Annotated in this window: 57 protein-coding genes, 1 pseudogene and 1 riboswitch (2 of these 59 running past the window's edge); of the genes and pseudogenes, 26 read left to right on the forward strand and 32 right to left on the reverse strand. The window is 72.8% G+C overall.

The window, feature by feature from the left end:
• Positions 1-724: the 5' portion of a precorrin-6y C5,15-methyltransferase (decarboxylating) subunit CbiE gene (cbiE, locus tag ACWCV3_RS18890; RefSeq protein WP_451225046.1), read on the reverse strand. It extends 512 nt beyond the left edge of the window; only the first 724 of its 1,236 coding nucleotides appear in the window; its start codon is at positions 722-724; the stop codon falls past the left edge of the window.
• Positions 721-1,539 carry a precorrin-4 C(11)-methyltransferase gene (gene cobM / locus ACWCV3_RS18895; RefSeq protein ID WP_451225049.1) on the reverse strand — a complete coding sequence of 273 codons (819 nt, stop codon included), beginning with the start codon at positions 1,537-1,539 and terminating at the stop codon, positions 721-723. The genes cbiE and cobM overlap by 4 nt, the downstream gene beginning before the upstream one ends.
• 142 nt (positions 1,540-1,681) lie before the next feature.
• Between cobM and ACWCV3_RS18900 the strand changes: the two genes are divergently transcribed.
• Positions 1,682-2,413: a ZIP family metal transporter gene (locus ACWCV3_RS18900; protein WP_451225052.1), complete on the forward strand. Its 732-nt coding sequence runs from the start codon at positions 1,682-1,684 to the stop codon at positions 2,411-2,413.
• Between the two features lie 5 nt (positions 2,414-2,418).
• Here ACWCV3_RS18900 and cobI read toward each other — a convergent pair whose 3' ends face one another.
• The 10 genes from cobI to ACWCV3_RS18950 form a co-directional block, all read right to left on the reverse strand.
• Complete coding sequence (gene cobI / locus ACWCV3_RS18905) at positions 2,419-3,150, reverse strand: precorrin-2 C(20)-methyltransferase (protein ID WP_451225055.1); 732 nt, start codon at positions 3,148-3,150, stop codon at positions 2,419-2,421.
• Positions 3,147-4,553, reverse strand: coding sequence for a cobyrinate a,c-diamide synthase (locus ACWCV3_RS18910; RefSeq protein ID WP_451225058.1), 1,407 nt, complete (start codon positions 4,551-4,553; stop codon positions 3,147-3,149). Before ACWCV3_RS18910 ends, cobI begins: the two co-directional genes overlap by 4 nt.
• On the reverse strand, positions 4,553-5,152 hold the full coding sequence (gene cobO, locus ACWCV3_RS18915; protein WP_451225061.1) for a cob(I)yrinic acid a,c-diamide adenosyltransferase: 600 nt from the start codon (positions 5,150-5,152) through the stop codon (positions 4,553-4,555). Before cobO ends, ACWCV3_RS18910 begins: the two co-directional genes overlap by 1 nt.
• Positions 5,152-7,146: a putative cobaltochelatase gene (locus ACWCV3_RS18920; RefSeq protein ID WP_451225064.1), complete on the reverse strand. Its 1,995-nt coding sequence runs from the start codon at positions 7,144-7,146 to the stop codon at positions 5,152-5,154. Before ACWCV3_RS18920 ends, cobO begins: the two co-directional genes overlap by 1 nt.
• A gap of 169 nt (positions 7,147-7,315) precedes the next feature.
• Positions 7,316-10,966, reverse strand: coding sequence for a cobaltochelatase subunit CobN (gene cobN, locus ACWCV3_RS18925; protein ID WP_451225067.1), 3,651 nt, complete (start codon positions 10,964-10,966; stop codon positions 7,316-7,318).
• Positions 10,963-12,471 (reverse strand): cobyric acid synthase, encoded by a 1,509-nt coding sequence (locus tag ACWCV3_RS18930; protein WP_451225070.1) that lies wholly within the window; start codon positions 12,469-12,471, stop codon positions 10,963-10,965. The genes cobN and ACWCV3_RS18930 overlap by 4 nt, the downstream gene beginning before the upstream one ends.
• A complete protein-coding gene (locus ACWCV3_RS18935; RefSeq protein WP_451225073.1) occupies positions 12,468-13,409 on the reverse strand; it encodes a cobalamin biosynthesis protein in 942 nt (313 codons plus the stop codon). The genes ACWCV3_RS18930 and ACWCV3_RS18935 overlap by 4 nt, the downstream gene beginning before the upstream one ends.
• 99 nt (positions 13,410-13,508) lie before the next feature.
• Positions 13,509-13,647, reverse strand: a riboswitch (cobalamin riboswitch).
• Between the two features lie 199 nt (positions 13,648-13,846).
• Positions 13,847-14,068, reverse strand: coding sequence for a hypothetical protein (locus ACWCV3_RS18940; protein ID WP_451225076.1), 222 nt, complete (start codon positions 14,066-14,068; stop codon positions 13,847-13,849).
• A 27-nt stretch (positions 14,069-14,095) separates the two neighbouring features.
• Positions 14,096-15,352, reverse strand: a complete 1,257-nt coding sequence (locus ACWCV3_RS18945; protein WP_451225079.1) for an anion permease — start codon at positions 15,350-15,352, stop codon at positions 14,096-14,098.
• Positions 15,353-15,493: 141 nt separating this feature from the next.
• Positions 15,494-16,261 (reverse strand): GH25 family lysozyme, encoded by a 768-nt coding sequence (locus tag ACWCV3_RS18950; protein ID WP_451225082.1) that lies wholly within the window; start codon positions 16,259-16,261, stop codon positions 15,494-15,496.
• 169 nt (positions 16,262-16,430) lie between these two features.
• Between ACWCV3_RS18950 and ACWCV3_RS18955 the strand changes: the two genes are divergently transcribed.
• From ACWCV3_RS18955 to ACWCV3_RS18965, 3 genes are all read left to right on the forward strand, one after another.
• Entirely contained in the window at positions 16,431-17,096 is a 666-nt protein-coding gene (locus tag ACWCV3_RS18955) for a class II aldolase/adducin family protein (RefSeq protein WP_451225085.1), read from the forward strand.
• Positions 17,097-17,146: 50 nt separating this feature from the next.
• Entirely contained in the window at positions 17,147-18,268 is a 1,122-nt protein-coding gene (locus ACWCV3_RS18960; protein WP_451225088.1) for an alpha/beta hydrolase, read from the forward strand.
• 170 nt (positions 18,269-18,438) lie between these two features.
• Complete coding sequence (locus tag ACWCV3_RS18965; protein WP_451225091.1) at positions 18,439-19,839, forward strand: hypothetical protein; 1,401 nt, start codon at positions 18,439-18,441, stop codon at positions 19,837-19,839.
• Positions 19,840-19,865: 26 nt separating this feature from the next.
• On the opposite strand, the gene ACWCV3_RS18970 is transcribed toward ACWCV3_RS18965, so the two are convergent.
• Entirely contained in the window at positions 19,866-20,276 is a 411-nt protein-coding gene (locus ACWCV3_RS18970; protein WP_451225093.1) for a VOC family protein, read from the reverse strand.
• A gap of 87 nt (positions 20,277-20,363) precedes the next feature.
• On the reverse strand, positions 20,364-21,254 hold the full coding sequence (gene ypfJ / locus ACWCV3_RS18975) for a KPN_02809 family neutral zinc metallopeptidase (protein WP_451225095.1): 891 nt from the start codon (positions 21,252-21,254) through the stop codon (positions 20,364-20,366).
• 246 nt (positions 21,255-21,500) lie between these two features.
• On the opposite strand from ypfJ, the gene abc-f reads away from it, so the two are divergent.
• From abc-f to ACWCV3_RS18990, 3 genes are all read left to right on the forward strand, one after another.
• Positions 21,501-23,099: a ribosomal protection-like ABC-F family protein gene (abc-f, locus tag ACWCV3_RS18980; protein WP_451225097.1), complete on the forward strand. Its 1,599-nt coding sequence runs from the start codon at positions 21,501-21,503 to the stop codon at positions 23,097-23,099.
• A 342-nt stretch (positions 23,100-23,441) separates the two neighbouring features.
• Entirely contained in the window at positions 23,442-23,663 is a 222-nt protein-coding gene (locus ACWCV3_RS18985; protein WP_004002281.1) for a helix-turn-helix domain-containing protein, read from the forward strand.
• A gap of 129 nt (positions 23,664-23,792) precedes the next feature.
• Positions 23,793-24,596, forward strand: coding sequence for an enoyl-CoA hydratase/isomerase family protein (locus ACWCV3_RS18990; protein ID WP_451225100.1), 804 nt, complete (start codon positions 23,793-23,795; stop codon positions 24,594-24,596).
• A gap of 26 nt (positions 24,597-24,622) precedes the next feature.
• On the opposite strand, the gene ACWCV3_RS18995 is transcribed toward ACWCV3_RS18990, so the two are convergent.
• Positions 24,623-25,339, reverse strand: a complete 717-nt coding sequence (locus tag ACWCV3_RS18995) for a nucleopolyhedrovirus P10 family protein (protein ID WP_451225103.1) — start codon at positions 25,337-25,339, stop codon at positions 24,623-24,625.
• Between the two features lie 89 nt (positions 25,340-25,428).
• Here ACWCV3_RS18995 and ACWCV3_RS19000 point away from each other — a divergent pair, with 89 nt between their 5' ends.
• From ACWCV3_RS19000 to amaP, 5 genes are all read left to right on the forward strand, one after another.
• Complete coding sequence (locus ACWCV3_RS19000) at positions 25,429-25,902, forward strand: Asp23/Gls24 family envelope stress response protein (protein WP_451225106.1); 474 nt, start codon at positions 25,429-25,431, stop codon at positions 25,900-25,902.
• 85 nt (positions 25,903-25,987) lie between these two features.
• Positions 25,988-26,218 (forward strand): hypothetical protein, encoded by a 231-nt coding sequence (locus ACWCV3_RS19005; protein WP_451225108.1) that lies wholly within the window; start codon positions 25,988-25,990, stop codon positions 26,216-26,218.
• A 5-nt stretch (positions 26,219-26,223) separates the two neighbouring features.
• Entirely contained in the window at positions 26,224-26,631 is a 408-nt protein-coding gene (locus tag ACWCV3_RS19010) for a hypothetical protein (RefSeq protein ID WP_451225110.1), read from the forward strand.
• A complete protein-coding gene (locus ACWCV3_RS19015; protein ID WP_451225113.1) occupies positions 26,628-27,293 on the forward strand; it encodes a DUF6286 domain-containing protein in 666 nt (221 codons plus the stop codon). Before ACWCV3_RS19010 ends, ACWCV3_RS19015 begins: the two co-directional genes overlap by 4 nt.
• Complete coding sequence (gene amaP / locus ACWCV3_RS19020) at positions 27,290-27,880, forward strand: alkaline shock response membrane anchor protein AmaP (protein ID WP_451225115.1); 591 nt, start codon at positions 27,290-27,292, stop codon at positions 27,878-27,880. The genes ACWCV3_RS19015 and amaP overlap by 4 nt, the downstream gene beginning before the upstream one ends.
• Before the next feature lie 26 nt (positions 27,881-27,906).
• Here amaP and ACWCV3_RS19025 read toward each other — a convergent pair whose 3' ends face one another.
• The 5 genes from ACWCV3_RS19025 to ACWCV3_RS19045 all read right to left on the reverse strand — a co-directional run bounded on the left by ACWCV3_RS19025 (position 27,907) and on the right by ACWCV3_RS19045 (position 32,673).
• Positions 27,907-28,662, reverse strand: coding sequence for an SDR family oxidoreductase (locus ACWCV3_RS19025; RefSeq protein WP_451225118.1), 756 nt, complete (start codon positions 28,660-28,662; stop codon positions 27,907-27,909).
• 4 nt (positions 28,663-28,666) lie between these two features.
• Positions 28,667-30,460 (reverse strand): glycoside hydrolase family 15 protein, encoded by a 1,794-nt coding sequence (locus ACWCV3_RS19030; RefSeq protein WP_451225120.1) that lies wholly within the window; start codon positions 30,458-30,460, stop codon positions 28,667-28,669.
• Positions 30,461-30,526: 66 nt separating this feature from the next.
• Positions 30,527-31,324: an SURF1 family cytochrome oxidase biogenesis protein gene (locus ACWCV3_RS19035; protein ID WP_451225123.1), complete on the reverse strand. Its 798-nt coding sequence runs from the start codon at positions 31,322-31,324 to the stop codon at positions 30,527-30,529.
• A 49-nt stretch (positions 31,325-31,373) separates the two neighbouring features.
• Positions 31,374-31,607 carry a hypothetical protein gene (locus tag ACWCV3_RS19040; RefSeq protein WP_451225126.1) on the reverse strand — a complete coding sequence of 78 codons (234 nt, stop codon included), beginning with the start codon at positions 31,605-31,607 and terminating at the stop codon, positions 31,374-31,376.
• An 82-nt stretch (positions 31,608-31,689) separates the two neighbouring features.
• Positions 31,690-32,673 (reverse strand): DEDDh family exonuclease, encoded by a 984-nt coding sequence (locus ACWCV3_RS19045; protein WP_451225128.1) that lies wholly within the window; start codon positions 32,671-32,673, stop codon positions 31,690-31,692.
• Positions 32,674-32,915: 242 nt separating this feature from the next.
• Here ACWCV3_RS19045 and ACWCV3_RS19050 point away from each other — a divergent pair, with 242 nt between their 5' ends.
• Entirely contained in the window at positions 32,916-33,962 is a 1,047-nt protein-coding gene (locus ACWCV3_RS19050; protein ID WP_451225131.1) for a zinc-dependent alcohol dehydrogenase family protein, read from the forward strand.
• A 4-nt stretch (positions 33,963-33,966) separates the two neighbouring features.
• Here the strand turns inward: ACWCV3_RS19050 and ACWCV3_RS19055 are convergent, their stop codons facing one another.
• Positions 33,967-35,352 (reverse strand): CoA transferase, encoded by a 1,386-nt coding sequence (locus tag ACWCV3_RS19055; protein ID WP_451225134.1) that lies wholly within the window; start codon positions 35,350-35,352, stop codon positions 33,967-33,969.
• A gap of 274 nt (positions 35,353-35,626) precedes the next feature.
• Positions 35,627-37,168, reverse strand: a complete 1,542-nt coding sequence (locus ACWCV3_RS19060; protein WP_451225137.1) for a S8 family peptidase — start codon at positions 37,166-37,168, stop codon at positions 35,627-35,629.
• Between the two features lie 289 nt (positions 37,169-37,457).
• Here ACWCV3_RS19060 and ACWCV3_RS19065 point away from each other — a divergent pair, with 289 nt between their 5' ends.
• From ACWCV3_RS19065 to moaA, 3 genes are all read left to right on the forward strand, one after another.
• Positions 37,458-37,808, forward strand: coding sequence for a DUF485 domain-containing protein (locus ACWCV3_RS19065; protein ID WP_451225139.1), 351 nt, complete (start codon positions 37,458-37,460; stop codon positions 37,806-37,808).
• Positions 37,805-39,448, forward strand: coding sequence for a solute symporter family protein (locus tag ACWCV3_RS19070; protein ID WP_451225142.1), 1,644 nt, complete (start codon positions 37,805-37,807; stop codon positions 39,446-39,448). The genes ACWCV3_RS19065 and ACWCV3_RS19070 overlap by 4 nt, the downstream gene beginning before the upstream one ends.
• A gap of 167 nt (positions 39,449-39,615) precedes the next feature.
• Complete coding sequence (gene moaA / locus ACWCV3_RS19075; protein ID WP_451225144.1) at positions 39,616-40,605, forward strand: GTP 3',8-cyclase MoaA; 990 nt, start codon at positions 39,616-39,618, stop codon at positions 40,603-40,605.
• Here moaA and ACWCV3_RS19080 read toward each other — a convergent pair.
• Positions 40,588-40,806 (reverse strand): hypothetical protein, encoded by a 219-nt coding sequence (locus ACWCV3_RS19080; protein ID WP_130340146.1) that lies wholly within the window; start codon positions 40,804-40,806, stop codon positions 40,588-40,590. The two genes, moaA and ACWCV3_RS19080, sit on opposite strands and share 18 nt — an antisense overlap.
• 256 nt (positions 40,807-41,062) lie before the next feature.
• Complete coding sequence (locus ACWCV3_RS19085) at positions 41,063-41,455, reverse strand: DUF3099 domain-containing protein (protein WP_451225147.1); 393 nt, start codon at positions 41,453-41,455, stop codon at positions 41,063-41,065.
• Positions 41,456-41,693: 238 nt separating this feature from the next.
• On the opposite strand from ACWCV3_RS19085, the gene ACWCV3_RS19090 reads away from it, so the two are divergent.
• A complete protein-coding gene (locus tag ACWCV3_RS19090) occupies positions 41,694-41,987 on the forward strand; it encodes a GlsB/YeaQ/YmgE family stress response membrane protein (protein ID WP_451225150.1) in 294 nt (97 codons plus the stop codon).
• 67 nt (positions 41,988-42,054) lie between these two features.
• Here ACWCV3_RS19090 and tyrS read toward each other — a convergent pair whose 3' ends face one another.
• The 6 genes and pseudogenes from tyrS to ACWCV3_RS19120 all read right to left on the reverse strand — a co-directional run bounded on the left by tyrS (position 42,055) and on the right by ACWCV3_RS19120 (position 47,623).
• Entirely contained in the window at positions 42,055-43,323 is a 1,269-nt protein-coding gene (tyrS, locus tag ACWCV3_RS19095) for a tyrosine--tRNA ligase (RefSeq protein WP_451225153.1), read from the reverse strand.
• 56 nt (positions 43,324-43,379) lie between these two features.
• Positions 43,380-44,774: a metallopeptidase TldD-related protein gene (locus tag ACWCV3_RS19100; protein WP_451225156.1), complete on the reverse strand. Its 1,395-nt coding sequence runs from the start codon at positions 44,772-44,774 to the stop codon at positions 43,380-43,382.
• The gene (locus ACWCV3_RS19105) at positions 44,771-46,294 is read right to left on the reverse strand and encodes a TldD/PmbA family protein (RefSeq protein WP_451225159.1); all 1,524 of its coding nucleotides are present in this window, start codon (positions 46,292-46,294) and stop codon (positions 44,771-44,773) included. The genes ACWCV3_RS19100 and ACWCV3_RS19105 overlap by 4 nt, the downstream gene beginning before the upstream one ends.
• 74 nt (positions 46,295-46,368) lie before the next feature.
• Positions 46,369-46,569, reverse strand: a pseudogene (locus ACWCV3_RS19110) (hydroxymethylbilane synthase); the annotation flags it as partial.
• A gap of 17 nt (positions 46,570-46,586) precedes the next feature.
• Positions 46,587-46,781 carry a DUF397 domain-containing protein gene (locus ACWCV3_RS19115; protein WP_451225162.1) on the reverse strand — a complete coding sequence of 65 codons (195 nt, stop codon included), beginning with the start codon at positions 46,779-46,781 and terminating at the stop codon, positions 46,587-46,589.
• Complete coding sequence (locus tag ACWCV3_RS19120; protein WP_451225165.1) at positions 46,778-47,623, reverse strand: helix-turn-helix domain-containing protein; 846 nt, start codon at positions 47,621-47,623, stop codon at positions 46,778-46,780. Before ACWCV3_RS19120 ends, ACWCV3_RS19115 begins: the two co-directional genes overlap by 4 nt.
• Before the next feature lie 154 nt (positions 47,624-47,777).
• On the opposite strand from ACWCV3_RS19120, the gene ACWCV3_RS19125 reads away from it, so the two are divergent.
• The 4 genes from ACWCV3_RS19125 to ACWCV3_RS19140 all read left to right on the forward strand — a co-directional run bounded on the left by ACWCV3_RS19125 (position 47,778) and on the right by ACWCV3_RS19140 (position 50,340).
• Positions 47,778-48,209 carry an ATP-binding protein gene (locus ACWCV3_RS19125; RefSeq protein WP_451225167.1) on the forward strand — a complete coding sequence of 144 codons (432 nt, stop codon included), beginning with the start codon at positions 47,778-47,780 and terminating at the stop codon, positions 48,207-48,209.
• A gap of 166 nt (positions 48,210-48,375) precedes the next feature.
• Complete coding sequence (gene fabG / locus ACWCV3_RS19130) at positions 48,376-49,080, forward strand: 3-oxoacyl-[acyl-carrier-protein] reductase (RefSeq protein ID WP_451225170.1); 705 nt, start codon at positions 48,376-48,378, stop codon at positions 49,078-49,080.
• Between the two features lie 5 nt (positions 49,081-49,085).
• The gene (fabI, locus tag ACWCV3_RS19135) at positions 49,086-49,853 is read left to right on the forward strand and encodes an enoyl-ACP reductase FabI (RefSeq protein ID WP_451225173.1); all 768 of its coding nucleotides are present in this window, start codon (positions 49,086-49,088) and stop codon (positions 49,851-49,853) included.
• A gap of 145 nt (positions 49,854-49,998) precedes the next feature.
• Positions 49,999-50,340: a hypothetical protein gene (locus ACWCV3_RS19140; protein WP_451225175.1), complete on the forward strand. Its 342-nt coding sequence runs from the start codon at positions 49,999-50,001 to the stop codon at positions 50,338-50,340.
• Here the strand turns inward: ACWCV3_RS19140 and ACWCV3_RS19145 are convergent.
• On the reverse strand, positions 50,318-51,010 hold the full coding sequence (locus ACWCV3_RS19145; protein WP_451225178.1) for a FadR/GntR family transcriptional regulator: 693 nt from the start codon (positions 51,008-51,010) through the stop codon (positions 50,318-50,320). The two genes, ACWCV3_RS19140 and ACWCV3_RS19145, sit on opposite strands and share 23 nt — an antisense overlap.
• Before the next feature lie 115 nt (positions 51,011-51,125).
• On the opposite strand from ACWCV3_RS19145, the gene ACWCV3_RS19150 reads away from it, so the two are divergent.
• The 4 genes from ACWCV3_RS19150 (at position 51,126) to ACWCV3_RS19165 (ending at position 53,512) form a co-directional block, all read left to right on the forward strand.
• The gene (locus ACWCV3_RS19150) at positions 51,126-52,391 is read left to right on the forward strand and encodes a CynX/NimT family MFS transporter (protein ID WP_451225181.1); all 1,266 of its coding nucleotides are present in this window, start codon (positions 51,126-51,128) and stop codon (positions 52,389-52,391) included.
• 45 nt (positions 52,392-52,436) lie between these two features.
• Positions 52,437-52,559: an SGM_5486 family transporter-associated protein gene (locus tag ACWCV3_RS19155; protein ID WP_267881280.1), complete on the forward strand. Its 123-nt coding sequence runs from the start codon at positions 52,437-52,439 to the stop codon at positions 52,557-52,559.
• 164 nt (positions 52,560-52,723) lie between these two features.
• A complete protein-coding gene (locus ACWCV3_RS19160) occupies positions 52,724-52,915 on the forward strand; it encodes a hypothetical protein (protein WP_451225184.1) in 192 nt (63 codons plus the stop codon).
• 78 nt (positions 52,916-52,993) lie between these two features.
• Positions 52,994-53,512 carry a SixA phosphatase family protein gene (locus ACWCV3_RS19165; RefSeq protein WP_451225186.1) on the forward strand — a complete coding sequence of 173 codons (519 nt, stop codon included), beginning with the start codon at positions 52,994-52,996 and terminating at the stop codon, positions 53,510-53,512.
• Positions 53,513-53,573: 61 nt separating this feature from the next.
• Here the strand turns inward: ACWCV3_RS19165 and serB are convergent, their stop codons facing one another.
• Entirely contained in the window at positions 53,574-54,797 is a 1,224-nt protein-coding gene (serB, locus tag ACWCV3_RS19170) for a phosphoserine phosphatase SerB (RefSeq protein ID WP_451225189.1), read from the reverse strand.
• 249 nt (positions 54,798-55,046) lie between these two features.
• On the opposite strand from serB, the gene ACWCV3_RS19175 reads away from it, so the two are divergent.
• Positions 55,047-55,139, forward strand: partial view of an FHA domain-containing protein gene (locus tag ACWCV3_RS19175; protein WP_451225192.1) — the beginning only. It continues 2,403 nt past the right edge of the window; 93 of the gene's 2,496 nt are visible here — the first part of the coding sequence; its start codon is at positions 55,047-55,049; its stop codon lies beyond the right edge, outside the window.

The raw sequence follows: 55,139 nt of genomic DNA on the forward strand, positions 1-55,139 counted from the left end.
GCGCCCGCACCTCGAACTTGGTGATCATCGAGTCCCGGTGCGCGAACTCGCTCTCCGCGAGCGCCCATCGCGCGGGCCCGGCACCCGGACCGGCGACCGTGCGCGGGCCGTCCGCCGTGCGGGCCTCGTCCAGGCACAGCACCACGCTCACCGCCGGCCCCCAGTCCCGCGCGGCGGCCTCGGCGGGCGTCACCCGCTCCACCCGCTCCCGCTCCGGATCACCGAGCGCGCTCACCACGACCAGCGTCCGGCCCGTACCGTCCAGCCGGGCACCCAGCTCGGCCGGACCCGAGCCGGGGCCGGTCAGCACGGCGACCTTCGGGCGCGCCCGGCACACGTTCACCGCCGTCCGGAGGTCGCGCCCGTGCGCGCTCACCACCACCGCGTCGTCCCAGGCCAGCCCCAGCCGGGCGAAGGCGCCCGCCACCGAGGAGACCCCCGGCCGCACATCGAGCAGCCCCGCGCCGAAGCGTTCCGCCAGCACCCGCACGATCCCGAAGAACCCCGGATCACCCGAGGCCAGCACCACCACCGGCCGTTCCCCGGCCACGTACCTCCCGATCGCGTCCAGGGCGGGCGCCAGCGGACCGAGCACCACGCGTGCCGCGCCCCCGGGCACCGGCGCCGCGTCCAGATGGCGCCGACCGCCGACCACCAGTTCCGCCCCGGCGAGCGCGTCCGGCGGGAGCGGCGCGCCCGTTCCCGCGCCGACGACCGTGATCAACTGCTCGCCCCCCGCTCACGCAGCGCCCGGCGCGCCTCGGGGTCGGCCTTGCGGAAGCCGTGGAAGTGGCCGGGGTGGTACAGGTGCGAGCGGGTGCCGTGCGCGTCCAGCGCGGCGCCGACCAGGAACAGGGTGTGCTTCCACAGCCGGTGCTCCTTGACCGTCTCCTCCAGGGTGCCGATCGTGCACCGCACCACCAGCTCCTCCGGCCACGTCACCTGATGGGCGACCACGACCGGGGTGGACGTCGGGTAGCCGCCCTCCAGCAGCTCACGCACCAACTGGCCGCTGCGTGCCGCTGACAGGAACACCGCCATCGTGGTGCCGTGCCGGGCGAACTCGCGCACCTCCTCACCGGGCGGCATCGGCGTCTTGCCGCCGCCGAGCCTGGTCAGGATCACCGACTGGGCCACCTCGGGGATGGTCAGCTCCCGCCCGGCCAGCGCGGCCACCGCCGAGAACGACGACACGCCCGGCACGATCTCCGTGGCGATCCCGGCCTCCGCGCACCGGTCCAGCTGCTCCTGCGTGCCGCCCCACAGCGAGGGGTCCCCGGAGTGCACCCGCGCGACCTTCAGGCCCTCCGCACGGGCACGCCGGTACACGGCCACGACGTCCTCCAGCGAGAGGGCCGCCGAGTCCAGGATCTCCGCGTCCGCGCGGGCGTGCTCCAGCACCTCGGCGCGGACCAGACTGGCCGCCCAGATCACCACGTCCGCCTCCGCGATCGCGCGGGCCGCGCGGAACGTCAGCAGGTCGGCGGCACCGGGCCCGGCACCGACGAACGTCACCTTGCCGGTGGGGGCATCGGCCATGGGAAGGGTCCTCTCCTACGGGAAGCCCGGACGTGTGGTCGTGGTCCGGGAGTCAGTGAAACTGGGGTGAAAATCAGACTTTGGTGAGGTTTGTGGGTCGCAGGATGTGCGCACAGGGCCCCGCATCGGATAGCAAGGGCCTATGGCGGTCCTTGTCGCGCTCGGCGCGTTCCTGATGACGCTGGCCGGCGGCTGGACGGCACAGCACGTGACCGACCGTCGCCACCTGGTCCTGGGCCTGGCCGGCGGCCTCATGCTGGGCGTGGTCGGCCTCGACCTGCTCCCCGAGGCGCTGGAGGCGGCCGGTCACAAGGTGTTCGGCGTCCCCGCCGCGCTCGTCCTGTTCGTCGCCGGATTCCTGCTGGCCCATCTGGTGGAACGTCTCCTCGCCGGACGGCAGGCCGCGCACGGCGCCGGCGAGCACACCCACCGGGCGCCCGAGGTCGGCCTCACGGCGGCCGCCGCGATGGTCGGGCACAGCTTCATGGACGGCGTCGCCATCGGCGCTGCCTTCCAGATCGGCAGCGGCATGGGGCTGTCCGTCGCCCTCGCCGTGATCGCCCACGACTTCGCCGACGGCTTCAACACCTTCACCATCACCAGCCTGTACGGCAACGCCCGCCGCCGGGCCGTCGCCATGCTGGTCGCCGACGCCTGCGCGCCCATGCTGGGCGCGCTGTCCACGACGTTCGTGCACATCCCGGAACCGCTGCTCGGCGGCTACCTCGGCCTCTTCGGCGGCGCGCTGCTCTACCTCGCAGCCGCCGAGATCCTCCCCGAGGCCCACCACGAGCACCCCGCCCGCTCCACCGTGCTGTGCACCGTCGCGGGCGCGGCCTTCATCTGGCTGGTGGTCGGCCTCTCCGGCGGCTGACCCCCTCACAGCTTCCCGCCCCGGCCGCCCTCGCGCCGGGGCGGCGCTATGAGCGTCGACAGGTACGGCAGCGCGGCGCCGTCCAGCTCGGCGGCGGGCCGCACGGACTCCTCCGGCAGCCCCAGCGCCGAGCCCCACACCGCGTCCTGAAGCCGGCCGGCCTCCCGCAGCGCCTCGGCCACCTCGGCCGCGTGCCGCCCGAACTTGTACGCCACCACCGTCCCCGGACCGGCCAGCGCCGCCTTCAGCGCCGCCGTACCCGCCGTCACCGGCACCAGCGTCAGCGGCTCGGTGCCCTCGGTCAGCACCGCGCCCGACCTGGCCGCCAGATCCTGCATGGCCGTGACGCCGGGCACGGTCTCCACCACCAGCTCCGGCACCAGCCCCCTCAGCGTCTGCGCGAGGTAGGTGAAGGTGGAGTACACGTTGGGGTCACCGATGGTCGCGAACGCCACGTAGGAGTGCTCCCGCAGCAGCTCCGCGACCCGCGCGCCCGCCTCGTCCCACGCAGCCTCCCGGCGCGCGCGGTCCGTCCGCTCGTTCAGCGCGAACACCACCCGGACGATCTTCTGCCCGGACACGTGGTGCAGCACGGTCGCCTCCGCCCGGCCCCGCTCCAGGGTGTCCATCACCGGTACCACCACCACGTCGGCGGCCCGCAAGGCGGCGACCCCCTTCACCGTCACCAGATCCGGGTCTCCGGGACCCACTCCGACCCCGACCAGCCTGCTGCTCATGAAGTCCGGCACCTCTCCGTGAATCTCCGGGCCACCCCGGGCTCCGACGCCCAGTGCGTGTGCAGATAACTCGCGTGCACGCCCCGCCGGACGAACCCCTCCACCCGCCGGGCGGGCGCGACGATCCCCCACGCGGGCGCCTCCCCGGCGCCGGGCTCGATCACGGTCCGGTGAAACTCGTGCCCCCGCATCCGGGTCCCGGCCACCGCGAGGACGCTGTCCCCGACGGCCACCGCCTGCCGGTACCCGAGCGTCAGCCGCTCGCTCATGCGCGCGCTCGCGTCCAGCACACCGCACATGGGGATTCCGTCCAGCTCCCGGCACAGGTAGAGCAGACCCGCGCACTCGGCGGCCACGGGCGCCCCGGAGCGGGCCAGCTCCGCGATCTGACCGCGCAGCGACTCGTTGGCACCCAGCTCACTCGCGTAGACCTCGGGGAAACCCCCGCCGATGACGAGCCCCCCGGTCCCCTCGGGCAACCGCTCGTCCCGCAGCGGGTCGAAGGTGACCACCTCGGCCCCGGCGGCGTCGAGCAACTCGGCGTGCTCGGCGTAGGAGAAGGTGAAGGCGGGACCGCCCGCGACGGCGACGACGGGACGCCGGCGCACGGCGTCGCCGTCCCCGGACCGCCGCTCCGCAGCCCCGGCCAGGCGGCCGTGGGCCGGCGGGGAAAGGGCCTCGGACGCGGACCACCTGGCGCCCGGCAGCGCACCGGCACCGCGCGCCAGAGCCATCAGCGCGTCCAGGTCGCACCCGGCGGACACCTGCGCGGCCATCGCGGCGACCGCGGACACGGCGGCGGCGCCCCGCTCGGCCACGGGCACCAGCCCCAGATGCCTGGACGGCGCTTCCACCCGCGAGACCCGCGGCAGCGCGCCCAGCACCGGCATCCCCGCCTCCTCCAGCGCCTCCCGCAGCAGGGCCTCGTGCCGCAAGGACCCCACCTTGTTGAGGATCACGCCCTCGATCCGCACCCCGGTGTCCCAGGACGCGAACCCGTGCACCAGCGCCGCCACGGACCGGGACTGCGACGACGCGTCCACGACCAGCACCACCGGCGCCCGCAGCGACTTGGCGACCTGCGCCGTGGACGCCAGCTCCCCCTGCCCCGCGGCCCCGTCGTACAGCCCCATCACGCCCTCGACGACGGCGAGATCACACCCCCGGGCCCCGTGGCCGAACAGCGGAGCGACCAGCTCCGGCCCACACAGGTAGGCGTCGAGATTGCGCCCCACCCGGCCGGTGGCGAGCGCGTGATAGCCGGGGTCGATGTAGTCCGGCCCGACCTTGTGCGCGGACACGGCGAGCCCCCGCGCGGTGAACGCGGCCATCAGGCCCGTGGCGACGGTGGTCTTCCCGCACCCCGACGAGGGCGCGGCGACGACCAGCCGGGGAACGGACATCACCACTCGATGCCCCTCTGGCCCTTCTGCCCGGCGTCCATGGGGTGCTTCACCTTGGACATGTCGGTCACCAGGTCGGCCGACTCCACCAGAGGGGCCGGCGCGTTGCGCCCGGTGATCACCACGTGCTGGTTCCCCGGCCGGGACCGCAGCACCGACACGACCTCCTGTGTGTCCACCCATCCCCAGTGCATCGGGTAGGCGAACTCGTCCAGCACGTACAGCCGGTAGGTCTCGGCGGCCAGGTCCCGCTTGACCTGCTCCCACCCCTCCCGCGCCTTCTCCTCGTTGTCTAGCTGGGCGTCGCGCTGCACCCAGGACCACCCCTCGCCCATCTTGTGCCAGGCGACGGTGCCGCCCTCGCCGGAGGCACCCAGCACGCGCAGCGCGTTCTCCTCGCCCACCTTCCACTTCGCCGACTTGACGAACTGGAACACCCCGATCGGCCACCCCTGGTTCCAGGCCCGCAACGCCAGCCCGAAGGCGGCCGTCGACTTGCCCTTCCCGATCCCGGTGTGCACGACCACCAGCGGACGGTTGCGCCGCTGCCGCGTCGTCAGCCCGTCGTCCGGCACCACACTCGGCTGTCCCTGCGGCACTAGGCGGCCCTCCCCGAAGTCGTCCCCCGCACATCCCTGACCAGCCCGGCGATCGCGTCCGCCCGCAGCTCCGCCGGCGTCACCGCCTCACCCCCCAGCTCCTTCGCGAGCCGTTCCGCGAGCCCCAGCCGCACCGGCCCCGACTCGCAGTCCACGACCACCGAGGCCACCGACTCCGCGCCGAACAGCCGTGCCGCGCGCCCGGCCAGCGCCACCGGCTCCGGACCACCGGTCGCCCGGCCGTCCGTCACCACCACCAGAAGTGGCCGCCGCGACGGGTCCCGCAGCCGCTCCACCCGCAGCACGCCGTGCGCCTTCAGCAGCCCCGCCGCCAGCGGCGTACGGCCGCCCGTCGGCAGCGACTCCAGCCGGGCCGCCGCCGCGTCCACCGACGAGGTCGGGGGGAGCGCCAGCTCGGCGGCCGTGCCGCGGAAGGTCACCAGACCGACCTTGTCCCGCCGCTGGTAGGCGTCCAGCAGCAGCGACAGCACGGCACCCTTCACCGCGCTCATCCGCTGCCGCGCGGCCATCGAACCGGAGGCGTCCACCACGAACAGCACGAGGTTCCCCTCGCGCCCCTCCCGCGCCGCCTGCCGCAGATCGTCCCGGCGCAGCACCAGCCCCGGCCCCGAACGGCCCCGCGCCCGCTGATGCGGCGCCGCCGCCCGTACGGTGGCCGCCAGGTGCAGCTTGGTCAGCGCACCGCGCGGCCGCAGCGCACCGGTGGTCCGCCCGCGCTCGGTCCGCGCCCGCGAGCGCCGCCCGGCCGCACCCGCCCCGACACCGGGTACCGTCAGCGCCCTGGTGCGGAACGGCTCCGCCGACCGCGCCGGCGCCCGCTCACCCGCACCGTCTGCGGCCGGCTGCGGCTCGCCGTCCTCCCCGGCCTCGGGCTCGGCCCCCGCGTCCGCGCCCCGCGGGCCCTCCTCCGGCGACGGCCGGCCGCCACCACCCGGACCTTCCGGACCGGGGTCGTCGTCGTCCCCGGCCGACTCCTCCAGCGTCCGGTCGAGCTTGTCCTCGTCCAGGCCCGGAGCGTCGAAGGGGTTGCGCCGCCGCCGGTGCGGCAGCGCCAGCAGCGCGGCCCGCCGCACGTCCTCGGCGAGCACCTCGCTGCGCCCGTCCCACGCGGCCAGCGCGGTCGCGGTACGCGCCATCACGATGTCGGCCCGCATGCCGTCCACCTCGAAGGCCGCACAGGTCGCCGCGATCTGCCTCAGCGACCCGTCACCGAGCCGCACCTGAGGCAGCAACTCCCGCGCCGCGACGATGCGTTGCCGCACCGCCCTCTCCTCGTCCGCCCAGCGCGCCGCGAAGGCGGCCGGGTCGTCGTCGTACGCCAGCCTGCGCCGCACGACCTCCACCCGCCGGTCCGGCTCCCGCGAGGCCGCGACCTCGACCGTGAGCCCGAACCGGTCGAGCAACTGCGGCCGCAGTTCACCCTCCTCGGGGTTCATCGTCCCGACGAGCAGGAACCGCGCGGCATGCCGTACGGAGACACCCTCGCGCTCGACGTACGAGGCCCCCATCGCGGCCGCGTCCAGCAGCACGTCCACCAAGTGGTCGTGCAGCAGGTTCACTTCGTCGACGTAGAGGATGCCGCGGTTGGCGGCGGCCAGCAGTCCCGGCTCGAACGCCTTGACCCCCTCCGCGAGCGCCCGCTCGATGTCGAGCGCGCCGACGAGCCGGTCCTCGGAGGCGCCGACCGGCAGCTCGACCATCCGCGCGTCCCGCGCCTCGGCCGCCTCCGCCGTGTGCGGCCCGTCCGGGCAGGTCGGGTCCGGGGAGGCGGGGTCACAGGAGAACCGGCATCCGGCGACCACCTCGACCTCGGGCAGCAGCGCCGCCAGCGCGCGGACGGCGGTGCTCTTGGCGGTGCCCTTCTCGCCGCGCACGAGGACGCCGCCGACAGCCGGCGAGACCGCGTTCAGCAGCAGCGCGAGCCGCAGGTCGTCCTGGCCGACGACAGCGGTGAACGGAAACGGGGTGGTCACGCTGCGATCACTCCTTCTAGGGACTGATGTGCTGATGGGGCGCCGTGCGCCGTCGCGGCTGCGAGTCCGCTGCTGCGCTCCCCGCAGACGCGGGGGTGGTCCGGACGTGGACACGCGAGAACACGAGCTGGTCGACCGGTCCCCGCAGCTGCGGGGGTTTCCCGGGGGATCACGCGTCTCCCTCCAGATCTCCCTCGAGTTCGAGATAGGTCGCGCGGAGCCGGTCCAGGGTCTCCTGGTCCGGCTCGGCCCACAGCCCTCGATCCGCCGCTTCCAGCAGGCGCTCCGTCACGCCCCGCAAGGCCCAGGGATTCGAGCGCTTCATGAACTCCCGGTTCTCCGGCTCGAAGACGTACTCGCCGGCGAGCTTCTCGTACATCCAGTCGTCCACCACGCCGGCCGTCGCGTCGTAGCCGAAGAGGTAGTCCACGGTCGCCGCCATCTCGAAGGCGCCCTTGTAGCCGTGCCTTCTCATCGCGCTCATCCAGCGGGGATTGACCACCCTCGCCCGGAACACCCGGTGGGTCTCTTCGCCCAGTGTCCGTGTCCGCACCTGGTCGGGCACGGCCGAGTCGCCCACGTACGCCTCAGGGTTGGCGCCGGTCAGGTGGCGGACCATCGCCACCATGCCTCCGTGGTACTGGAAGTAGTCGTCGGCGTCCGCGATGTCATGCTCCCTGGTGTCGACGTTCTTCGCCGCCACCGCGATCCGCTTGAACGCCGCCTCCATGTCGCCCCGCGCCGCACGCCCGTCCAGTCCGCGCCCGTAGGCGTAGCCGCCCCACACGGCGTACACCTCGGCGAGGTCCGCGTCGGAGCGCCAGTTGCGGGCGTCGATCAGGGGGAGCAGGCCCGCGCCGTACGCGCCCGGCTTGGAGCCGAAGACGCGGGCCGTGGCGCGGCGGCGGTCACCGTGCCCGGCGGTGTCCTCCTCGACGTGGGCGCGGACGTAGTTGGACTCGGCGGGCTCCTCAAGCTCGGCCACCGCGCGCACCGCGTCGTCGATCAGGCCCACCACGTGCGGGAACGCGTCCCGGAAGAAGCCGGAGATGCGGACGGTGACGTCGATGCGCGGGCGCCCCAGCTCGGTGAGCGGCACGATCTCGAAGCCGGTGACCCGGCGCGAGGCGTCGTCCCACACCGGGCGGCAGCCCAGCAGCGCGAGGATCTCCGCGATGTCGTCGCCCTGGGTGCGCATGGCGGAGGTGCCCCACACGGTGAGGCCCACCGACTCGGGGTACTCCCCGGTGTCGGCGAGGTACCGCTGCACCAGCGAGTCCGCGAGCGACTGCCCGACCTCCCAGCTGAGCCGGGACGGAATCGCCTTGGGGTCGACGGAGTAGAAGTTGCGGCCGGTCGGCAGCACGTTGACCAGGCCCCGGGTGGGCGACCCGGAGGGCCCCGCCGGGACGTAACCGCCCTCCAGCGCGCGCAGGATGTGCCCGATCTCGTCGGTGGTCCGGGCGAGCCGGGGCACGACCTCCGTGCAGGCGAACTCCAGCACGGCCGTGGCGTCCGCCGTTCCGAAGCCGAGCACCTCCTCCAGCACCGCCGGTACGGCGGTCCGGTCCCAGCCCCGCGCCTCCATGCCCTCGGCGATGCCGCGGCACAGCTGCTCCAGCAGGTCGACCGCGTCGGCGCCGGTGCGCGCCGGGCCCCCGGCCAGGTCGGTCAGCTCCACCGGCACCTTCACCGGCGCGCCCGGCTCGGCCAGCAGCTCCTTCTCCACCAGCCCGAAGTGCTCCGCGAGCGCGGCCCGCAAGCCGGGCAGGGCGTTCGCCCGGCCGCCCCACACCTGCGAGGCGCGCAGCACGGCGAGGACGAGGTTGACGCGGGGCTCGCCCTCGGGGCCGGCGCCCAGGACGTGCAGTCCGTCGCGGATCTGCACGTCCTTGATCTCGCAGAGGTAGCCGTCGATGTGCATGACGAACGAGTCGAAGTCGTCGTCCTCCGGCTGCTCGTCCACATGCAGGTCGTGGTGCAGCTCGGCGGCCTTGACCAGCGTCCAGATCTGGGCCCGCACGGCCGGCGCCTTGGCCGGGTCGAGGTCGGAGACGAGCGCGTACTCGTCCAGCAGCTGTTCCAGCTTGGCGAGGTCGCCGTAGGTGTCCGCGCGGGCCATCGGCGGCACCAGGTGGTCGACCACCGTGGCGTGCCCGCGCCGCTTGGCCTGGGTGCCCTCACCGGGGTCGTTGACGATGAACGGGTAGACCAGCGGGAGCTCCCCGAGGACGGCGTCCGGGGCGCAGCCGCGCGAGAGGCCCAGGCCCTTGCCCGGCAGCCACTCCATGGTGCCGTGCTTGCCCATGTGCACGACCGCGTCCGCGCCGAAACTGTTCTCCAGCCAGCGGTAGGCGGCCAGATAGTGGTGCGAGGGAGGCATGTCGGGGTCGTGGTAGATGGCGATGGGGTTCTCGCCGAAGCCGCGCGGCGGCTGGATCATCACGACGACGTTCCCGAACCGCAGGGAGGCGAGCACGATGTCGTCGCCGTCCACGTACAGGCTGCCCGGCGGCTCGCCCCACGCCTCCAGCATGGCGTCGCGCAGCCCCGGATCGAGGGTGCCGAACCAGGCACGGTAGTCCGCGAGCGGCACCCGGGCGGGCGCGGCGGCGAGCTGCTCCTCGGTCAGCCACTCCACGTCGTGGCCACCGGCCGCGATCAGCCGGTGAATCAACTCGTCGCCCTCGGCGGGGTGTTCGCCCACCCCGTAGCCGGCGTCGCGCAGCGCGTCCAGGACCCGGACCGCGGAGGCGGGGGTGTCCAGGCCGACGGCGTTGCCGACGCGGGAGTGCTTGGTCGGGTAGGCGGTGAAGACCAGCGCGATCCGCTTCCGCTCGTTCGGCTTGTGCCGAAGTGCCGCGTGCCTTACGGCGATTCCGGCGACCCGTGCCGCGCGCTCGGGGTCGGCCACGTAGACCGGGACCTCGTCGGGGCCGGGCTCCTTGAAGGAGAAGGGCACGGTGATCAGGCGGCCGTCGAACTCCGGGATGGCGACCTGCATCGCGGCGTCCATGGGGGACAGGGCCGCGTCCGAGGCGTCCCAGGCGGCCCGCGTGGAGGTGAGGCAGAGCCCCTGCAGCACCGGCACGTTCAGGTCCGCGAGGGCACCGACGTCCCAGGCCTCCTCGTCCCCGCCCGCCGAGGCGGCCGAGGCGTGCGCCCCGCCGGCCGCGAGCACGGTGGCGACCAGGGCGTCGGCCCGGCCCAGCAGCTCGTACAGACCGGCGTCCGCGTCCCGCAGCGAACCGCAGTACACGGGCAGGGCGTTGGCGCCGCGCTCCTCGACGGCCGCGCAGAGGGTGTCCACGAAGGCGGTGTTGCCGCTGAGTTCGTGGGCCCGGTAGAAGAGCACGCCCACGGTGGGCCGGCCGGATCGCTGCTCGTAGGCGCCGTGCAGTCCGAAATCCGGCATGCGGTGCGGCTCTTCGAAGCCCTCGCCGGTCAGCAGGACGGTGTCGGAGAGGAACCGGGACAGCTCCAGCAGATTCGCCGGACCGCCCTCGACCAGATAGCGCAGCGCCTCCGCGACGACCCCGGCCGGGACGGTGGACTCGGCCATCAGCTCGGCGTCCGGCACGCTCTCGCCGCCCAGCAGCACCGTCGGCACCCCGGACGCCTTCAGCGCGGCGAGCCCGTCCTCCCAGGCCCGCTTGCCGCCCAGCAGGCGGACGACCGCGAGGTCCGCGCCGTCGAGCAGGGCGGGCAGGTCGGCTCCCGCGTCGACGCGGGACGGATTGCCGATGCGGTAGTCGGCGCCGCTGGCGCGGGCGGCCAGCAGGTCCGTGTCGGCGGTGGACAGCAGCAACACTGTGCTCATGCGGGCGCTCCCGGTGGAATGAAGGGCAGTCCTGCGGGCGCGCCCGACTCGATGAGCCGCCAGAGCGCGTCCGTGTCCGCGTGGTGTTCGATCAGGTCGCCGAGCAGGTCGAGCTGCTCCTCGCGCAGCGCGGCGAAGGACGTGTCGGGAGCCGGGACGAAGCGGCGCCCGGCGGCGGCCGCGACCTCGCGCAGGAAGGCGCGCCGGAAGCCGTCCGACTCCAGCGAGCCGTGCCAGTGGGTGCCCCAGACCTGACCGGTGCGGCAGCCGTCCAGGAAGGGTGTCCCGCCCAGCACCTCGGCGACCCCGTGATGGATCTCGTACCCCTCGACGGGCTCCCCGAGGGCCTCCCCGACGGGCCGGGCGAGGGTCTTCTCCGGGTGGAAGCGCACCCGCGCGGGGAGCAGGCCGAGCCCCGGCACGCTTCCGGCGCGCGACTCGACGTCGTCCTCGATGTGCTCGCCGAGCACCTGGAAGCCGCCGCAGATCCCGAGTACCGGACGCCCCTCGGCGGCCCGGCGCGCGAGCGCGTCCGCGAGACCCCGCTCGCGCAGCCACTGAAGCGCCCGTACGGTCCCGCGCGTTCCCGGCACCACCACGAGGTCGGCGTCGGCCAGTTCCTCCGGCCGGTCCACGAAGCGGACCACCACGCCGGGTTCGGCGGCGAGGGCGTCCACGTCGGTGAAGTTGGACATCAGCGGGACGGCGCACACGGCGACCCGCAGCACGTCCTCCCCGTGCGGGGGAGCGAGGGCCGACTCCCGTACGGTCCCGCGCAGGGACACCCTGAGCCCGTCCTCCTCGTCGATGCCGAGCCCGTGCCGGAACGGCAGCACCCCGTAGGTGTGCCGTCCGGTGAGGTCGCGCAGCATGCCCAGGCCCGGCTCCAGCAGCGTCACGTCGCCCCGGAACTTGTTCACCAGGAACCCGGCCACCAGTGCCTGGTCCTCGGGGGAGAGCAGGGCCACGGTGCCGAAGAAGGAGGCGAAGACGCCGCCCCGGTCGATGTCGCCGACCACGAGGACGGGCAGCCCGGCGCCCCGCGCGACGCCCATGTTGACGATGTCGGTGCGCCGCAGGTTGATCTCGGCGGGCGAACCCGCGCCCTCACAGATCACCGCGTCGTACGTGCCCCGCAGCTCCTCGAGGCACTCCAGCACCGTGCCCAGCAGGGCCTGCTGACGCCCGCCGTGGTAGCCGCGCGCGCTCAGCTCGCCCACCGGCCTGCCCAGCAGCACCACCTGGCTGCTGCGCTCGCCGCCGGGCTTGAGCAGCACCGGGTTCATCAGCGCGGTCGGCTCCACGCGGCACGCCTGTGCCTGCATGGCCTGCGCCCGCCCGATCTCCGCGCCCTCACGGGTAACGAACGAGTTGAGGGACATGTTCTGCCCCTTGAACGGCGCCACCTTGACGCCCTGCCGGACCAGCCACCGGCAGATCCCGGCCGTCACGACGCTCTTTCCCGCGTCGGACGTCGTCCCCGCCACCAGCAGACCACCGCTCACCTGCCCCGCCCCCTTCCGATGAGGCGCCCGGCGACGGTGACGCCGAGCGCGAGCAGACCGACCCGGCGGGAGAGCCGTACGGCCCGCCCGATGTCGGCGACCCCGACCGGCCGCCCGGTGCCGTTGAGCACGGGCCGGTGCTCGGTCCGGCCGCCGTAGGAGAGGGTGCCGCCCAGCCGGACGCCGAGCGCGCCCGCGAACGAGGCCTCCACCGGGCCCGCGTTGGGGCTCGGATGCCGGTGCGCGTCCGAGCGCCAGGCCCGTACCGCCCCGCGCGGGTCGTCCCCGGCGAGCACGGCGAGTACGGCGGTGAGCCGGGCGCCGGGCCAGCCGGCCACGTCGTCCAGCCGGGCGGAGGCCCAGCCGAAGCGGCGCAGCCGGGGCGACTTGTGCCCGACCATCGCGTCCAGCGTGTTCACGGCCCGGAAGCCCAGCAGACCCGGCACCCCGGCCACCGCACCCCACACCAGGGCGCCCACCACCGCGTCGGAGGTGTTCTCCGCGACGGACTCCACCACGGCGCGCGCGACCGCGTCGGCGTCCAGCGCCTGGGGGTCCCGGCCGCACAGGTGCGGCAGCCGGGCACGCGCGGCCGCCAGGTCGCCGCGCTCCAGGGCGCTGCCGACGGCGCCCGCCTCACGGGCGAGCGAAGTGCCGCCGACGACGGCCCAGGTGGCGGTGGCCGTCAGCGCGGCGGACGCGGTGAAGGAGGAGCGTACGGCGTGTGCCGCCACCACGCCGAGCGCGGTGGCGCCTCCCGCGCACACCAGGGTGTGCAGCGCGCCCCAGCCGCGGTGGTCGTGCCACAGCGCGCGCTCCAGCCGCCCGGCGGCCCGCCCGAAGGCGGCGACGGGGTGCATGTGCGGGGGATCGCCCAGGAGGAGATCACCGAGGAGGCCTGCGGCGGCACCGTACGCGTACGAGCGATCGGCGCCCATCGGCTAACTCGCCGTGGGCTTGCCGGTGTTCCTTGAGCGGGTTCTCGGGCGGCGGCCGGGCATCACGGTAGTCCTCACTCAGGGTGTCCACGCCCTGGTTCGACGAGACCGGCGACGAGAGTTCCTGGCTCCCGGGGACTTCTCCCCGGTGACAGTGGCGGGACCGCGCCGGATTCACACCGGCTTCCTCTGCTGTCGCCGTACATGGCCCGCGAAGTCCACCACGTGCCCGGAAGGGCCGTCAACCTGCCTGTGACCTGCGGGAGAAGAGTGTGTGGAGCCCCACACGGGCACCGATGGGAACAGCACAGGGGCCCCCGCGCGGCAGATGCCGTGCGGGGGCCCCTCCGGAAACGGGTGCTGTGGCGTCTCTCCTCCGGATCAGGCCGGGTGAGGGAGCGGACCCCGTGAGCCCGGCGTGATCCGAACCAGAGGCCCTAGGCGACGATCAGGTAGAAGCCGTAGGCCACCGCCGCCGCGCAGGCGGCGAAGCAGGCGTAGGCGCCGGTCACCGCGAGCGGGGCGGAGCCGCCGGCCGCCACCGCGCGCTCGCGGCGGGCCAGCCCGCTGATGCCCAGGGTGAACAGGCCCACCAGGGCCACCGTGACCACGAGGCTGACGCCGAAGACGGAGCCGAGGGCCGCCCAGTCGATCTTCATGGGGATGTTCCTCCAGTTGCCGGGTGGTCAGACCCGGGCCGACGGCGCGGTGGTGGCGGGAGTGGGCGCGGACTCGGCGCCGGCGGCCGGGATGCCGGCCGCCGGGTCGTCCGCGACGATGCCCACGGGGGGCGGGGTGACCATGGCCATCGCGGTGGTCACCACGCCGGCCGGCTCGGTGTACTCCTCGGCGACGTGCGTGTGGTCGATGACCTCGCGGCGGGAGATCTTCCAGATGGCGAAGCTGGAGCCGATCAGGAAGACCGCGACGAGCCCGGTGCCCCAGTCGCCCAGGCCGGTCACGGCCTCGGCGCCCGCGCCGACCAGCGCGGCGGCCGGCAGGGTCAGCGCCCAGGCGACGAACATCCGGCTCGCGGTGGACCAGCGGACCACCCCGCCCTTGCGGCCCAGGCCCGCGCCCATCACCGAGCCGGAGACGACATGGGTGGTGGAGAGGGAGAAGCCGAGGTGGGAGGAGGCCAGGATCGCGGTCGCGGCGCTGGTCTGCGCGGCGAAGCCCTGACGGGGCTCCAGGTCGGTCAGGCCCTTGCCCATGGTGCGGATGATGCGCCAGCCGCCGATGTAGGTGCCGAGCGCGATGGCCAGACCGGCGGAGAGGATCACCCAGGTGGGAGGGTTGGAACCGGGGGAGAGGGCGCCGCCAGCGATGAGCGCGAGCGTGATGATGCCCATGGTCTTCTGCGCGTCGTTGGTGCCGTGCGCCAGGGAGACCAGGCCGGCCGAGGCGATCTGGCCGGCGCGGTAGCCCTTGCGGGTCGCGGCGGCACTGTCGCCGTCCCGGCCGATGCCGTAGGAGAGGCGGGTGGCGGCCATCGTGGCGAGGCCCGCCACGATCGGCGCCGCCACCGCCGGGAGCAGCACCTTGGTGACCAGCACGTCGCCGTGGACGGCGCCGAAGCCGGCCGAGGCGACGGTGGCACCGACGAGGCCGCCCATCAGGGCGTGCGAGGAGCTGGAGGGCAGGCCCACCAGCCAGGTCAGCAGGTTCCAGAGGATCGCGCCGGTCAGGGCCGCGAAGATGACCTCGGGGCGGATGCCGGTCTCGTCGACGAGCCCCTTGGAGATCGTGTTGGCGACCTCCACCGAGAGGAAAGCGCCCACCAGGTTGAGCACGGCGGACATGGCCACCGCGACCTTGGGCTTGAGAGCACCGGTCGAGATGGTGGTGGCCATCGCGTTGGCGGTGTCGTGGAAACCGTTCGTGAAATCGAACGCGAGTGCGGTTATCACCACTATCGCGAGGATCAGCGAGAAGCTTTCCATTTACCCAGGCAATCGTTCGAAGTCGTTGGCTGGATGAACGTAGGGAACCTGGGTGAACGGAAGGTGAACTGGGACGGGCGCCTTGGTGCCGGAAGCGGCGCCCCGGGTTCCGGGTGCTGCCGGCGGCCTCGTGGGGGCCGGTCAGCGCCCGCGCGCGAAGGCCCGCAGCCGGGTCGGGGAGCCGCCGAAGAGATCCTGGTCACCCGGCAGCCTGCCCTTGGTGCCGTGCTGCCAGAACGTCCAGTAGCGCCAGCCGCCCGGCAGCCTGCCCGGGCCCGAGGAGCCGTGGCCCGCGATCCACAGCGGGTGGTCGGCGGAGAAGGCGCGGCTGTCTCCGGTGCAGGCGGCCCACCAGTTGGCGGTGGTGTAGATGACCGGACGGCGGCCGGTCTCCCGGCGCACCTCGTCGCTGAAGGACCTGATCCAGCGCACCATCCGCGTCCGGCTCAGCCCGTAGCACTTGTGGTGCCTGCCGTACGGGTTGTACTCGATGTCCAGTGCGGGAGGCAGCGTCACCCCGTCCGCCCGCCAGCCGCCGCCGTGCCGGACGAAGTACGCGGCCTGCGCGGCGCCGGAGGAACGGTTCGGCAGGGCGAAGTGGTACGCGCCCCGGACCAGGCCGGCCCGGCGGGCGCCGTTGTACTGGCCGGTGAAATAGGGGTTGCGGTAGGTCGTGGACTCGGTCGCCTTGACGTACGCGAACCGGGCGCCCCTGGCGCGGGCCGCGTACCAGTCGACGCGCCTCTGGTGCGAGGAGACGTCGTGACCCTCGGGCTGGGTCCGGCGCGGCTCCGGCTTCGCGGCCGGCGGGGCGTGGGCGGCGGTGAGGGCCCCGGTCAGGGTGAGGCCCGAGAGGGCCGCCGCGAGGACACCCGCAGGGCGGCGGAATGATGAACGGTCACGGGCCATGCGGTCCCCCGGCGAGACGTGGTCCAGCGGCAAGAGGGATCAGTGAAAGCCGCACGCACGTCAGAAGTGTGACTATTTCTGGTGTTTCTGGTCGGTTTAGCTCGTTCGGCGGCGCGTGGAGGGGGCCGAAGCGGGCACACGCCCGGCCGGCTCCTGGCAGGATCACGGCATGGCGGAACAGCGGCGGGAAGCGGACGGCGACGAGGCGCGGGCCTGGGAGGAACTGGTGGCCGCGGCCCGGCGGACCGTGACCGATGGGCTGGTCGTCGGCACCTCCGGCAACGTCTCCGTACGGGTGGGCGACACCGTGCTGGTCACCCCCTCGGGCGTGCCCTACGACCGGCTCACCCCGGCCGACGTCACCGGCGTCGATCTCCTGGGCCGCCAGGTGCTCGGGTCGCTGGTGCCGACCAGCGAACTCCCCATGCACCTGGCGGTCCACCGCACCACCGACGCCCGCGCGATCGTCCACACCCACGCCGTGCACGCCACCGCCGTCTCCACCCTCGTCACCGAGCTGCCCGCCGTCCACTACATGACCGGCGCCCTCGGCGGTCCCGTACGGGTCGCCCCCTACGCCCCCTACGGAACCCCCGAACTCGCCGCGCACGTGCTCCGGGCCCTCGAGGGCCGCTCCGGCTGCCTCCTCCGCAACCACGGCACGCTCACCTACGGGGACACCCTGGAGCGCGCCTACGACCGCACCGCCCAACTGGAGTGGATGTGCCGCGTCTGGCTCACGGCGTCCTCGGTACCGGGCCTGAGCCCGTCCCTGCTCACCGGGGCGGAGCTGGCGGAGGCTGGGGAGCGGCTGCGCGGGTACGGGCAGCGCTGAGCGCCGCCGCTCCACTGGCCGGGAACCGTCCCGCCCGTGACACTGGATCCGTGCGAAGAGTCCAGGTAGTCGCCGCCGCCATCGGTGCCGTGCTGGCCGCGGGCGCCGCGTCCGTGGCCGTCGGGAGGCTGGCCAGCGGAGCCGCGCTGAAGCTGCCGCCCGGCCGCCCGCTGCCCACCGAACCCCGGCTCACCGTGCACGGTGTGGAGGACGGCCGGATCGCCCTCACCCGTGACCTCGCCTCCCTGCGCCCCGGCGTCTACGGCCTCGCGGGCAACGGCTCGCACGCCGTCGTCGCAGGGGTGCTGGAGGGAGCCGAGCAGCGCCCGGACACCGTGGTGCGCCGGCTCGAACGCCTCACCCACGGCGCGTTCGCCCCGGGCGACCCGGCCTGGCTCACACCCAACGCGTACGTGGGCGATCCCGGCTCCGCCCTCGGCCAGGAGTACGCCGACATCGACATCCCCGGCGAACTCGGCCCGCTCCCCGCCTGGTTCGTGCCCGGCCCCAGGGACACCTGGGTCATCGCCGTGCACGGCCTCGGCACCACCCGCGAGCAGACCCTCAACGTCATGGGGATGCTGCACTCACTCGGCCTGCCCGTACTGGCCCTCGCCTACCGGGGCGACATCGGCGCCCCGCGCCCTCCGGACGGCCTGAGCCACCTCGGCGAGAGCGAGTGGCGGGACGTTGACGCGGCGATCCGGTACGCGGTCCGCTACGGCGCCCGCCGGGTCGTCCTCCTCGGCTGGTCCACCGGCGCCACCATGGCGCTGCGCGCCGCCGAACGCTCCTCCGTCAAGGACCGGATCGCCGGCCTGATCCTCGACTCGCCCGTCCTCGGCTGGGAGACCACCCTGCGCGCCCTGGCCCACGCCCGCCACGTCCCCGGCCCCCTCCTGCCCCTCGCGGTACGCGCCGCCCAGGGGCGGGCCGGCATACGCACCGCCCGCCATGCCGAGGGTGTCGGACCCGTCGCGGTCCCCACCCTGATCATCCACGGCCCCGACGACCAGGTCGCCCCCTGGGCCGACTCCCGCCGCCTCGCCGCCCGCCAGCCGGACCTCATATCCCTGCACACCGTCCCCCAGGCCCCCCACGCCGCCATGTGGAACACGGACCCCACCGCGTACGAGGACCTCCTCCGCCGCTTCCTGACCCCCCTGCTGTAGCGACTCGGCCAGAAGCCCGGCCCCCGGCCCCCCGGCGCCCGGCTCGCCGCAGGTCGCGCGGCCGGGGCCGGAGCACCCCGACCCGGCCGGAGGCCCGGTTCTGGCCCTCTCCGTCGCCGCGTGTGACGTCCCGTTTGGGTTTTCGGACCGTCAACCGGAAGACTGCACCCGTGACGTCCCGTATCCCGCGCGACTCCAGGCTTCGACTCGTCCGACCGCGACCCCTGGCCGCCGCCCCCAGAGCTGTGAACCAGCGGCGCACGCGCCGCACCGCACCCCGGCCGCCCGAGGGGACACCGGCCCCCGCCGAACTGGCGAGACTCGCCCGGACCGTCCTCGCCGGGGCGGTCCGGGTGGCCCGGTGGGCCGACCTCGCCCTGGGACCCGGCAGCGACGCCGGCACCGACGACGGCAAGGCCACCCTCTCCGACGCGACCGCCGAGCGCGCCGCCGCCGACCTCGGCCTCACCCCCGCGCAGATCCGCGCCGACTGGGACACCGCCCGCCTCTCCGGCCTGGTCGAGGTGCACGGCGACAGCGCCCGCCCCGGCTGGCGCCTGCGCGCCTGGGACCGGGACGACAGCGCCGTACTGCGCGGCTGGGTCGCCCTCTTCGACGCCTGGTCGCTGGCCTGCCCCGAACCGCGCGGCCAGGAGCCGGCCTCGGTCGCCGAGGTCGTCTCGGCGATGCCCCAGGTCCTCTCCTTCCTCCAGCTCTCCGCCGGACCCGTCCCGACGGAGCAGTTGCTCGACCTGCTCCAGCAGCGGGTGACCGAACTGCGCACCGAGCGCTGCGAGGTCACCTACCCCGGCGACGTCGAGGCCCCCGTCGTCACCGTCCCCGGCCCGGACGTCCCCCTCGCCCCCCTGCTGGACTGGGCCGTGGCCGCGCTGGCCGCCGTCGGCGCGCTCACCCACGGCGACGGCCACGCCACCCTCACCCCGCTCGGAAGCTGGGCGGTGTGGGTCAAGCTGGAGCAGATCTGCGTCGCCGCGCAGAGCCCCGCCGGGAACATCGAGCAGTCCGCAGAGGACATGCTGCGCGGCTGCGCCCAGCTGCGCCCCAACGCCGCCCGCGCCGAATACCGCGCCTGGCTCGCCGCCCGCACCGTCGGCGGAGCCGTCGGTCAGCTGCTCGACGCCGCCCGGGGCGACGACGCCCTGCTGCGCGGCCTCGCCTTCGAGGCGCTCCGCGTGGTCGGCGCGCCCGCCGAGCACGAGGTCCGCGCCGTCGTCGCGGAGCCCGTGCTGCGGCCCTACGCCCTGCTGTGGCTCGCCGAGTACGACGGCGTCGACCCCGAGGACGCCCACGAGGTCCTCACCCGCGAGGAAGCCACCTGGCTGTGGGTCGACACCGCCGCGGCCGTCGCCGACCACGGCGAGGCCGACATGCTGGTCCGGCACCTGGAGGCGGCGGTGCAGCCCACCGTGCCCGCCCTGCTGGAGGAGGTCCGGTCCGTGGGCCACCCCCGCACCGTGCAGGTCCTGGTCGCGCTGGCCGCCGCCCACCCCGACCCGGCCCTGGCCAAGGCCGTGCGCCGGGCCGCCTTCCAGGTGCACACCGGGGGCTGAGCCGGGCCCGCCGATGCCCCCGCCGCTCAGGTGGACAGCGCGGGGGCGTACGTCCCGAAGCTCCAGACGTTGCCCTCGGCGTCCCGTGCCGTGTAGTCCCGCGAGCCGTAGTCCTGGTCCGTCGGGGGCATCAGGATCTCCACGCCGTGCTCCACCGCGCGCCGGTGATGGGCGTCGACGTCCTCCACCACCACGTACACGCCCGTCGGCCCGCCGCCGCCCATCGCCTCGGCGAAGACGCCGCCGCGCCCCCTGGACCCCAGCATCACGGCGCCGTTCCCCTGGGTCAGCTCGGCGTGCAGGACCGTGCCGTCCTCCGCCTCGTGCACCACCAGCCCGGTGAAGCCCAGCGCCTGGGTGAGCTGTGCGATCGCCGCCCGGGCGTCCGCGTACAGCAGCGTGGGGTACACGCTCGGGCGCCGCCTGGTGTCCGCCATGCCGATCACTCCCTCGTGAACGGTTCCGTCCCGCTTCGTCCCCCCAGTCTGGCAGCGGGCACTGACAGGAATAGGAGCATCAACGCCTCAGCCGAACGTGTCGCACCGGTCCGGATCACCCGTCCGGTACCCCTGGTCGAACCACTGCTGCCGCTGCAGCGAGGACCCGTGGGTCCAGGTCTCCGGGGTCACCTTCCCCTGGAACTCCTGCTGGATGCGGTCGTCGCCCACGGCCGCCGCCGCGTTCAGTCCGTCCTTGATGTCGGCGGGGGTCAGCTCGGTGATCAACGGCCTGCCCGTCGACTCGTCCGGCGTCGTCGTCGCGTGGTGCGCCCACACCCCGGCGTAGCAGTCCGCCTGCAGCTCCACCCGGACCGAGCTGCTGTTCTCGCCGGTCGTCCCGTCCTGGGTACGGCCCAGCGTGCCCATGAGGTCCTGCACATGGTGGCCGTACTCGTGCGCGATCACGTACGCCTGGGCGAACGGGCCCCCGCTCGCCCCGAACTTGGTGCGCAGCTCGTCGAAGAAGCCCAGGTCCAGGTAGACCCGCTGGTCGCCGGGGCAGTAGAACGGCCCCACGGCCGCCGTCGCCGCCCCGCAGGCGGTACGGATCTGCCCGGTGAAGAAGTACGTCTGCGCCGGGGTGTACCGCTTCCCGCGCTGCCGGAACTCGCCCGACCAGTAGTCCTGCACGCTGTTGACCACCGCGACCGCCCGGCAGTCCTCACGGGTGTTCGCGTCCCGGCCGGTACGGCAGGACTGCTGGACCTCGCTCACCGAGGAGGGCTGGGAGGAGGTCTGGTCACCGCCCGAGGAGAGCCCGAGCTGGTCCGGTCCGACGCCCAGGAACAGCGCCAGCAGCAGCCCGACCAGCCCGACGACACCCCCGCCGATCGTCGCCCGGCCGCCCGGCACCCGGCTCCCGCGCACGTCCCGCACCTCGGAGGTGTCCAGATTCGCGTCGTCGTCGAACTGCACAGCCCGTCACCTTCTGTCAGCGTCCATCGGCTTCCGCGTGCTTCCGGCCGACCCGTCACACCCGTCGTCCGCAGCTCACGCGGCATGTGTACCCCGAGAGCCCCCGCACCCTGCCTCCCGGCGCAGGAAAAGGGCTTGCCCGCCCCCGTTAGACTGGCCTCATGGCCATTCTCCTCGCGCATTAGACGGCGGGAACGCCCTCGACAGCCGCCCATCCGTCAACCACGTACGCCCAGGAGTATGTCCGTGATCTCCGCCTCCGGTATCGAGCTGCGCGCCGGCGCGCGCGTCCTCATCGAGAACGCCACCTTCCGTGTCGCCAAGGGTGACCGCATCGGCCTCGTCGGCCGCAACGGCGCGGGCAAGACCACCCTCACCAAGTGCCTCGCCGGTGACGGCATCCCGGCCGCCGGCACCATCACCCGCTCCGGAGAGGTCGGCTACCTCCCGCAGGACCCCCGCACCGGCGACCTCGACGTCCTCGGCCGCGACCGCATCCTCTCCGCCCGCGGCCTCGACGTGCTGATCCGCAAGATGCGCGAGAACGAGCAGCGCATCGCCAACGGCTCCGGCGCCACCCGCGAGAAGGCCCTGCGCCAGTACGAGCGCCAGGAGACCGAGTTCCTCACCAAGGGCGGCTACTCCGCCGAGGCCGAGGCCGCGACCATCGCCGCCGCGCTCAACCTGCCCGACCGCGCGCTCGGCCAGCCGCTGCACACCCTCTCCGGCGGTCAGCGCCGCCGTATCGAGCTGGCCCGCATCCTCTTCTCGGACGCCGACACCCTGCTGCTCGACGAGCCGACCAACCACCTCGACGCCGACTCGATCGTCTGGCTGCGGGACTACCTCAAGACCTACCGCGGCGGCTTCATCGTGATCTCCCACGACGTCGAGCTGGTCGAGACGGTGGTCAACAAGGTGTTCTACCTGGACGCCAACCGCTCCCAGATCGACGTCTACAACATGGGCTGGAAGCTCTACCAGCAGCAGCGCGAGGCCGACGAGAAGCGCCGCAAGCGCGAGCGGCAGAACGCCGAGAAGAAGGCCGCCGCCCTGCACTCGCAGGCCGACAAGATGCGCGCCAAGGCCACCAAGACGGTCGCCGCGCAGAACATGGCCAAGCGTGCCGACAAGCTGCTCTCCGGCCTGGAGGCCGTCCGCCAGTCCGACAAGGTCGCCAAGCTCCGCTTCCCCGAGCCCGCGCCCTGCGGCAAGACCCCGCTGATGGCGGAGGGCCTGTCGAAGTCGTACGGCTCGCTGGAGATCTTCACCGACGTCGACCTGGCCATCGACAAGGGCTCCCGCGTCGTCATCCTCGGCCTCAACGGCGCCGGCAAGACCACCCTGCTGCGCCTCCTCGGCGGCGCGGAGCAGCCCGACACCGGCTCGGTCGTCCCCGGCCACGGCCTCAAGCTCGGCTACTACGCCCAGGAGCACGAGACTCTGGACCCCGAGCGCACGGTCCTGGAGAACATGCGCTCGGCCGCACCGGACCTGGACCTGGTCGAGGTCCGCAAGACGCTCGGCTCTTTCCTCTTCTCCGGCGACGACGTCGACAAGCCGGCCGGGGTCCTCTCCGGCGGTGAGAAGACCCGCCTCGCCCTCGCCACCCTGGTCGTCTCCTCGGCCAACGTGCTGCTGCTGGACGAGCCCACCAACAACCTCGACCCCGCCAGCCGCGAGGAGATCCTCGGCGCGCTGCGCACCTACAAGGGCGCCGTCGTCCTGGTCACCCACGACGAGGGCGCCGTCGAGGCGCTCCAGCCGGAGCGGATCATCCTGCTCCCGGACGGCGTGGAGGACCTGTGGGGCTCCGGTTACGCCGACCTGGTCGCCCTCGCCTGACCTTCGACGGATCACTCGGACCGATCATTCGGCCCAGTGGTGATCCACCATCTGAGTGAGATCTCCTCATACCGAGGTGTGTCCTACACGGATTTTCCGGCCGGTCCCCCGGTACCCGAGCGGTACCGGGGGATCGGCCGTCTCGCGTCTCTGACCTGCGACTTCCTGGTTCCACCCGTTCGGCGGTACGCGTGCGAAGCTTCGGAATCCCTGGTTCCGTATGTGCGGACCCGCTCCTGTCGTCACGACCTCGTCTCACGGACCTTGCCGAATGGGTGGCCAACCCGGCGAGAAGGGGTGATCATGAGAAGACCAGAGCGCACTTCCCACGAGGAGGCACGGGTGGCCGAGACTCTGAAGAAGGGCAGCCGGGTTACCGGCGCCGCGCGTGACAAGCTCGCGGCAGACCTGAAGAAAAAGTACGACTCCGGTGCGAGCATCCGGGCGCTGGCCGAGGAGACCGGTCGCTCGTATGGCTTCGTGCACCGGATGCTCAGCGAGTCGGGCGTCACGCTCCGTGGGCGTGGCGGTGCGACGCGGGGCAAGAAGGCCGCGTCGTCCTGACTCCGGGCGGCCCATCGGCTTCGATGGTGGCCACCCGGTCGGTCTCCTGATCGTCCGGGTGGTTACTGTGCAGTCACTTCGCGGTGCCGTACGGCTCCGCGCGATGACCGCACCCACCGGAGGCGCCCCATGGCTTCGCCCGACCAGGACCTCGCTCCTGTACTCGACAAGGACGGCGTACGGCTCACCGTCGACGACGCGCTCGCCACGGTGACCCTGACCAACCCGGCCAAACGCAACGCGCAGAGTCCGGCTCTGTGGCGGGCGCTGGCCGAAGCGGGCCGGGCGCTGCCGGGCTCCGTCCGGGTCGTCGTGCTGCGCGGCGAGGGCAAGTCCTTCTCCGCCGGGCTGGACCGTCAGATGTTCACCCCGGAGGGGATCGAGGGCGAGCCGACCTTCATCGATCTCGCGCGCCGTGACGACGCCGGGGTCGACTCCGCCATCGCCGCGTTCCAGGAGGCGTTCACCTGGTGGCGGCGCAACGACATCGTGTCCATCGCCGCTGTGCAGGGACACGCCATCGGTGCCGGTTTCCAGCTGGCCCTCGCCTGTGACCTGCGCGTCGTCGCCGACGACGTCCAGTTCGCCATGCGCGAGACCAGCCTCGGCCTGGTCCCCGACCTCACCGGCACCCATCCACTGGTGGGCCTCGTCGGCTACGCCCGCGCGCTGGAGATCTGCGTGACCGGCCGCTTCGTCCACGCCGAGGAGGCGGTCGTCTCCGGCCTGGCCAGCGTCGCGGTGCCCGCAGCCGAACTCGACGGCGCCGCCATCGATCTGGCCTCCGCCGTGCTGGCCGCGCCGCGCGACGCCGTGGTGGAGACCAAGGCGCTGCTGCGCGGTGCCGTCGGCCGTTCCTTCGACGAGCAGGTCGTCGCCGAGCGCGCCGCCCAGGCCCGTCGCCTGCGCGACCTCGCCGGCATCGGCGACTGAGCGCACCGCCCCTCGCGCGAGCGTTCTCACTCCACGCCGGTCACCAGGACCGCCACCGTCGGGCGGTCCTCCAGTGTGTCCCGCACCGCGGCGCGCACCCGCTGGGCCACCTCGGTGGCCCGGTGCGCGGAGTCCGTGGCGACCTCCACTGACACGTGCCGGTGCGGGAGGGCCGCGTCCGACTCGCGCCGCTGCACCCGGATGGCGTGCCCGCGATCGCCGAATGCCGCCGTCAGCCGGGCCACCCCGGCCACCGTGAGCACGGCCGCGGCCACCGCAGCCTCGTCCGGGTCTGTGGTCCGCTCGGCGTCCGGGGCCCGCTGCGCCTGGGGTGCCGGGGGCGGTCCGGCGGGCGGCTCCAGCAGGTCCGTGACCCGCAGGTCCACCTCCGTCACCGTCAGCCCCAGCCGGTCGGCCGCCGCCGTCAGCGCCTCCCGCAGCCGGCCGGCCGTCTCCGGCAGCGGCCGGGCGGCGGTCGCCGCGAAGTCGGCCGTCACCCGCAGGGGCCCCGGCCACAGAGCGCTCGGCGGGGCCGGCACGACCGGCTCGCTCACCTCGCGCGGATCGGCCGGACCGATCCGCAGCGTGCCCAGCCACGCCCCCGGCACCTCGGCCGCCGCCCCGGCCAGCATCGAGGCGGCCGCCCGTTCCGTCATCCACGCGCCGTCCCGGCTGCCGCCGAGCGGCAGCAGTCTGCCGGGCGCCAGTCGCTGCCGTACCGCCTGTGTCCAGTCCGCCGTCATTCCTCCACCCTGCCCTCTCCACGGCGCGCAACGGCGCAGGCGTGCTTACGGTGGTCGGAGAACGACGACCGAAAAGGGGAGCAGTGGCGATGAGCGAGATGGCAACCCACGGCGGCGACAGCGAGCCGCAGACCTCGGCCCGCAGGCAGACCCGTTCCGGCGGCGGCGACCCGGCGACCAGAGGCCGCACCACGATCGCGGACGGAGTCGTCGAGAAGATCGCCGGAATGGCGGCACGTGACGCGGTCGGCGTGTACGCCATGGGCAGCGGGATCTCCCGCACGCTCGGTGCCATGCGCGACCGGGTCCCGGGCGGCGGCAGGACCGTCACCCGAGGGGTGAAGGCCGAGGTCGGCGAGGTCCAGACCGCGCTCGACCTGGAGATCGTCGTGGAGTACGGCTTCCCCATCGGCGACGTCTCCCGCGCGGTGCGGGAGAACGTGATCGCCGCCGTGGAGCGCATGACCAGCCTCGAGGTCGTCGAGGTCAACATCGCCGTCAGCGACGTCCACCTTCCCGACGAGGAGGACGACGTGGAGCCGGAGCAGCCCCGTATCCAGTGAGTCGGGGGGTAGTCGGAGGAAGAGGCCGCACCGGCTGACATCACTCGGCCGGACGAGCCGACCCGCTTGAAGGAGCTCTGCAGAGATGAGCATGGCAGCAGTCGGCATGATCGCCGGAATGGCGCTGGGCTTCGCCGGGTTCTACGGCGGGTTCGGAGCCTTCGTGCTGGTGGCGGCCCTCGGGGCCGTCGGATTCTTCGCCGGCCGCTTCGCGGACGGTGAACTGGAACTCGGCGACTTCTTCCGCCGCCGGGACGACCGCACCCGTGACGACCGGTTCCGCACCGGTGGCGACCGGCGCGACTGGCGCCGGTGACCGCGATGAGCACGGACGCCGGCGCGGCGGCGCCGGCCGTCCCGGACCGTACCCCGCCGGGCGAGCGCGGGTTCACCCGGATCGCGGACCGGGTGGTCGCCAAGATCGCCGCCCGTGCCGCGCGCGAGGCGATCGCCCCGCTGCCGCGCGACTTCGACTCCCCGCACGCCACGGTCAACGTCCGTCCGCGAGCCCGCGGCACCGGGCCGGTCGAGGACAGCCCCTTCGCCACGGCCCGGGTGCGGGTCGTGCTGGAGCTGGAGTACCCCTGCGACATCGGGGCTCGCTGTGCCGCCGTCCGCCGCCGGGTCACCGAACGGGTGGGCACGCTGGCGAACATGGAGGTGCCGGAGGTGGTCGTCGAGGTGGAGCGGCTGCGGCTGGCCGGTGAGCACAAGGGGAGGACGGTATGAGCGAGCCGCCGCAGGACGCCACCCGGCCCATGCCCGTGGTCGACACCCGGAAGCCCTCCGGCACCGACCCGCACTCGTCGTCGGCCGACGGTCAGCCCGCTCTCTCCCCGGACGCCCACGGCAGCGGCCGGTTCTGGTCGGCCCGCCGCGTCCCGTCGGCGCTGGTCGCCCTGCTCACCCTGGGCGGCGCGGGCCTGCTGCTGTACGACGTGGTCGCCGTCCGCGCCGGATACCCGGCGATGTACTGGCGCCGCGAACTCGCCCGCCAGCTGGCCGAGCGCCCACTCGACGACGTCCTGGTGCTCGCGGGCGCCGCCTTCGTCACCGCCGTCGGCCTGTGGCTGATCCTGCTCGCGATCACCCCCGGCCTGCGCGACCTGCTCCCCATGCTCCGCCCGCGCTACGACGTACGTGCCGCGCTCACCCGCGACGCCGCCGCCCAGGTGCTGCGCGACCGGGCGGTGGAGGTCTCCGGCGTGCGCGAGGCGCGGGTGCGGATGCGGCGCCGCCGGGCCGACGTGCGGGTGATCTCGCACTTCCGGGATCCCGCCGAGGTGCGGGGCGACCTGGACGCCGCGCTCGCCGGCGCGGTCACCGACCTCGGCACGGTCCGGCGCCCCAAGCTGTCGGTACGCCTCAGGGGACCCGGGAAGAAGGGATGAGGGGCATGCGTTCAGGAGCCGTCAACCGCGTCCTGCTGGCGCTCGCCGGACTGGTGCTGTTCGTGCTCGGCGGATCCGTCCTGGCCGTCGGCCTCGGCGCGCCGTCGCCCTCCTGGTGGCCGCACTCCGGCCGGCACGACGTGCTGCTCAGCCGGGCCGAGCGCACCGCCTGGCGGGACCAGGACTGGTGGTGGCCGGCGCTGATCGCGCTGCTGGCCGTCCTGTTCCTGGTCGGGCTGTGGTGGCTGGTGTCGGTGCTGCGCAGGCACCGGCTGTCCGAGATCCTCGTCGACAGCGGCGAAGGCAGCGGCGCCCTGGTGCGCGGCGGCGCGCTGGAGTCCGCGCTCGCGGACGACGCGGCCCGCCGCCCGGGTGTGGCCGGGGCCGACGCCCGCCTGAGCGGCCGCCGTACGTCACCCGCGCTGCGCGCCGGGCTCCGGCTGGAACCCGGCGCGTCCCCGGCCGCCGCCCTGGCCGACTTCGCCGAGCGCCCGCTGCGTGCCGCCCGCGAATCCACGGGCATCGGGACCCTGCCCACCGTGGTGCGGCTGCGGGCGGTGCGGCACAAGGCGGACCGGGTGAGCTGACGGTCCGCCCCCGGAAAGAAGGGGGGTCAGAACCCGTGCCGCATGCCGCCGTCGACCGGCAGCATGACGCCCGTCAGATAGGACGCGGCCGGAGACAGCAGGAACGCGGCCACCCGTCCGAACTCCTCCGGCGCCCCGTACCGGCGCAGCGGGATACGGGACTCGTTCGCCGCCCTGGTGGCCGCCGGGTCGGCGGACAGGGAGTCCAGCTCGCGCACCCGGTCGGTGTCGATGCGCGCCGGGAGCAGCCCGACGACGCGGATGCCTCGGGGGCCCAGCTCGTCGGAGAGGGACTTGGCGAATCCGGCGAGGCCCGGCCGCAGCCCGTTGGAGATGGTCAGCCCCGCGATCGGCTCGTGCACCGAGCCCGACAGCACGAAGCCGATGACCCCGCCCGGCTCCAGCTCGGCCGCCGCCGCGCGCGCCAGGCGCACCGCGCCGAGGAACACCGACTCGAACGCGTCCCGCCACTGCTCGTCGCTGTTGTCCGCGACGAAGCCGGGCGGCGGACCGCCGACGCTGATGAGGATGCCGTCGAAACGGCCGAAGCGCTCGCGGGCCTGCGCGATCAGCCGCTCCGGAGCGTCCGCCTCGGAGTTGTCGACGGCCACGCCCAGCGCGTCCGGGCCCAGCTCGGCGGCGGCGTCCGCCACCCGCTGCTCGTCCCGGCCGGTGACGACCACCTTCGCCCCGTCCGCGGCCAGCTGCCGCGCGGCCGCGTTGCCCAGGCCCCGCGAGGCGCCGGTGACGACGTACACCCGGTCCTTCAGTCCAAGATCCATGCTCCTATCCTGCCTCCTCGGTCCCGAAAAGCGTGAGGGCGGTGTTGACCAGCGCGATGTGACTGAACGCCTGCGGGAAGTTGCCGAGCTGGCAGCCGGCCTCCTCGTCGTACTCCTCGGCCAGCAGCCCCACATCGTTGACCAGCCCCGCCAGCCGCTCGAACAGCGCGCGGGCCTCCTCGGTGCGGCCGGTCATGTGCAGGGCGTCGGCCAGCCAGAAGGAGCAGGCGAGGAAGGCGCCCTCACCCCCGGGCAGCCCGTCCACCACCGGGCCCTCGGGGTCCTCGGTGTCGTAGCGGCGCACGAGGCCCCGGTCGCCCAGGTCGGCGGCGACCGCGTCCACCGTGCCGATCACCCGGGGGTCGTCCGGGGGCAGGAAGCCCACGCGCGGGATGAGCAGCAGCGAGGCGTCCAGCGCACGCGAGCCGTAGTACTGGGTGAAAGTGTTGCGCTCCGGGTCGTAGCCCCTGGCGCACACCTCCGCGTGGATCTCGTCGCGCAGCGCCCGCCAGCCCGGCAGATCGCCCTCCAGCCCGGGATGCTCCTCCAGGGTGCGTACGGCGCGGTCCACCGCCACCCACGCCATCACCTTGGAGTGCGTGAACTGGCGGCGGCCTCCGCGCACCTCCCACAGCCCCTCGTCCGGCTGCCGCCACTGTTCCTCGAGGAAGCCGATCAGCGCGCACTGGAGGGCCCACATGTGCGGGCGGGCCGACAGCCCCGACTTCCGGGCCAGCCACAGGGCGTCCATCACCTCGCCGTACACGTCGAGCTGGAGCTGGTCCACCGCGCTGTTGCCGATGCGGACCGGCGCCGAGCCCGCGAACCCCGCCAGCCAGGGCAGCTCGGTCTCAGGGAGCCTGCGCTCGCCGGCGACCCCGTACATGATCTGGAGGTCCTCGGGGCTGCCCGCGACCGCCCGGAGCAGCCAGTCGCGCCACGCCTCGGCCTCCTCGTGGTACCCGGCGGCGAGCAGCACGCTCAGGGTGAGGGTGGAGTCGCGCAGCCAGCAGTAGCGGTAGTCCCAGTTGCGCACCCCGCCCAGCTTCTCCGGCAGCGAGGTGGTGGCCGCCGCGACAATCCCTCCGGTGGGCCGGTAGGTGAGCGCCTTCAGAGTGATCAGGGAGCGCACCACGGCGTCCCGGTACGGCCCGTCGTAGCGGCACCGCCCACTCCAGTGCCGCCAGTCCCGGACGCTGGAGCTGAGCGCCTGGTAGGGGTCGATCGGCCGCGGGCGCGGCTGGTGCGAGGGGTGCCAGGTGAGCACGAAGGCCACCCGCTCGCCCTCGGCCACGGTGAACTCCGAGTGCGTGCCGAGGTCCTCGCCCCAGGTGCGCACGCGCGGCTCGGAGCGCAGCCAGGTGGAGTCCGGACCCGCGACGGCCACCCGGTGCCCGTGCTCCCGGCGCATCCACGGCACGATGGAGCCGTGGTCGAAGCGCAGCCGGAGCGTGCTGCGCACGGTGACCCGCCCGCTGACCCCCTCCACGATCCGGACGACGTCCGGGACCTTGTCGCGCTGCGGCATCAGGTCGGTGACGCGCACGGTGCCCTCGGGGGTGTCCCACTCGGTGTCCAGGACGAGGGTGTCGGGCCGGTAGCCGCGCCGGGTGCAGGTGCCGGCGCCCTTCGGCGCGATCCGCCAGTAGCCGTTGTCCTCGTCGCCCAGCAGCCGGGCGAAGCAGGCGCCGGAGTCGAAGCGGGGCAGGCAGAGCCAGTCGATCGAGCCGTCCCGGCCGACCAAGGCCGCGGTCTGCTCGTCGCCGATGACGGCGTAGTCCTCGATGCGCGCATTCACGCCTTGCCGTTTCCCCGCGCGGCCTGACGGCCAATCAGGTGGTGCGCCGGGGGAGTGAAACCCGGCTCACACGGCGGCGGGCTCCGCCTCGGTCCCGCTCTCCTGCCTGGCGGCGGCCGCCCTGTCGCGCAGCTCGCGCCGGACCAGGAACCACCAGCCGACGGGCACGGCGGCGGCGAACAGCCACCACTGGATCATGTACGCGTAGTTCAGCGGGGCGTCCTCGCTGCCGGGGCTGGAGATCTGCTCCGGGGTGCCCCCCCGGGGCTCCGGCGCGGTCTGCTCCACGTAGCCGCCGAGCACCCGCGCGCCGAGGCGCTTCGCCTGGTCGGTGCTGTCGATCAGCATGACCTGGCGGGCGGGGAGGCCGGCGATCCGCTTGATGCCGCTGGCCGCGGTGGTCTCGTCGGCCTTCAGCCGGCCGGTGATCGTGACCTGCCCGGCCGGGGGCGGGGGAACCTTCGGGTACTCGGTCTGGGCTCCGTTCGCCGGAATCCAGCCCCGGTTGACCAGCAGCACCCGGCCGTCGGCCAGCCGCAGCGGGGTCAGGACGTGGAAGCCCACCTCGTCGTCGGCGTTGGTGCGGCGCCGGACGACCTCCTCGTGGGCGGTGTCGAAGGTGCCGGTCGCGGTGACCGTGCGGTACTTGTCGGCGTGGGTGACGGCGCGGCCGGGGGCGGTGAGCCGTTCCACGGGCACCGGGGCGGCGTGCAGGGCCCGGGCGACCAGGTCGTTGCGGGCGGTGCGTTCCTCGTACCGGTGGTGCTGCCAGAAACCGAGCCTGATCATCGTCGGGATCAGCGCGATCACGACGAGGGTGAGGATCACCCACTGGCGGGTGAGCAGGAAGCGGTAGCGGTGCACCCCACGACGGTACCTCCGGGTCGTGGGGTGCATTCGGGCGGGTACCGGGTCAGACCCGGTCCACCACCCCCGCCTTCCCCTCGGCGCGGGCGCAGTGCGCGCCGCAGTACCAGTGGCCCTCCACATCCACGCCCTGCCCGATGATCTGCACCCGGCAGTGCTCGCAGATGGGTGCCATGCGGTGGATGGCACAGGAGAAGCAGTCGAAGACGTGCACCGCGCCCTGTGCGTGGATCTCGAAGGTCATTCCGTAGTCATTGCCGCAAACTTCGCATCTCGCCATGCGCCTCAGGGTGGGCCGTGCCCGGCCGCGGGGCGAGCGGGCACGGGCGCGAACCGCGGGGAATCACCCGTCCGTACGGCTGTCAGCCGGCCGCTTCGACATCGCGCAGGAGTTGCCCGAAGGCGGCCTCGTCGACGACCGGGGTCCCGAACTGGCGGGCCTTGGCGGTCTTGGAGGTGCCCGAGTCGGGGTCGTTGGTGACCAGCAGGCTGGTCAGCCGGGACAGGCTGGTGGCCACGTGCAGCCCGGCCTCGGTGGCCCGGTCCTCCAGCAGTTCACGCTCGGTGGACGTGTCACCCGAAAAGGCCACCCGCATGCCCTGCTTGAGCCGTTCGCCCGGTTCGTAGCGTCCGGGGTTGGGGTAGGGGCACGCGGGCCGCTTGCGCGCGGGGCGCCAGCCGGGGCCGCGCCCGCCGCCGTAGCCGCCGGTCGCCTGACGGCCGATGAGCGGGGTGTCCGACCACTCGGTGAGCGGACGGCACTCCAGCAGCGGGAGCCGCACCTCGTTCGCGGCGGCGGCCCGCAGGCTCGGCCGGAACGCCTCCGCCAGCACCCGCGCGTCGTCCAGTGCGTGGTGCGCGCGCTGCTGCACGACCCCGAAGTGCGCGGCGAGCGACTCCAGCTTGAAGTTGGGCAGGGGCAGGCGCAGCTCCTTGGAGAGCGCGATGGTGCACAGCCGCTGGCGCACGGGGGGCTCGCGCCGGGCGCGCGCGTACTCCCGCGCGATCATCTGCCAGTCGAAGACCGCGTTGTGCGCGACCAGCACGCGGTCCGCCAGCCGGGCCGCGAACTCCTCCGCCACCTCCGCGAAGAGCGGGGCCCCTTCGAGCACGTCGCTCGTCAGCCCGTGTATCCACACCGGACCTGGGTCGCGCTCGGGGTTGACCAGCGTGTACCAGTGGTCCTCGACCTCGCCGCGCGCGTCCAGCCGGTACACGGCCGCCGAGATGATCCGGTCGTCGCGGGCCAGCCCGGTGGTCTCGACGTCAACGACCGCGTATCCCTTCGGATACACGGCCGGCCACGGGGTGGGCGAGGACACTGCGGTCGCGGGGTCTTCGAGCATGGTCAATGAGGATACGGGTCACCGCCGACGCCCGGGGCCGGCCGGGGCTCCCCGCCCACCGGCCGGACCGGGGCCCGCACGGAGGTACCGTCCTCAAGGACGGTACGGGACAACGCCCTTGAGGGCGTCGCCGCTGGTCCGGGTCCCCTCGCGGCGCGCACCCGCCCCGCGACGGCGTACCGTGGGTGTGCTCGGGCCACCCCCGGGCGCCGCCACCACCCCGGTACGAGAAGGACCACGTCATGCGCGCCACCACCATCCACGCCCCGTTCGACATGCGGGTGACGGACGTGCCCGAGCCGATCGTGCAGCTCCCCACCGACGCGGTCGTACGGGTGCTTCGCGCCTGCATCTGCGGCAGCGACCTGTGGGCCTACCGGGGCGAGGCGGCTCGGCAGCCGGGGCAGCGGATCGGGCACGAGTTCCTCGGTGTGGTGGAGGAGACCGGTTCCGACGTCGGCACGCTGCGCCGCGGCGACCTGGTGGTCGCTCCGTTCATGTGGTCCGACGGCACCTGCGAGTACTGCGCCGAGGGTCTGACCACGTCCTGCGTGCACGGCGGCTTCTGGGGCTCCGTCGGCTACGACGGCGGCCAGGGCGAGGCCGTACGCGTGCCGTTCGCCGACGGCACGCTCGTCAAGCTGCCGGGCGAGGCGGCATCCGACGACCACCTCCTCACCGGCCTGCTCACCCTCTCCGACGTGCTCGGCACCGGGCACCACGCCGCCCTCGGCGCGGGTGCCCGCCCCGGCGCCACGGTCGCCGTCGTCGGTGACGGCGCGGTCGGCCTCTGCGCGGTGCTGGCCGCCAAGCGGCTCGGCGCCGAGCGGATCATCGCCCTCGGCCGCCACGAGGCCCGCACCGACATCGCCCGCCGCTTCGGCGCCACCGACGTCGTCGCCGCGCGTGGCGACGAGGCGGTCGCGGCCGTGCGCGAGCTGACCCGCGGCCAGGGCGCGCACGCCGTCGTGGAGGCGGTCGGCACCGAGCAGTCCATGAGCACCGCCGTCAACATCACCCGCGACGGCGGCGCCATCGGCTTCGTCGGCGTCCCCCACGGCAGCGGAACCGGCCTGGACCTCAGCGTCATGTTCGACCGCAACATCGCCCTGCGCGGCGGCGTCGCCCCGGTCCGCACCTACATCCCCGAGCTGCTGCCCGACGTCCTGAACGGCACCATCGACCCCTCCCCGGTCTTCGACATGACCGTGGACATCGAGGGCGTCCCGGACGGCTACCGGGCGATGGACGAGCGCACGGCGCTGAAGGTCCTCGTCACCAACGGCTGAATGCTCAGCGCCAGGCCGCCGCGCTCGACCCCGAGGGGACCGGCGCGGCGGCCCAGTCGGCCGGCCCGCCGGTGAACGACACCGGGGACCGGGCGTACCGCAACCGGCCCAGGGGGCCGTCCCGTTCGGCCAGCCACGGGTCCGGGCCCTCGTACTCCGGTCCGCCCGGACGCGGGTCGCGGCCGGCCTCGCCGGTCAGCCAGTGCGCGGTCCGGGCGAGCGCGAGGCGCACCATGCGGCCCCGGCCGTCGCGGGACCGTTCGGCCAGGGCCCGCAGGACGGCCGCGGCCAGCAGATAGCCCGAGCCGTGGTCCAGGGCCTGCGCGGGCAGCGCGCCGGGCTCCACGGTCGAACCCTCGGCCGCCGCGATGCCGGTCGCGACCTGGACGAGGCTGTCGAAGCCGCGCCGCTCGCCCCAGGGTCCGTACGCGCCCCACGCCGAGATCTGGGCGACGACCAGGCCCGGGTACCGCTCGGCCAGGGCTCCGGCGGAGAGGCCGAAGCGGTCGAGAGCGCCGGGGCGGTAACCGGTGACGACCACGTCGGCGGAGGCCAGCAGCTCCTCCAGCGCCCGCTTCTCGACGCTGAGTTCGAGGGTGGCGGACCGCTTCCCGAAGCCGGTGTCCGCGTGCTGGTCGGGCAGCTCGGGCAGCTCGGGGCCGTCCACGCGCAGCACGTCGGCGCCGAGCAGCGCGAGGGTGCGGGTGGCGACGGGCCCGGCGAGAACGCGCGTGAGGTCCAGGACGCGGAGCCCGGCCGCGGGCAGGAGTGGTCCCGGCCCCCCGTGCAGAGGCGGGAGCCGGTGTGTCGAGGCGGCGCCGATCGGGGTGCGCTCGACCAGGGGGTGCCGGGCCACCTCGGCGCCCTGCGGATGCTCCGCCCACTGTCCGGAGGTGCGCAGGGCCACCGCCAGACCCCCGGCGGCGTACACCGTCTCCTCGATGTCCAGGGCGGAGCGTTCGAGGAGCATCCGCTCCACGTCCTCGGGGCCGGCGCCGTCCGGCAGGCCCAGGGCGCCGAGGAGGCGCTGCCGGTGGTGCGGGTAGTTGGCATGGGTGCGCACCCAGCCGTCCGCGGCCCGCCACCAGCGGGAGAGCGGGGCGAAGTTGACCGGCGCGCGGCCGTCTATCCGCAGCAGCCGCTCGCTGTGGAAGGCGGTGACGACCGCGCCGTCGTCCACCACGGCACGCGGCACCTCCCCGAGCCCGGCCCGCAGCGCGCCCAGTTCGGCGGCGGCCAGCGCGCACGTGCCCACGCACGCACGTGCCAGCCGCTGCACGGGAAGGCGGGCGATCAGGGCCCCCGGCCGCTCGACGCAGGCCAGCCGGGCGAGCATCGCGTTCTCGCCGCCCAGCGCGACCCAGGCGGACTTGATCATCGGATCGATCATGGTCGCACTATCCATCAGCCGCCCTGCCCTCTACAAGGGGCGCGGGCCCCTGGGTCCTTCGCCGGATCACGCCGGACCCCGCGAGCCCGGCGTGATCCGGAGGACAGGCCCTGAGAGCTGTCCCGTGATCCCCGGCGGGCGCGCGACGACAGCCATGGTGCCTCGCCGCGTTGCCGGATCGCCCCCGTACGCCCACTACGAGGACGACCCTCCGCCTTGCGCTGCACCGCGTCTGCCGCCGCGCGCTGATCCACCGGGGATCTCGGGACAGCCCTTAGTGGGTCACCGCCGCCAGGGCGTCGGCGATCCCCCAGCCGTAGAAGCCGTTGCGGTTCTTCGTGCCCTCGCACACCGCGTCGACCTTGCCGTCACTGTTGATGTCGTACGGGTCGGTGCACGGCGTGGCCGTCGCCTCCGCGTACAGCAGGGCCTTCACCGCGGCGGCGGGGGCGTGCGGGTGGACCGACTTGATCAGCGCGGCGACACCCGCGACGTGCGGCGAGGCCATCGAGGTGCCGGCCATGTACCCCCACTTGCCGCCGGGCAGCGGGCCGAGGATGAGACCGCTGGTCGCGGGCGGAGCCGGGGTCTGGTAGGCGGTCGAGTCGCCACCGGGGGCCGCGATGTCGATCGTGCCCAGACCGTAGTTGGAGAACGACGACTTGATGCCCTTGGCACCGGTCGCCGCGACCGTCACCACACCCGGGAGCTGGGTGGGTATGTCGAAGCACTTGCGCGGGTCGACGGTCCGGTCCGAAGGGGTGCCGTCGTTGGGGGAGGAGGAGTCGGTGATCGAGTCGGCGGCGAAGTCGTAGTTCTCGTTGCCAGCCGCCGCGACGTTGACCGTGCCCTTGCCCTCCGCGTACCGGGTGGCCCGCGTGATGGCGTCCACCAGGGCCTTCTGGTCCGGGTCGCCGGTGCAGTTGAAGTACCACGGGTCGGTGTAGTAGCTGTTGTTGGTGACGTCCACGTGGTGCTCGGCCGCCCACACGAACCCGCAGACCACGGCCTCGGTGTAGAAGTAGCCGTCCGGGTTGCCCACCTTGATGCCGGAGACCTTCACGCCCGGCGCCACACCAGTGATGCCGACGCCGTTCCTGGCGCCCGCGATCTCACCCGCGACATGCGTGCCGTGCGGGGACTCCGACGCGCTCGGCCGCCAGGCGCCGTCCGCGGTGTCGGGCGCGCCGGAGACGCAGTTGACGGAGGCCGCCCGGTCGAAGTTGGGAGCGATGTCCGGGTGGGTGTCGTCCACCCCGGTGTCGATGACGGCGACCGTCACCCTGCTGCTGCCGAGCGTCTTCTCATGGGCCTTGTCCGCCTTGATGGCGGGCAGGTCCCACTGGAGCGGCTCCAACGGGTCCTGCCCGTCCACCGCCTTGGCCTTCGACAGCTCCGCCGCCGTCAGCGGCTTCGGCGCCCCGACGTCGGTGGTGGACTGCGCGGGCAGCGGCGCGTTACGGGTGGCCCCGGCCGAGGACACACCGGACACCTTGCGGATCGACCTGGCGAAGTCGGGGTTCGCGGAGTGCACCACGATCACGCCGATACGGTCGTAACTGGCCACGACGGTACCGCCGTTGCGTCCTATCGCGCGGCGCACCGACTCGATCGTGCGATGGTCCGTTCTCGTGTTGACCACGTAGGACAGGTTCGGGCCGTCGTACGTGGTGCCGGAACCCTCCGCCGCCCGCGTCGTCGGGGCCGTGGACGGGGCCGCCGAAGCCGCCGTCGGCAGGAAGCCGAGCGAGGCGGTCAGCGACAGCACGACCGGGACGGCCGGCGCGAGCCGGCGCCGGGAGCGCAGATGAGTCATGGGATCTCCACATCATCCGGAAACGGAACCGCCCGAGGCACGGGTGGCGCTCGGGCAGGTACATGACGGGTGGGACAAGGTGAAGCTATCCCGGTGGCACGGATCTCCGAAAGGGCCGCACCCGCGTGAACCGACGTCGGGTGCGGACCGTGTGCGTCAACGAGGGGACACGGCCGGATCGTGCCCCCCGGGAGAATCACAACGGGGAGCCGCACGTTGACGCCCGGTAACGTGATCTCCGTTCCAGTGAGGTCGGCAACCGCCCGTCCGTGACGCGAGGAGACCTTGAGTGGCGATCGAGACACCGCCCCCCGCGAAGCACCCACTTCCTTCCCCTGAGGAGTTCACCGAGGCGCAGGCGAGCGCGGAGTTCGGTGAACTGCGCCGCGCGCACCGCTCGTTCGCCTTCCCCCTGACGATCGCCTTCATCACCTGGTACCTGCTCTACGTGCTGCTCTCCTGCTACGCGGGCGGCTTCATGGGTACCGAGGTCGCGGGGAACGTCAACGTGGCCCTCGTGCTGGGGCTCGCCCAGTTCCTCACCACGTTCCTCATCGCCTGGTGGTACGCGCGGCACGCCGCCGCCAAGCTCGACCCCCGGGCCGAGGCCATCAAGTCCCGGATGGAGGGCGGCGCATGATCCCCGCTCAGCACACGATCGCCGCCGGGCACACGCTGCTCGCGGCCGGCGAGGCCAGTGAGCACAGAGGTCTGATCATCTCCCTGTTCGCGGTGTTCGTCGCAACGACCCTGGTCATCACCGTCTGGGCGGGCCGCCAGACCAAGGACGCCGCCGACTTCTACGCGGGCGGCCGCCAGTTCACCGGCTTCCAGAACGGACTCGCCGTCTCCGGCGACTACATGTCCGCCGCGTCCTTCCTCGGCATCGCGGGCGCCATCGCCCTCTTCGGCTACGACGGCTTCCTGTACTCCATCGGCTTCCTGGTCGCCTGGCTGGTCGCCCTGCTCCTGGTCGCCGAGCCGCTGCGCAACTCCGGCCGCTACACCATGGGCGACGTGCTGGCCTACCGGATGCGCCAGCGCCCGGTGCGCACCGCCGCGGGCACCTCGACCATCGTGGTGTCGATCTTCTACCTGCTCGCGCAGATGGCCGGCGCCGGTGTCCTGGTCTCCCTGCTGCTCGGCATCACCAGCGACAGCGGCAAGATCGGCATCGTGGCCCTGGTCGGCGTCCTGATGATCGTGTACGTCACCATCGGCGGCATGAAGGGCACCACCTGGGTCCAGATGGTCAAGGCGGTCCTGCTCATCGCGGGCGCCGTTCTGCTGACCCTCCTGGTGCTGCTCAAGTTCCACTTCAACCTCTCCGACCTGCTCGGCTCGGCCGCCGACAACAGCGGCAAGGGCAAGGCGTTCCTGGAGCCCGGCCTGAAGTACGGCGCCTCCGGCACCTCCAAGCTGGACTTCATCTCCCTCGGCATCGCCCTGGTCCTGGGCACCGCCGGACTGCCCCACATCCTGATCCGCTTCTACACGGTGCCCACCGCCAAGGCGGCCCGGAAGTCGGTGATCTGGGCCATCGGCCTGATCGGCGCCTTCTACCTGATGACCCTCGCCCTCGGCTTCGGCGCCGCCGCGCTGATCAAGCCCGAGGAGATCATCGCCTCCAACAAGGCGGGCAACACCGCGGCCCCCCTGCTCGCCCTGCACCTCGGGGGAGTGGACTCCAGCTGGGGCGCCATCCTGCTGGCGAGCATCTCCGCCGTCGCCTTCGCCACGATCCTCGCGGTCGTCGCCGGCCTCACCCTCGCCTCCTCCTCGTCCTTCGCGCACGACATCTACGCCAACGTCATCAAGAAGGGCCAGGCCACCGAGAAGCAGGAGATCAACGCCGCCCGGTACGCCACCGTCGGCATCGGCGCCGTCTCCATCGTGCTCGGCGCCCTCTCCCGCGACCTGAACGTGGCCGGGCTGGTGGCACTGGCCTTCGCGGTCGCCGCGTCGGCGAACCTGCCGACCATCCTCTACAGCCTGTTCTGGAAGCGGTTCACCACCTCCGGTGCCCTGTGGTCGATCTACGGCGGCCTGGTCACCGCGGTCGGCCTGGTGCTGTTCTCGCCGGTGGTCTCCGGCAAGCCGACCTCGATGTTCCCCGACGTCGACTTCCACTGGTTCCCCCTGGAGAACCCGGGCATCATCTCGATCCCGGTCGGCTTCCTGCTGGGCGCGGTCGGCACCCTGCTGTCCAAGGAGGTCCCGGACGCCGAGAAGTACGCCGAGCTGGAGGTACGGTCCCTGACCGGCACCGGGGCGCACTGAGCCGGCCGCCCGGCACCTCACGGCCGCGCCGCGCGGAGGCAGGACACCCGCGCGGCGCGGCCGCGTCCGTACCGGGCCCGGGAAGGCGCGGCTGTCGATGTCCGAGGTCTCGCGTAGGCTCGCAGTTGACGCGTGACGAACAGTCCGACACGAGGGAGGGGGCCCACGTGCTCATAGACACCTACGGCCGGGTGGCCACCGACCTGAGGGTCTCACTGACCGACCGGTGCAATCTGCGCTGCACCTACTGCATGCCCGAGGAGGGCTTGCAGTGGCTGGCCAAGCCCGACCTGCTCACGGACGACGAGATCGTGCGCCTCGTCGAGCTCGCGGTGACCCACCTGGGCATCGAGGAGGTCCGGTTCACCGGTGGCGAGCCCCTGCTCCGCCCCGGCCTGGTCGGCATCGTGGAGCGCGTCGCGGCGCTCGGTCCGCGCCCCCGGACATCCATCACCACCAACGGCATCGGCCTCAAGCGCACCGCCGCCGCCCTGAAGCAGGCGGGCCTGGACCGGGTCAACGTCTCGCTCGACACCCTGCGCCCCGACGTCTTCAGGACCCTCACCCGGCGCGACCGCCACCAGGACGTGCTGGAGGGCCTGCGGGCCGCGTCCGACGCGGGCCTCACCCCGGTCAAGGTCAACTCGGTGCTGATGCCGGGTCTCAACGCGGACGAGGCCCCCGACCTGCTGGCCTGGGCGCTGGAGCACGGTTACGAACTCCGGTTCATCGAGCAGATGCCGCTCGACGCCCAGCACGGCTGGAAGCGCGAGGGCATGGTCACCGCCCAGGACATCCTCACCTCCCTGCGCACCCGCTTCGAACTGGCGGAGGAAGGCGCGGGCGAGCGCGGTTCGGCACCGGCCGAGCGCTGGCTCGTGGACGGCGGCCCGCAGCGGGTCGGTGTGATCGCCTCGGTGACCCGTCCGTTCTGCGCGGCCTGCGACCGCACCCGGCTCACCGCCGACGGCCAGATCCGCACCTGCCTGTTCGCCACCGAGGAGACGGACCTGCGCGCCCTGCTGCGCTCCGGCGCGCGGGACGAGGAGATCGCCGAGCTGTGGCGCAAGGCGATGTGGGGCAAGAAGGCGGGCGCGGGCCTCGACGACCCGTCCTTCGTCCAGCCGGACCGCCCCATGTCAGCGATCGGCGGCTGAGTCCTCCCACTCCCGCAGCGGGACCACGTCCTTCAGGAAGCCGCGCACGCCGAGGAACTGCGACAGATGCTCGCGGTGTTCCTCGCAGGCGATCCAGGTCTTGCGCCGCTCCGGGGTGTGGATCTTGGGGTTGTTCCACGCCAGCACCCATATGGCGTCGGCCCGGCAGCCCTTCGCGGAACAGATCGGTGTCTCACTCACGCGATGATTCTCGCAGAGGGGATTCTCGCGGAGTGAGCGGAGCGGATTCGCGCGCAAACGGCTGCGAACAAGGCGACGCCGAGCAGCCACGGGGGGAGCTGCCCGGCGTCGGTCTGTCGCTCCGACGGGGGATGCGGAGCGCGTACGCAGTATGTCACGCACCACTGGGCGATCGGCACAAGAACAGCATGATTGAACTGAGCTTTTCTTGAGCTTGGCGGGAAGTCATCTTCCGCTTTTTCGGCTCCCGCGCTGCTCAGGCCCTGTCGGAACGTTTCTCCCGCGACTCCGCCCCAGACCGGGCCGACGCCTGCTGTGGGCCGGAATCCGACCGCTCCGATGACTCTTCGTCACGAGGCGGTGTGATCATCGGCTTGGACGGCATGGCGACGAAGGTGGACGGCAGCGACGGCGGCCGTTCCCGCCCCGCGTTTGCGATCACCACGGCGATGTACGGCAGGGCCGCGCCCAGCACCAGCGCCACGATGGCGACGTATCGCTCCACGTTCCACAGGGAGGCGGCCAGGATCACCGACACCGTCCGGATCGACATCGAGATCACGTACCGCCGCTGCCGGCCCCGCACGTCCTCGGCCAGCCCGGTCCGGGCACCGGTGATCCGGAAAACCTCGCCACGCTGCTTGCCCATCAGTCCACCATCCGCCCGCATGGGTCCAACCCCGGCCGAAGCCGCGTCCCGGCGCGAACCGGACCCGGCACTCCCATCAACGGTACGCCGACGGGCCGCCGCACTCGATACCGGGGCGCCGCCCGGGCTGCGCGAACGTACGCCGTCCGGGTGCCCTCCGCGTGCGCGACGGCCGGGGCGCGCCCACACTGGCCAGGACGATCGGATCGATCAGGTCGGACCGGACGAGGAGGCCGCCATGGGCTGGCTGTGGGCGATCATCGTGGGATTCGTGCTGGGCCTGCTCGCCAAGGCGATCATTCCCGGCAAGCAGCACAGCCCCCTGTGGCTGACCACCATCTGCGGCATCCTGGGCGCCCTGGCGGGCAACGCCGTAGCGCGCGGGCTGGGGGTCGCGGAGACGCGCGGCATCGACTGGAGCAGGCACCTCTTCCAGCTCGTCGCGGCGATCATCATCGTGTTCTTCGTCGACATGCTCTACACCTCGACCCTCGGCAAGCGCCGCAAGCGCAAGTACGACGAACGGGTGTGACCCGACCGGACCGGCAGAGGGCGGCCTCCCCGCGGGGAAGCCGCCCTCCGCACGTGCTCCCAGCGCCTCAGGCGCCGGTGACCTCGACCGCCGCCAGATTCTTCTTGCCCCGGCGCAGCACCAGCCAGCGCCCGTGCAGCAGCTCCCCGGTGCCCGGGACGGCGTCCTCGGCGGCGACCTTGACGTTGTTCACGTAGGCCCCGCCCTCCTTCACCGTGCGACGCGCGGCCGACTTGCTGGCCACGAGACCCACCTCGGCGAACAGGTCCACCACCGGGCCGAGCTCCGCGACCTGGATGTGCGGCAGCTCGAAGAGCGCGGCGGCGAGCGTGCGCTCGTCAAGCCCGGCGAGCTCGCCCTGGCCGAACAGCGCCTTGGACGCGGCGACCACGGCGGCCGTCTGCTCCGCCCCGTGCACCAGCGTCGTCAGCTCCTCCGCGAGCGCGCGCTGCGCCGCACGGGCCTGCGGACGCTCCTCGGTCAGCCGCTCCAGCTCCGTGATCTCCTCGCGGGACCTGAAGCTGAAGATCCGCAGGAACTTGGAGACGTCCCGGTCGTCCGCGTTCAGCCAGAACTGGTAGAAGGCGTACGGGGTGGTCATCTCCGCGTCGAGCCAGACGGTGCCCGACTCGGTCTTGCCGAACTTGGTGCCGTCCGCCTTGGTGATCAGCGGGGTGCCCAGCGCGTGGACCACGGCGTCCGGCTCGACCCGGTGGATCAGGTCGGTGCCCGAGGTGAGGTTGCCCCACTGGTCGCTGCCGCCGGTCTGCAGCGTGCAGCCGTAGCGCCGGTACAGCTCCAGGAAGTCCATGCCCTGGAGGATCTGGTAGCTGAACTCGGTGTAGCTGATGCCCGCGTCGGAGTTCAGCCGGCGGGAGACGGCCTCCTTGGCGATCATCTTGTTGACCCGGAAGTACTTGCCGATGTCCCGCAGGAACTCGATGGCCGACATGCCCTGGGTCCAGTCCAGGTTGTTGACCATGACGGCCGCGTTCGGGCCCTCGAAGTCGAGCAGGGGCTGGATCTGCGCGCGCAGCCGCTCCACCCACTGGCCGACGACCTCCGGCTCGTTCAGCGTGCGCTCGGCGGTGGGCTTGGGGTCGCCGATCAGACCGGTGGCACCGCCGACCAGGCCCAGCGGGCGGTGGCCCGCGTCCTGGATGCGGCGCATGGTGAGGATCTGGACCAGGTTGCCGAGGTGCAGGCTGGGCGCGGTCGGGTCGAAGCCGCAATAGAACGTGACAGGACCGTCCGCGAACGCCTTGCGCAATGCGTCCTCGTCGGTGGAGAGGGCGATCAGCCCACGCCACTTCAGTTCGTCGACGATGTCCGTCACGGTTCTCGTGTCTCCTAGATGATCATGCGGCGGTCGGGTGACAGCCGAGTACGAGGTTATACGCCCTGGCTGACAGAGCTCATATTGAATTCCGGGACGCGGAGCGCGGGCATCGCGGCGCGGGTGAACCAGTCGCTCCACTCCCGGGGCAGCGTCTGCTCGGTGCGGCCCGCCTCGGACGCCCGGCCGAGCACGCCCACCGGTGACTCGTTGAACCGGAAGTTGTTCACCTGGCCGGTGACCTCGCCGTTCTCCACCAGGTAGACGCCGTCGCGGGTGAGCCCGGTGAGCAGCAGGGTGGCCGGGTCCACCTCGCGGATGTACCAGAGGCAGGTCAGCAGCAGGCCGCGCTCGGTGGCCGCGACCATGTCCGCGAGCGAGCGGTCGCCGCCGCCGTCCAGGATCAGGTTGTCCATCGCCGGGGCGAGCGGCAGTCCCGTCAGGGCCGCGCTGTGCCGGGTGGTGGTGAGGCGGTCGAGCACACCGTCCTTGATCCAGTCGGTGGCGTGTACGGGCAGCCCGTTGTCGAAGACCGAGCGGTCGCCACCGGAGGAGTGCGCGACCACGAAGGGCGCGCAGCCCAGGCCCGGCTCGTCGGGGTCGCTGCGCAGGGTCAGCGGCAGCTCGCTGAGCCGCTCGCCCGCCCGGGTGCCGCCGCCCGGCTTGGAGAACACCGTGCGGCCCTCGGAGGCGTCCCGGCCCGAGGCGGACCAGAGCTGGTAGATCAGCAGGTCGGCCACGGCCGACGGCGGCAGCAGGGTCTCGTACCGCCCGGCCGGCAGGTCCACCCGGCGCTCCGCCCAGCCGAGGCGCTCGGCCAGCTCGGTGTCCAGGGCGCCCGGGTCGACGTCCTTGAAGTCGCGGGTGGAGCGGCCGGCCCAGGCCGAGCGGGTGCGGTCGGGCGACTTCGCGTTCAGCTCCAGGGTGCCGGTCGGCTGGTCGTGCCGCAGGCGCAGGCCGGTGGAGGTGCCGAGGTAGGTGGAGACGGTCTCGTGGCTGGCGAAGCCGTACAGCTCGCGGCCGCCGGCCCGGGCGCGGGCGAACGCCTCGCCGAGCGCGGGTGCGAAGTCGGCGAAGACGGCGGAGGAGGTCTCGGCCGGCGCGTCACGGAAGTCGGGGGAGTGCGGGACCCCGCCGACCAGCGGCTGGGCGTCCTCTGCGGGACCGGCGGCCCGCGCGGCGGCCTCGGCGGCCCGCACCAGCGGCTCCAGCTCCGCCGCCGTCACCGCCGACCGCGAGACCACGCCGGAGGCGGTCCCCTGCTGCCCGTCCACGGTGGCGATCACAGTGAGGGTACGGCCGCGGGTCACGCCGTTGGTGGTGAGCGCGTTGCCCGCCCAGCGGAGGTTGGCGCTGGACTCCTCGTCCGCGATGACGACACAGCCGTCCGCCCGGGACAGCTCGAGGGCCCGCTCGACGATCTCGTACGGCTTGCTGGTCCGCGCGCTCATCGCCCGGCCTCCTGCGTGGTGTTGAGGATGTTGACGCCCCGGAAGAGGGCGGAGGGGCAGCCGTGGGAGACGGCGGCGACCTGACCGGGCTGCGCCTTGCCGCAGTTGAAGGCGCCACCGAGGACGTAGGTCTGCGGGCCGCCCACGGCGGCCATGGAGCCCCAGAAGTCGGTGGTGTTGGCCTGGTAGGCGACGTCCCTGAGCTGCCCGGTGATCCGCCCGTTCTCGATACGGAAGAAGCGCTGGCCGGTGAACTGGAAGTTGTAGCGCTGCATGTCGATCGACCATGACCGGTCGCCCACGACGTAGATGCCTCGGTCGACGCCCCCGATCAGCCCCTCGGTGGACAGTCCGGCGGGGTCCGGCCGCAGTGAGACGTTGGCCATGCGCTGGACCGGCACATGGCCGGGGGAGTCCGCGAAGGCGCAGCCGTTGGAGCGCTCGAAGCCGGTCAGCCTGGCGATGCGGCGGTCCAGCTGGTACCCGGTGAGAGTGCCGTCCTTGATCAGGTCCCAGGACTGCGCGGCAACGCCCTCGTCGTCGTAGCCGATGGTCGCCAGGCCGTGTTCGGCGGTGCGGTCGCCGGTGACGTTCATCAGCTCGGAGCCGTACCTGAGCTTGCCGAGCTGGTCGAAGGTGGCGAACGAGGTACCCGCGTAGGCGGCCTCGTAGCCGAGGGCGCGGTCCAGTTCGGTGGCGTGGCCGATGGACTCGTGGATGGTGAGCCACAGGTTGGAGGGGTCCACGACCAGGTCGTACAGGCCCGGTTCCACGCTGGGGGCGCGCATCTTCTCGGCCAGCAGCTCGGGGATCTGTTCGAGTTCGGCGTCCCAGTCCCAGCCGGTGCCGGTCAGGTACTCCCAGCCCCGGCCGGTGGGCGGGGCGAGGGTGCGCATCGAGTCGAACTCGCCGCTGGAACCGTCCACCGAGACGGCCGTCAGCTCGGGGTGCAGCCGGACGCGCTGCTGGGTGGTGACCGTCCCGGCGGTGTCGGCGTAGAACTTGTTCTCGTGCACGGTGGTCAGCGAGGCGTCCACGTGGTCGACGCCCTGCGCCGCGAGGAGCCTCCCGCTCCATTCGCCCAGCAGTGCGGACTTCTCCTCGTCCGGCACGGTGAAGGGATCGACGTCGTACGCGGAGATCCACGTCCTGTCGGCGTGCACGGGCTCGTTCGCCAGTTCCACGCGCTCGTCCGAACCGGCGGCCTTGATCACCTGCGCGGACAGCTTGGCCATCGCCACCGCCTGCGAGGCGACCTTCGCGGCACCGTCCATCGTCAGGTCCACCCCTGAGGCGAACCCCCAGCTGCCCCCGTGCACGACCCTGACGGCATACCCCAGGTCGGTGGTGTCCGAGGAGCCCGACGGCCGCCCGTCCCGCAGCCGCCAGGACGCGCTGCGCACCCGCTCCAGCCGGAAGTCGGCGTGCTCGGCCCCCAGCGCGCGGGCACGGGCGAGGGCCGCGTCGGCGAGGGCCCTCAGAGGGAGCGCCAGGAAGGAAGGGTCGATGTGTTGGGCCACGGGCGGGTTCCTCCTGCACGGGGTGGGGTGCTCAGGAGGATACGTCGCCCGGAGGCCCTGTCCCTCCTGGCCCAGTGGGCGATGCCGTCGATCAGCTCCCGCGCGTCCTGCCGGAGCAGCGCCACGGCGACGGACGGGCCGAGCGCGGCCGGGTCGAGACGGCCGGCCCACTCGTGCGCGTGCGGGACGGTCTTGCCGTCGGGCGTGAACACGGCGGCACGCAGGGAGGGTTCACCAGAGCACTCGGTGCGGGCGTACCCGGCGATGGGGGAGTTGCGGGAAACGCCGCGAATCAGATCACCGGGCATGAGGGTGCGACGCATTCCACGAACGCGGCCCATGCCTCCGGCGTCACGGCGAGGGGCTGGATGCGGGTGTCCTTGGAGTCACGGATGTGGATGGCACCGGGGCGCACGGCGATCTCGATGCAGTTGCCGCCACCGGTACCGCTGTAGCTGCTCTTGAACCATGTCAGTTCGGTGCTCATAGCGCTCCTTGCACGTCTCTCAGCACGTCCGCGGTGGCCAGGTGGCTCAGGGCCTGTGAGCGCATCCTTCCATAGCGCTGGAGCATGGAACTCACCAGTTTGGGCTGGGTGAGCAGGGTGCTGCACTCGTGCCCTTCGATGTAGCCGACCCACTGGTGACTGTCGCGTTCGGCGAGGTACATCTGGCCGTCGACTCCGCAGTGGTCCACCTGCTGGAGTGGCATGAGGAGGATCTCCACGTTCCGTCGGCTGCCCTGTTCCAGAAGGTTTCTGACCACGTCTCGCGTCGTTTCTGCGCCACCGAGACCGCGCCTCAGCACTGCCTCTTCGATGAGGAAGGAGAACGCGGTGTTCGGGCGCTCGTCCAGGATTCGCTGCCGCTCCAGCCGAGCGGCCACCTGCCGCTCGAACTGCTCCTCGGACAAGTGCGGGATCTGCTGATCGAATACTGCCCGGATGTACCCCTCCGGCTGTAACAGCCCCGGAATCACTCGGCATTCGTAAGCCCACAGGGAGATTGCTTCCTCCTCGATCCCTGCCCACTGCTGAAACCAGGTCGCCAGCCCCGACCGCCTTGTCAGGGTCTTGGCCGCCGCCGTGAGAATTTTCGCCGCGTCCTCACCCAGTACGCCCGCCACTCGCGCAGGCAGGTCCGCCGGAGGAAACCGTTTTCCCTGCTCGATCTTGGCGATGTAGGGCGACGAATACTGCACCTGGAGAGCGAACTGCTCCTGGGTCAGTCCTCTTTGGTCCCGCAGCGACTTCAGTACCGCGCCGAACATCTTCAGGCCGTCGGAGGCTTCAGACTCGCCGCCGCCCGCCCGGCCTCGCTCCACCGCCATCGCCGCCCACCTTTCGCGCACCCCGCTCAACTCGCCCGATCTGCCCATCGTCACGGGGAGTAACCCACCCAGTCCAGAGTGTGCACCGATACAAGCGGAGCTGTACGGGCTTCGTTCCTGTCGGCCCGCTGGTCGGAGTCCCCACGCTGGGCGCATGTCGCCCACGCCCGCCCAAGAGGCAGTCACCGTACGTACGTTCGCTCAACGTTTCTCCGCCACCCGGCGGGGTGCCCGGCTGGCGCGCCGCCTGGCCGTGCACCAGTTGGACCAGTGGGGCCACCCCTACGGCACCCCCGCCTCCGAGGCCGTAGCCCTGGTCGTCGCCGAACTCGCCGCCAACGCCGTCCTGCACGCCCGCGTACCGGGAAGGGACTTCGAGCTCCGCCTCCACCACCGGGACGGCATCGTGAGGATCGAGCTCTCCGACACCCACCCCGCCCACCCGGAGCTCCCGGCCCGCGACCCCGCCGCCGAGGCAGGCAGGGGCCTCCTCCTCGTCGACGCCGTGGCCACCCGGTGGGGCACCGTCCCCCGCACCGGCCCAGGCAAGACGGTGTGGGCGGAGTGCGAGACGGGGGAGCCCTGATCTGTAGGAATCCGACAGGAGCAGGGATGTGTCACTGTCGGTGCCCGATTGTCCGTGGTCGCGTACGGACCGATAGGTTTCATGGGAAGCCGCCTGTCAGGCCCGTCACAAGGATGTCCGGGCGGATTGTCGGAACGTTGTAGACCGCTGATGAAAGGGTGATCCGTTGAGCCGCTCGGTTCTCGTCACCGGAGGCAACCGGGGCATCGGCCTCGCCATCGCCCGCGCCTTCGCCGACGCCGGCGACAAGGTCGCCATCACGTACCGCTCGGGCGAGCCCCCGGCGGGCTTCCTCGCCGTCAAGTGCGACATCACCGACGCCGAGCAGGTCGAGCAGGCGTACAAGGAGATCGAGGAGCGGCACGGCCCCGTCGAGGTGCTGGTCGCCAACGCCGGGGTCACCAGGGACCAGCTTCTGATGCGCATGTCCGAGGAGGACTTCACCTCGGTCATCGACACCAATCTCACCGGCACCTTCCGGGTCGTCAAGCGGGCCAACCGGGGCATGCTGCGCGCCAAGAAGGGCCGCGTCGTGCTGATCTCCTCGGCCGTCGGCCTGCTGGGCTCGGCGGGGCAGGCGAACTACGCCGCCTCCAAGGCCGCGCTGGTCGGCTTCGCGCGCTCCCTCGCCCGTGAGCTGGGCTCGCGCAACCTCACCTTCAACGTCGTCGCCCCCGGCTTCGTCGACACCGACATGACCAAGGCGCTCACCGACGAGCAGCGCAAGGGCATCCTGTCGCAGGTGCCGCTCGGCCGGTACGCCGAGCCGGAGGAGGTCGCCGCGGCGGTCAAGTTCCTCGCCTCGGACGACGCCTCGTACATCACTGGAGCCGTCATCCCTGTTGACGGCGGACTGGGAATGGGTCACTGAACACCATGAGCGGAATTCTCGAAGGCAAGCGCATCCTGGTCACGGGCGTGCTGATGGAGTCCTCCATCGCCTTCCACGTCGCCAAGCTGGCCCAGGAGCAGGGTGCCGAGATCATCCTGACCGCGTTCCCGCGGCCCACGCTGACCGAGCGCATCGCCAAGAAGCTGCCGAAGCCGGCGAAGGTCATCGAGCTGGACGTCACCAACGAGGAGCACCTCGCGCGCCTGGCCGACATCGTCGGCGAGGAGCTGGGCGGCCTCGACGGCATCGTCCACTCCATCGGCTTCGCCCCGCAGGACGCCCTCGGCGGCAACTTCCTGAACACCCCGTTCGAGTCGGTCGCCACCGCCATGCACGTCTCCGCCTTCTCCCTGAAGTCGCTGACCATGGCCTGCCTGCCGCTGATGCAGAACGGCGGCTCGGTCGTCGGCCTCACCTTCGACGCGCAGTACGCCTGGCCGCAGTACGACTGGATGGGCCCGGCCAAGGCCGCCCTGGAGGCGACCAACCGCTACATGGCGCGCGATCTGGGCAAGCAGAACATCCGCTGCAACCTGATCTCCGCGGGCCCGATCGGCTCCATGGCCGCGAAGTCCATCCCCGGCTTCGGCGACCTCGCCTCCGTCTGGGACTCCCGCTCCCCGCTGGAGTGGGACCTCAAGGACCCGGAGCCCGCGGGCAAGGGCGTCGTCGCCCTGCTGAGCGACTGGTTCCCCAAGACCACCGGCGAGATCATCCACGTCGACGGCGGTCTGCACGCGATCGGCGCCTGACCGGTCCCGCTCGCGCGTGAGGCCCGTACTCCTCCAGGGGTGCGGGCCTCACCCGTACGGATCTCCGGCCGGGCCGTCCCGGCTCCGGCGGCGCACCCTCGTAGTACGCGTCCCCTCCGCAGCCCGGCCGAGGAGGTCCCCCTACGTGCGCCTTCCCCGCAGCCTCACCCCGGTGACCGCGGCCGCGGCACTCGTCCTCGCCCTGCCCGGCGGCATCGCCCGCGCCGGTGACGGCAAGCCGCACGCCCCCGATCTCTTCGGCGCGTCCTGCCGTACCAAGGTGGACGGGTCCGAGGTGGTGGCTTACTGCCACAACCCCTACGTGCACGTCGACCGGGTCCGGCTGCACATCGAGTGCGCCCGCTGGTGGGACATCGACACCGACAGCGCGCCGGTGGCCGCGGGGCCCGCCCTGACCGTGAGACTGACCGGGCGGTGCTGGAAGGAGATCCGAGTCGTGTGGATCAGTCACCAGAAGGCGGGCTGAACCGCTCCGGACGGCACTGGAAGGGGTAGCCGGCCGCCTCCGTGGCCGCCGCCCGCGCGTCCCCGGTACGGATCGCGTCCACCAGCCGGGTGTGGTCCATGTACGCCCGCGGCTCCAGCTCGGCGCCCACGTCCGCGCGCAGCCACTCCCGCAGCACCTCGCCGAGGTCCGCGTACATCGCCGTCATCACGTCGTTGTGCGAGGCGGACACCACGGCCAGGTGGAAGGTGGCGTCGGCCGCCACGAAGGCTTCGGTCTCCCCGGCCTCCCACGCCTCCTCGCGCCGGGTCAGCAGCGCGTCCAGCTGTTTGAGGTCCTTCTCGGTACGCCGCTCCGCCGCCAGCCTCGCCGCCGACGACTCCAGCGTGGACCGCAGCTCCGCGATGTGCCGGGGATCGGCGTCCGCGAACCTGCGGTGCATCACCCCGGCCAGCTCGCTGGTGGCGACCACGTAGGTGCCGGAGCCCTGGCGGATGTCCAGCAGCCCGTTGTGCGCGAGCGCCCTGACCGCCTCGCGCACGGTGTTGCGGGCCACGCCCAGCTGCTCGACCAGTTCCGGCTCGGTGGGGATGCGGGAGCCGACCGGCCACTCACCGGACGTGATCTGGGCGCGCAGCTCCGCGATGACCTGCTCGGACAGCGCCGAACGGCGCGGGTGGCTCAGAGGCATGGCTCACCTTGGCACGAGAGTTCCGGCCCGTACCAACGGACCGGACCGGGCCGCCCCCAGCGGAGCCGGCTCCGGAATGGACAACCAATCATCCCATGATTCTATGATGGGTCTCATGGCTGAGGAGACCCGGACCGCGCGGAAGCCCGCCGTCCCCGAAGTGACCACCCCCCTGACGACCCCCGCCGCACCGCCCACCTGGGCCGTGCGCCTGGTGATCGTCGGCATCGTGCTGGCCGCGCTCAACCTCCGTCCGGCCATCACCAGCCTGGGCGCGCTCCTGGAGGAGGTCCGCGACGGGCTCGGCATGGGCGGCGGCGTCGCCGGACTGCTCACCTCCGTGCCCCCGCTGTGTTTCGCCGTCTTCGGCGCCACCGCGCCCCGCCTCGCCCGCCGCTTCGGCCCCGGCGCGGTGGTCTGCGCGGGCATGACCGCCATCACCGCCGGCCTGCTGATACGCCCCTACATCGGCTCCACCGCCGGGTTCCTGGCCGCCAGCGCGCTCGCCCTCATGGGCATCGCGGTGAGCAACGTGCTGATGCCGGTCATCGTCAAGCGCTGGTTCCCGGACCGCGTGGGCACCATGACCGGTCTGTACTCGATGGCGCTGGCCCTCGGTACCGCCGTCGCCGCCGCCGTCACCGTGCCGCTGACCGGCGCCCTCGGTGGCCACTGGCAGTCCGGGCTCGCCGTGTGGGCGGTCCTCGCGGGCGTCGCCGTGCTGCCCTGGCTGCCGCTGGTCCGCGAGCGGGTGCCCGCGCCGGTGCCGGAGCCGGGCGCGGAGACGGGCCCCCGGCTGCGCATCGCCCGCAGCCGCACCGCCTGGGCGCTCGCCGTCTTCTTCGGCCTCCAGGCCACCGCCGCGTACATCACCATGGGCTGGATGCCGCAGATCTTCCGCGACGCCGGGGTGCCGGCCGGTACGGCGGGCGTGCTGCTCGCCGTCACCATGGTGATGGGCGTCCCGCTGGCCTTCGTCATCCCGCGCGTGGCGAGCAGGCTGCCGCACCAGGGGCCGATCGTGCTGGTCCTGGGCGCCTGCGGCCTCGCCGGCTATGCCGGGCTGTACCTGGCGCCCGCCGCCGGGGCGTGGGCCTGGGCGGTGCTGCTGGGCATCGCCAACTGCGCCTTCCCGCTCGCGCTCACCATGGTCGGCATGCGGGCCCGCACCGGTCCGGGCGTGGCCCAGCTGTCCGCGTTCGCGCAGAGCACCGGGTATCTGCTCTCCATCCCCGGCCCGCTGCTGGTCGGCGTGCTCTACCAGCGCAGCGGAGGCTGGGGCGTGCCGATCGCTCTGATGGCCGCGCTGATGCTGCCGCAGATGGCGGTCGGGTTCCTCGCCGGACGCGACCGGACGGTGGAGGACGAGGCGGGGCGGTAGGGCCCCGGCGAGCCCCGGCCCCGGGCAGGGTGGGACACTGGAGGCATGCAGCCTGTGCTCGATCCGAACCCCCAGAACGGCCAGAAGAAGATGCTGATCGTCTTCGGCTCGTTCTTCGCCATCTTCGTCGTCATCGGCATCGTGGCGATGCTGCTCGCCCCCTCCTGATCACCTCCGCCCAGGGCGGATGGGGGTGTCCCCCCGTCCCCTAGGGGGCGGGTATCAGGGTCAAGTGGGTGGAAGCCCGGATGGGTTGACCGCCGGTGACCGTCTAGCTTCGAGGGGTACGGAAGAGGGCTTCCCGTACGGTCCGACGAGCGACGGAGGCGATCATGCGGGCACCCGCCCACACCCGGCCCCACCCCGCCGGTGCCCGGCTGCCCTGGTGGGCGCTGGCGCTGCCGATACTCGCCTTCGTCGCCCTGCTGCTGCTCATCATGAACCCGTCCGACGCGCACGCGGCGAGCGGCGACCCCGCGCTCGCGCACGTACTGGAGCGGGCCCGGCACCTCGTGGAGCACTGAGCCGTGCCCCTTCCCACCGGTGAATCCGCATGTCAACTCCCTGCGCCAGGTGGCCTGTTTCATGCGAAGCTGGGTGACATGAGCGTCGCTGAACCCCGCAGGATCGTCCTCTTCCGCCATGCGAAAGCCGACTGGCCCCAGGTTTCCGACCATGAGCGCCCCCTCGCCGACCGGGGCCGCACGGACGCCCCCGTCGCCGGCAGCAGGCTCGCCGACACCAAAATCCCCTTCGATCTGGCCGTCTGCTCCACCGCGGCACGCACCCGGGAGACATGGAAGCTCGCCGTGCCCGAGCTGGATCACCGGCCGAAAACGGTCTATGAGGACCGGGTCTACGACGCCTCGCCCGGCGAGCTGATCGCCGTGCTGAACGAGACCCCGGACGACGTGCGCAACGCGATCCTCATCGGCCACAACCCCGGCGTGCACCACCTGGTCGAGATCCTCGCCGGGACCGCCGAGGGGGACGCCCGCGAGCGGATGAACCGGCGCGGTTTCCCCACCTCCGCCTTCGCCGTGCTGTCCTTCGACGGCGACTGGAAGGGCCTGGAGCCGGGCACGGCGACGCTGGTGGACTACTGGGCGCCCTCGAAGTGACCTGCCCGGATGCGCGTGGGGCCCACAACCGCCCCCGTTCCGGGCCCCACGCGCATCCGGCTCACTCCTCGTCGTGCGTCTGGGCCGTCTCGACCTCTTCCCGGCTCACGCCCAGCAGATAGAGCACGGTGTCCAGGAAGGGGAAGTTCACCGCCGTGTGCGCGGCCTCGCGGACCACGGGCTTGGCGTTGAAGGCCACACCCAGACCCGCCGCGTTCAGCATGTCCAGGTCATTGGCGCCGTCACCGATCGCCACCGTCTGCGACAGCGGCACGCCCGCCTCGGCGGCGAACCGGCGCAGCAGCCGCGCCTTGCCCGCCCGGTCCACCACCTCCCCGGTGACCCGGCCGGTCAGCTTCCCGTCGGCGATCTCCAGCGTGTTGGCGTGCGCGAAGTCCAGGCCCAGCCGGTCCCGCAGGGCATCCGTGACCTGCGTGAAGCCACCCGACACCACCCCGACCTGGTAGCCGAGCCGCTTCAGCGTGCGGATCAGGGTCCGTGCGCCCGGCGTCAGCCGGACCTCCTCGCGGACCTTGTCCACGACCGAGGCGTCCAGCCCCTTCAGCAGGGCCACCCGCGCGTGCAGCGACTGCTCGAAGTCCAGCTCCCCGCGCATCGCCGCCTCGGTCACCGCGGCGACCTCCGCCTCGCAGCCTGCGTGCGCGGCGAACAGCTCGATGACCTCGTCCTGGATCAGGGTCGAGTCCACGTCCATCACCACGAGCCGCTGCGCCCGCCGGTGCAGACCCGCCGAGACCACGGCGATGTCGACACCGAGCGCGGAGGCGCTCGACGCAAGCGCGGTGCGCAGGGCTTCCGTCCCCACACCGGAGACCGCGAACTCCACGGCCGTGACCGGGTACTTGGCGAGCCGGAAGATGCGGTCGATGTTGCCGCCGGCCTGGGCGATCCGCGCCGCGATGGCCGCCGTCGACTCGGCGGTCAGGGGGTGCCCCAGCACCGTCACCAGGGAGCGGCCGACACCGCGCGGGCGGTTGTCGCCATGGCCCGAGATGATCTCGGCCTGCATCTTCATCGACTCGGCCCAGCTGTGGACGGTCGAGCGGAGGTCGCCCTCCAGCCCCTCCGCGGGCTGCGTGACCAGCGCGCACAGCACCAGCCGGCCCCGCGTCACGACCTGCTCGATGTCGACCACGTCGACCTGGAAGGCGGCCAGGGTGTCGAACAGCCCGGCCGTGATACCGGGCCGGTCCTTCCCGAACACCTTGACGAGAAGAGTGGGGACCTCACCGGTCCGCGAAGCGACGATCTGCGAAGCGCTCATGGTCCCACCACCGTATCCGCCCCCCGTGACCCCCCGCCCGACAGGTCCGCCCACCGGACAGCACCCCGGCCCGCCCCGCTCCCGGTCAATTGGTCCCCTCCGCACCGGTATCCGCCCCCCGGCCCCGGTGCGCTCGGCCGCCCGACTAACAGTTGGGCGGTCCCGCCTGGAATAGTTCCCCACGATGTTCGACATCCCTAGACTCCCCGTGTCGGGGGCAATTCGGGGGACAACTCAGTGGGGCATGGAGTGCCGGAACTCGTACTGGAAACAAACGGACGGACCTGGACGCTGGAGCCGTCCCGGTCCTATGCCCTCGGACGCGATCCGCAGGGCGACATC

The sequence above is a fragment of the Streptomyces sp. NPDC001781 genome, assembly GCF_053596035.1.

Bases quoted from the DNA above. Each gene is read 5' to 3' on its own strand.
- cobM (WP_451225049.1), bottom strand. From the start codon at position 1,539: ATGGCCGATGCCCCCACCGGCAAGGTGACGTTCGTCGGTGCCGGGCCC.
- ACWCV3_RS18900 (WP_451225052.1), top strand. From the start codon at position 1,682: ATGGCGGTCCTTGTCGCGCTCGGCGCGTTCCTGATGACGCTGGCCGGC.
- cobI (WP_451225055.1), bottom strand. From the start codon at position 3,150: ATGAGCAGCAGGCTGGTCGGGGTCGGAGTGGGTCCCGGAGACCCGGAT.
- ACWCV3_RS18910 (WP_451225058.1), bottom strand. From the start codon at position 4,553: ATGTCCGTTCCCCGGCTGGTCGTCGCCGCGCCCTCGTCGGGGTGCGGG.
- cobN (WP_451225067.1), bottom strand. From the start codon at position 10,966: ATGAGCACAGTGTTGCTGCTGTCCACCGCCGACACGGACCTGCTGGCC.
- ACWCV3_RS18935 (WP_451225073.1), bottom strand. From the start codon at position 13,409: ATGGGCGCCGATCGCTCGTACGCGTACGGTGCCGCCGCAGGCCTCCTC.
- ACWCV3_RS18940 (WP_451225076.1), bottom strand. From the start codon at position 14,068: ATGAAGATCGACTGGGCGGCCCTCGGCTCCGTCTTCGGCGTCAGCCTC.
- ACWCV3_RS18945 (WP_451225079.1), bottom strand. From the start codon at position 15,352: ATGGAAAGCTTCTCGCTGATCCTCGCGATAGTGGTGATAACCGCACTC.
- ACWCV3_RS18950 (WP_451225082.1), bottom strand. From the start codon at position 16,261: ATGGCCCGTGACCGTTCATCATTCCGCCGCCCTGCGGGTGTCCTCGCG.
- ACWCV3_RS18955 (WP_451225085.1), top strand. From the start codon at position 16,431: ATGGCGGAACAGCGGCGGGAAGCGGACGGCGACGAGGCGCGGGCCTGG.
- ACWCV3_RS18970 (WP_451225093.1), bottom strand. From the start codon at position 20,276: ATGGCGGACACCAGGCGGCGCCCGAGCGTGTACCCCACGCTGCTGTAC.
- ACWCV3_RS18990 (WP_451225100.1), top strand. From the start codon at position 23,793: ATGGCTTCGCCCGACCAGGACCTCGCTCCTGTACTCGACAAGGACGGC.
- ACWCV3_RS18995 (WP_451225103.1), bottom strand. From the start codon at position 25,339: ATGACGGCGGACTGGACACAGGCGGTACGGCAGCGACTGGCGCCCGGC.
- ACWCV3_RS19000 (WP_451225106.1), top strand. From the start codon at position 25,429: ATGAGCGAGATGGCAACCCACGGCGGCGACAGCGAGCCGCAGACCTCG.
- ACWCV3_RS19005 (WP_451225108.1), top strand. From the start codon at position 25,988: ATGAGCATGGCAGCAGTCGGCATGATCGCCGGAATGGCGCTGGGCTTC.
- ACWCV3_RS19010 (WP_451225110.1), top strand. From the start codon at position 26,224: ATGAGCACGGACGCCGGCGCGGCGGCGCCGGCCGTCCCGGACCGTACC.
- ACWCV3_RS19015 (WP_451225113.1), top strand. From the start codon at position 26,628: ATGAGCGAGCCGCCGCAGGACGCCACCCGGCCCATGCCCGTGGTCGAC.
- amaP (WP_451225115.1), top strand. From the start codon at position 27,290: ATGAGGGGCATGCGTTCAGGAGCCGTCAACCGCGTCCTGCTGGCGCTC.
- ACWCV3_RS19025 (WP_451225118.1), bottom strand. From the start codon at position 28,662: ATGGATCTTGGACTGAAGGACCGGGTGTACGTCGTCACCGGCGCCTCG.
- ACWCV3_RS19040 (WP_451225126.1), bottom strand. From the start codon at position 31,607: ATGGCGAGATGCGAAGTTTGCGGCAATGACTACGGAATGACCTTCGAG.
- ACWCV3_RS19045 (WP_451225128.1), bottom strand. From the start codon at position 32,673: ATGCTCGAAGACCCCGCGACCGCAGTGTCCTCGCCCACCCCGTGGCCG.
- ACWCV3_RS19050 (WP_451225131.1), top strand. From the start codon at position 32,916: ATGCGCGCCACCACCATCCACGCCCCGTTCGACATGCGGGTGACGGAC.
- ACWCV3_RS19055 (WP_451225134.1), bottom strand. From the start codon at position 35,352: ATGATCGATCCGATGATCAAGTCCGCCTGGGTCGCGCTGGGCGGCGAG.
- ACWCV3_RS19060 (WP_451225137.1), bottom strand. From the start codon at position 37,168: ATGACTCATCTGCGCTCCCGGCGCCGGCTCGCGCCGGCCGTCCCGGTC.
- ACWCV3_RS19070 (WP_451225142.1), top strand. From the start codon at position 37,805: ATGATCCCCGCTCAGCACACGATCGCCGCCGGGCACACGCTGCTCGCG.
- ACWCV3_RS19085 (WP_451225147.1), bottom strand. From the start codon at position 41,455: ATGGGCAAGCAGCGTGGCGAGGTTTTCCGGATCACCGGTGCCCGGACC.
- ACWCV3_RS19090 (WP_451225150.1), top strand. From the start codon at position 41,694: ATGGGCTGGCTGTGGGCGATCATCGTGGGATTCGTGCTGGGCCTGCTC.
- ACWCV3_RS19100 (WP_451225156.1), bottom strand. From the start codon at position 44,774: ATGAGCGCGCGGACCAGCAAGCCGTACGAGATCGTCGAGCGGGCCCTC.
- ACWCV3_RS19115 (WP_451225162.1), bottom strand. From the start codon at position 46,781: ATGAGCACCGAACTGACATGGTTCAAGAGCAGCTACAGCGGTACCGGT.
- ACWCV3_RS19120 (WP_451225165.1), bottom strand. From the start codon at position 47,623: ATGGCGGTGGAGCGAGGCCGGGCGGGCGGCGGCGAGTCTGAAGCCTCC.
- ACWCV3_RS19125 (WP_451225167.1), top strand. From the start codon at position 47,778: ATGTCGCCCACGCCCGCCCAAGAGGCAGTCACCGTACGTACGTTCGCT.
- fabI (WP_451225173.1), top strand. From the start codon at position 49,086: ATGAGCGGAATTCTCGAAGGCAAGCGCATCCTGGTCACGGGCGTGCTG.
- ACWCV3_RS19145 (WP_451225178.1), bottom strand. From the start codon at position 51,010: ATGCCTCTGAGCCACCCGCGCCGTTCGGCGCTGTCCGAGCAGGTCATC.
- ACWCV3_RS19150 (WP_451225181.1), top strand. From the start codon at position 51,126: ATGGCTGAGGAGACCCGGACCGCGCGGAAGCCCGCCGTCCCCGAAGTG.
- ACWCV3_RS19155 (WP_267881280.1), top strand. From the start codon at position 52,437: ATGCAGCCTGTGCTCGATCCGAACCCCCAGAACGGCCAGAAGAAGATG.
- ACWCV3_RS19160 (WP_451225184.1), top strand. From the start codon at position 52,724: ATGCGGGCACCCGCCCACACCCGGCCCCACCCCGCCGGTGCCCGGCTG.
- ACWCV3_RS19165 (WP_451225186.1), top strand. From the start codon at position 52,994: ATGAGCGTCGCTGAACCCCGCAGGATCGTCCTCTTCCGCCATGCGAAA.
- serB (WP_451225189.1), bottom strand. From the start codon at position 54,797: ATGAGCGCTTCGCAGATCGTCGCTTCGCGGACCGGTGAGGTCCCCACT.